General features: G+C 67.0%; 49 protein-coding genes and 4 tRNA genes (2 of these 53 cut by a window edge). 27 read left to right on the top strand and 26 right to left on the bottom strand.

Features of this window, described 5'->3' with window-relative positions:
- From rpoB to EJ903_RS01880, 11 genes are all read right to left on the bottom strand, one after another.
- A protein-coding gene (gene rpoB / locus EJ903_RS01830) for a DNA-directed RNA polymerase subunit beta (protein ID WP_126611527.1) crosses the window boundary here: on the bottom strand, positions 1 to 4193 show its 5' portion. Its footprint begins 1 nt before the window's first position; only the first 4193 of its 4194 coding nucleotides appear in the window; its start codon is at positions 4191 to 4193; only part of the stop codon is in view: it crosses the left edge, with 2 bases visible at positions 1 to 2.
- 216 nt (positions 4194 to 4409) lie between these two features.
- Positions 4410 to 4784, bottom strand: a complete 375-nt coding sequence (rplL, locus tag EJ903_RS01835) for a 50S ribosomal protein L7/L12 (RefSeq protein ID WP_126611529.1) — start codon at positions 4782 to 4784, stop codon at positions 4410 to 4412.
- 57 nt (positions 4785 to 4841) lie between these two features.
- The gene (gene rplJ / locus EJ903_RS01840) at positions 4842 to 5360 is read right to left on the bottom strand and encodes a 50S ribosomal protein L10 (RefSeq protein WP_126611531.1); all 519 of its coding nucleotides are present in this window, start codon (positions 5358 to 5360) and stop codon (positions 4842 to 4844) included.
- A gap of 272 nt (positions 5361 to 5632) precedes the next feature.
- Entirely contained in the window at positions 5633 to 6340 is a 708-nt protein-coding gene (rplA, locus tag EJ903_RS01845) for a 50S ribosomal protein L1 (protein ID WP_126611536.1), read from the bottom strand.
- Positions 6341 to 6344: 4 nt separating this feature from the next.
- On the bottom strand, positions 6345 to 6779 hold the full coding sequence (gene rplK / locus EJ903_RS01850) for a 50S ribosomal protein L11 (protein ID WP_126611538.1): 435 nt from the start codon (positions 6777 to 6779) through the stop codon (positions 6345 to 6347).
- A gap of 143 nt (positions 6780 to 6922) precedes the next feature.
- Entirely contained in the window at positions 6923 to 7453 is a 531-nt protein-coding gene (nusG, locus tag EJ903_RS01855; RefSeq protein ID WP_126611539.1) for a transcription termination/antitermination protein NusG, read from the bottom strand.
- 2 nt (positions 7454 to 7455) lie between these two features.
- On the bottom strand, positions 7456 to 7653 hold the full coding sequence (secE, locus tag EJ903_RS01860; protein ID WP_014246876.1) for a preprotein translocase subunit SecE: 198 nt from the start codon (positions 7651 to 7653) through the stop codon (positions 7456 to 7458).
- A gap of 72 nt (positions 7654 to 7725) precedes the next feature.
- A tRNA-Trp gene (locus EJ903_RS01865) sits at positions 7726 to 7801 on the bottom strand.
- Between the two features lie 174 nt (positions 7802 to 7975).
- The gene (gene tuf / locus EJ903_RS01870) at positions 7976 to 9166 is read right to left on the bottom strand and encodes an elongation factor Tu (protein WP_126611520.1); all 1191 of its coding nucleotides are present in this window, start codon (positions 9164 to 9166) and stop codon (positions 7976 to 7978) included.
- 82 nt (positions 9167 to 9248) lie between these two features.
- Positions 9249 to 9322, bottom strand: a tRNA-Gly gene (locus tag EJ903_RS01875).
- Between the two features lie 64 nt (positions 9323 to 9386).
- Positions 9387 to 9471: transfer RNA gene (locus EJ903_RS01880), tRNA-Tyr, on the bottom strand.
- Between the two features lie 154 nt (positions 9472 to 9625).
- Between EJ903_RS01880 and rlmB the strand changes: the two genes are divergently transcribed.
- The 7 genes from rlmB to EJ903_RS01915 all read left to right on the top strand — a co-directional run bounded on the left by rlmB (position 9626) and on the right by EJ903_RS01915 (position 16194).
- Entirely contained in the window at positions 9626 to 10447 is an 822-nt protein-coding gene (gene rlmB / locus EJ903_RS01885; protein ID WP_126611541.1) for a 23S rRNA (guanosine(2251)-2'-O)-methyltransferase RlmB, read from the top strand.
- Between the two features lie 57 nt (positions 10448 to 10504).
- A tRNA-Thr gene (locus EJ903_RS01890) sits at positions 10505 to 10580 on the top strand.
- Positions 10581 to 11042: 462 nt separating this feature from the next.
- Positions 11043 to 11483 carry a MarR family winged helix-turn-helix transcriptional regulator gene (locus EJ903_RS01895; protein ID WP_126611543.1) on the top strand — a complete coding sequence of 147 codons (441 nt, stop codon included), beginning with the start codon at positions 11043 to 11045 and terminating at the stop codon, positions 11481 to 11483.
- A gap of 162 nt (positions 11484 to 11645) precedes the next feature.
- Entirely contained in the window at positions 11646 to 12890 is a 1245-nt protein-coding gene (locus EJ903_RS01900; RefSeq protein ID WP_126611545.1) for an ABC transporter substrate-binding protein, read from the top strand.
- Positions 12891 to 14720: an ABC transporter permease gene (locus EJ903_RS01905; RefSeq protein WP_126611547.1), complete on the top strand. Its 1830-nt coding sequence runs from the start codon at positions 12891 to 12893 to the stop codon at positions 14718 to 14720.
- A complete protein-coding gene (locus EJ903_RS01910; protein ID WP_126611549.1) occupies positions 14717 to 15460 on the top strand; it encodes an ABC transporter ATP-binding protein in 744 nt (247 codons plus the stop codon). The genes EJ903_RS01905 and EJ903_RS01910 overlap by 4 nt, the downstream gene beginning before the upstream one ends.
- Positions 15457 to 16194, top strand: a complete 738-nt coding sequence (locus tag EJ903_RS01915) for an ABC transporter ATP-binding protein (protein WP_126611551.1) — start codon at positions 15457 to 15459, stop codon at positions 16192 to 16194. Before EJ903_RS01910 ends, EJ903_RS01915 begins: the two co-directional genes overlap by 4 nt.
- Before the next feature lie 35 nt (positions 16195 to 16229).
- Here EJ903_RS01915 and EJ903_RS01920 read toward each other — a convergent pair whose 3' ends face one another.
- The 3 genes from EJ903_RS01920 to EJ903_RS01930 all read right to left on the bottom strand — a co-directional run bounded on the left by EJ903_RS01920 (position 16230) and on the right by EJ903_RS01930 (position 18552).
- A complete protein-coding gene (locus EJ903_RS01920) occupies positions 16230 to 16469 on the bottom strand; it encodes a hypothetical protein (RefSeq protein WP_126611552.1) in 240 nt (79 codons plus the stop codon).
- 932 nt (positions 16470 to 17401) lie between these two features.
- Positions 17402 to 17716 carry a hypothetical protein gene (locus EJ903_RS01925; RefSeq protein WP_126611554.1) on the bottom strand — a complete coding sequence of 105 codons (315 nt, stop codon included), beginning with the start codon at positions 17714 to 17716 and terminating at the stop codon, positions 17402 to 17404.
- A 68-nt stretch (positions 17717 to 17784) separates the two neighbouring features.
- Positions 17785 to 18552 (bottom strand): SH3 domain-containing protein, encoded by a 768-nt coding sequence (locus tag EJ903_RS01930; protein ID WP_158627856.1) that lies wholly within the window; start codon positions 18550 to 18552, stop codon positions 17785 to 17787.
- Positions 18553 to 18701: 149 nt separating this feature from the next.
- On the opposite strand from EJ903_RS01930, the gene EJ903_RS01935 reads away from it, so the two are divergent.
- The gene (locus tag EJ903_RS01935; protein ID WP_126611556.1) at positions 18702 to 18965 is read left to right on the top strand and encodes a DUF3126 family protein; all 264 of its coding nucleotides are present in this window, start codon (positions 18702 to 18704) and stop codon (positions 18963 to 18965) included.
- A gap of 95 nt (positions 18966 to 19060) precedes the next feature.
- Here the strand turns inward: EJ903_RS01935 and EJ903_RS01940 are convergent, their stop codons facing one another.
- Complete coding sequence (locus tag EJ903_RS01940) at positions 19061 to 19690, bottom strand: hypothetical protein (protein ID WP_246015086.1); 630 nt, start codon at positions 19688 to 19690, stop codon at positions 19061 to 19063.
- A 202-nt stretch (positions 19691 to 19892) separates the two neighbouring features.
- Here EJ903_RS01940 and EJ903_RS01945 point away from each other — a divergent pair, with 202 nt between their 5' ends.
- From EJ903_RS01945 to EJ903_RS01975, 7 genes are all read left to right on the top strand, one after another.
- Positions 19893 to 20726, top strand: coding sequence for an ABC transporter ATP-binding protein (locus tag EJ903_RS01945; protein WP_126611557.1), 834 nt, complete (start codon positions 19893 to 19895; stop codon positions 20724 to 20726).
- Positions 20716 to 21627 (top strand): ABC transporter permease, encoded by a 912-nt coding sequence (locus EJ903_RS01950; RefSeq protein ID WP_126611559.1) that lies wholly within the window; start codon positions 20716 to 20718, stop codon positions 21625 to 21627. Before EJ903_RS01945 ends, EJ903_RS01950 begins: the two co-directional genes overlap by 11 nt.
- The gene (locus tag EJ903_RS01955; protein WP_126611561.1) at positions 21624 to 22775 is read left to right on the top strand and encodes an ABC transporter permease; all 1152 of its coding nucleotides are present in this window, start codon (positions 21624 to 21626) and stop codon (positions 22773 to 22775) included. Before EJ903_RS01950 ends, EJ903_RS01955 begins: the two co-directional genes overlap by 4 nt.
- A gap of 317 nt (positions 22776 to 23092) precedes the next feature.
- Positions 23093 to 23422, top strand: a complete 330-nt coding sequence (locus EJ903_RS01960; protein WP_246015088.1) for a hypothetical protein — start codon at positions 23093 to 23095, stop codon at positions 23420 to 23422.
- 386 nt (positions 23423 to 23808) lie between these two features.
- Positions 23809 to 24582: an ABC transporter ATP-binding protein gene (locus tag EJ903_RS01965; protein WP_126611828.1), complete on the top strand. Its 774-nt coding sequence runs from the start codon at positions 23809 to 23811 to the stop codon at positions 24580 to 24582.
- Positions 24575 to 25396, top strand: a complete 822-nt coding sequence (locus EJ903_RS01970; protein WP_126611563.1) for an ABC transporter permease — start codon at positions 24575 to 24577, stop codon at positions 25394 to 25396. The genes EJ903_RS01965 and EJ903_RS01970 overlap by 8 nt, the downstream gene beginning before the upstream one ends.
- Before the next feature lie 39 nt (positions 25397 to 25435).
- Complete coding sequence (locus EJ903_RS01975) at positions 25436 to 26476, top strand: ABC transporter substrate-binding protein (protein WP_126611564.1); 1041 nt, start codon at positions 25436 to 25438, stop codon at positions 26474 to 26476.
- 45 nt (positions 26477 to 26521) lie between these two features.
- On the opposite strand, the gene EJ903_RS01980 is transcribed toward EJ903_RS01975, so the two are convergent.
- The 4 genes from EJ903_RS01980 to EJ903_RS01995 form a co-directional block, all read right to left on the bottom strand.
- The gene (locus EJ903_RS01980; RefSeq protein WP_126611566.1) at positions 26522 to 26839 is read right to left on the bottom strand and encodes a peptidoglycan-binding domain-containing protein; all 318 of its coding nucleotides are present in this window, start codon (positions 26837 to 26839) and stop codon (positions 26522 to 26524) included.
- Between the two features lie 177 nt (positions 26840 to 27016).
- A protein-coding gene (gene prfB / locus EJ903_RS01985; RefSeq protein ID WP_126611568.1) for a peptide chain release factor 2 occupies positions 27017 to 28142 on the bottom strand; the annotation gives its coding sequence in 2 pieces (ribosomal slippage) (positions 27017 to 28072 and positions 28074 to 28142; 1125 coding nt in all).
- Between the two features lie 107 nt (positions 28143 to 28249).
- Positions 28250 to 30730: a penicillin-binding protein 1A gene (locus tag EJ903_RS01990; RefSeq protein WP_126611570.1), complete on the bottom strand. Its 2481-nt coding sequence runs from the start codon at positions 30728 to 30730 to the stop codon at positions 28250 to 28252.
- Between the two features lie 244 nt (positions 30731 to 30974).
- Positions 30975 to 32453: an N-acetylmuramoyl-L-alanine amidase gene (locus EJ903_RS01995; protein WP_126611572.1), complete on the bottom strand. Its 1479-nt coding sequence runs from the start codon at positions 32451 to 32453 to the stop codon at positions 30975 to 30977.
- Between the two features lie 608 nt (positions 32454 to 33061).
- On the opposite strand from EJ903_RS01995, the gene EJ903_RS02000 reads away from it, so the two are divergent.
- Both EJ903_RS02000 and greB read left to right on the top strand, forming a co-directional pair.
- On the top strand, positions 33062 to 36109 hold the full coding sequence (locus EJ903_RS02000) for an Rne/Rng family ribonuclease (protein ID WP_126611574.1): 3048 nt from the start codon (positions 33062 to 33064) through the stop codon (positions 36107 to 36109).
- Positions 36110 to 36210: 101 nt separating this feature from the next.
- Positions 36211 to 36762, top strand: a complete 552-nt coding sequence (gene greB, locus EJ903_RS02005) for a transcription elongation factor GreB (RefSeq protein ID WP_126611576.1) — start codon at positions 36211 to 36213, stop codon at positions 36760 to 36762.
- A gap of 225 nt (positions 36763 to 36987) precedes the next feature.
- Here the strand turns inward: greB and EJ903_RS02010 are convergent, their stop codons facing one another.
- Both EJ903_RS02010 and EJ903_RS02015 read right to left on the bottom strand, forming a co-directional pair.
- On the bottom strand, positions 36988 to 38148 hold the full coding sequence (locus tag EJ903_RS02010; RefSeq protein WP_126611578.1) for a pyridoxal phosphate-dependent aminotransferase: 1161 nt from the start codon (positions 38146 to 38148) through the stop codon (positions 36988 to 36990).
- A 25-nt stretch (positions 38149 to 38173) separates the two neighbouring features.
- Entirely contained in the window at positions 38174 to 39589 is a 1416-nt protein-coding gene (locus EJ903_RS02015; RefSeq protein ID WP_246015091.1) for a gamma-glutamyltransferase, read from the bottom strand.
- On the opposite strand from EJ903_RS02015, the gene EJ903_RS02020 reads away from it, so the two are divergent.
- The 4 genes from EJ903_RS02020 (at position 39588) to EJ903_RS02035 (ending at position 44056) form a co-directional block, all read left to right on the top strand.
- On the top strand, positions 39588 to 40922 hold the full coding sequence (locus tag EJ903_RS02020) for a M48 family metalloprotease (protein WP_246015093.1): 1335 nt from the start codon (positions 39588 to 39590) through the stop codon (positions 40920 to 40922). The two genes, EJ903_RS02015 and EJ903_RS02020, sit on opposite strands and share 2 nt — an antisense overlap.
- Before the next feature lie 142 nt (positions 40923 to 41064).
- Positions 41065 to 42468: an esterase-like activity of phytase family protein gene (locus EJ903_RS02025; protein WP_126611583.1), complete on the top strand. Its 1404-nt coding sequence runs from the start codon at positions 41065 to 41067 to the stop codon at positions 42466 to 42468.
- A gap of 177 nt (positions 42469 to 42645) precedes the next feature.
- Complete coding sequence (locus EJ903_RS02030; protein ID WP_126611585.1) at positions 42646 to 43416, top strand: DsbA family protein; 771 nt, start codon at positions 42646 to 42648, stop codon at positions 43414 to 43416.
- Positions 43417 to 43429: 13 nt separating this feature from the next.
- Positions 43430 to 44056, top strand: coding sequence for an HAD family hydrolase (locus tag EJ903_RS02035; RefSeq protein WP_126611586.1), 627 nt, complete (start codon positions 43430 to 43432; stop codon positions 44054 to 44056).
- A gap of 77 nt (positions 44057 to 44133) precedes the next feature.
- Here the strand turns inward: EJ903_RS02035 and EJ903_RS02040 are convergent, their stop codons facing one another.
- The 4 genes from EJ903_RS02040 to EJ903_RS27965 form a co-directional block, all read right to left on the bottom strand.
- Positions 44134 to 44805, bottom strand: coding sequence for an MT-A70 family methyltransferase (locus tag EJ903_RS02040; protein WP_126611588.1), 672 nt, complete (start codon positions 44803 to 44805; stop codon positions 44134 to 44136).
- Between the two features lie 162 nt (positions 44806 to 44967).
- Entirely contained in the window at positions 44968 to 45696 is a 729-nt protein-coding gene (locus EJ903_RS02045; protein ID WP_126611589.1) for a Crp/Fnr family transcriptional regulator, read from the bottom strand.
- Complete coding sequence (locus tag EJ903_RS02050) at positions 45693 to 46256, bottom strand: YgjV family protein (protein WP_126611591.1); 564 nt, start codon at positions 46254 to 46256, stop codon at positions 45693 to 45695. The genes EJ903_RS02045 and EJ903_RS02050 overlap by 4 nt, the downstream gene beginning before the upstream one ends.
- Before the next feature lie 322 nt (positions 46257 to 46578).
- Positions 46579 to 47154: a cold-shock protein gene (locus EJ903_RS27965; RefSeq protein WP_126611593.1), complete on the bottom strand. Its 576-nt coding sequence runs from the start codon at positions 47152 to 47154 to the stop codon at positions 46579 to 46581.
- A 777-nt stretch (positions 47155 to 47931) separates the two neighbouring features.
- On the opposite strand from EJ903_RS27965, the gene EJ903_RS26910 reads away from it, so the two are divergent.
- The 5 genes from EJ903_RS26910 to EJ903_RS02075 all read left to right on the top strand — a co-directional run bounded on the left by EJ903_RS26910 (position 47932) and on the right by EJ903_RS02075 (position 54606).
- Complete coding sequence (locus EJ903_RS26910; RefSeq protein ID WP_158627857.1) at positions 47932 to 48465, top strand: YfiR/HmsC family protein; 534 nt, start codon at positions 47932 to 47934, stop codon at positions 48463 to 48465.
- A gap of 53 nt (positions 48466 to 48518) precedes the next feature.
- The gene (locus tag EJ903_RS02060) at positions 48519 to 50612 is read left to right on the top strand and encodes a TonB-dependent receptor plug domain-containing protein (protein WP_158627858.1); all 2094 of its coding nucleotides are present in this window, start codon (positions 48519 to 48521) and stop codon (positions 50610 to 50612) included.
- 47 nt (positions 50613 to 50659) lie between these two features.
- Complete coding sequence (locus tag EJ903_RS02065; protein ID WP_126611597.1) at positions 50660 to 52369, top strand: methyl-accepting chemotaxis protein; 1710 nt, start codon at positions 50660 to 50662, stop codon at positions 52367 to 52369.
- Positions 52370 to 52733: 364 nt separating this feature from the next.
- Positions 52734 to 53150, top strand: a complete 417-nt coding sequence (locus EJ903_RS02070) for a hypothetical protein (protein ID WP_126611599.1) — start codon at positions 52734 to 52736, stop codon at positions 53148 to 53150.
- Positions 53151 to 53250: 100 nt separating this feature from the next.
- Positions 53251 to 54606: a PepSY-associated TM helix domain-containing protein gene (locus tag EJ903_RS02075; protein ID WP_126611601.1), complete on the top strand. Its 1356-nt coding sequence runs from the start codon at positions 53251 to 53253 to the stop codon at positions 54604 to 54606.
- Positions 54607 to 54712: 106 nt separating this feature from the next.
- On the opposite strand, the gene EJ903_RS02080 is transcribed toward EJ903_RS02075, so the two are convergent.
- Complete coding sequence (locus tag EJ903_RS02080) at positions 54713 to 55915, bottom strand: aspartate transaminase (protein WP_126611603.1); 1203 nt, start codon at positions 55913 to 55915, stop codon at positions 54713 to 54715.
- Between the two features lie 334 nt (positions 55916 to 56249).
- Here EJ903_RS02080 and EJ903_RS02085 point away from each other — a divergent pair, with 334 nt between their 5' ends.
- Positions 56250 to 56583, top strand: partial view of a c-type cytochrome gene (locus EJ903_RS02085; RefSeq protein WP_126611605.1) — the 5' portion only. Its footprint extends 107 nt past the window's final position; 334 of the gene's 441 nt are visible here — the first part of the coding sequence; the start codon lies at positions 56250 to 56252; the stop codon falls past the right edge of the window.

A 56583-nucleotide genomic window follows, 5' to 3' on the forward strand; every position in this document is an offset into this window, starting at 1 on the left:
CAGTAGGTCCGCTGATTCAGTTCGACGTTCAGGCCGAGCGAGCGGAGCTCCTTGACCAGCACGTTGAACGACTCGGGGATACCGGCCTCGAAGTTGTCGTCGCCACGGACGATCGCCTCGTAAACCTTGGTGCGGCCGGACACGTCGTCCGACTTCACCGTCAGCATCTCTTGCAGCGTGTAGGCCGCGCCGTAAGCTTCCAGCGCCCACACTTCCATTTCCCCGAAGCGCTGACCGCCGAACTGGGCCTTGCCACCCAGCGGCTGTTGCGTGACCAGCGAGTAGGGGCCGATGGAGCGGGCGTGGATCTTGTCGTCGACCAGATGGTGCAGCTTCAGCATGTAGATGTAGCCGACCGTGACCTTGCGGTCGAAGGTCTCGCCGGTGCGCCCGTCGGTCAGGGTCGATTGGCCCGACCGGTCGAAGCCCGCCAGCTCCAGATGACGACAGATGTCCTCTTCGCGCGCGCCGTCAAAAACGGGTGTGGCGAAGGGGACGCCCTTGCGCAGATTGCCGCCCAGTTCCAACAGCTCGCCGTCGGTCATGTCGGCGATGTCTTCCTGATAGGTGACGTCGCCGTAGGACCGCTTGAGCGTGCCGCGCAGCGCCTCAAGTTGAGGGGCACCATCGGCCTTGTTGCGGATCGCCAGACGGTACTGATCCACCGCGCGGCCGATCTGCTTGCCAAGGCCCGAGGCCGCCCAACCCAGATGCGTTTCCAGAATCTGACCGACGTTCATGCGCGAGGGCACGCCCAGCGGGTTCAGCACCAGATCGACCGGGGTGCCGTCTTCCAGATAAGGCATGTCTTCTTGCGGGATGATGCGCGAGACGACACCCTTGTTGCCGTGACGACCGGCCATCTTGTCGCCCGGTTGCAGCTTGCGCTTCACCGCGACGAACACCTTGACCATCTTCATCACGCCCGGCGGCAGCTCGTCGCCGCGCTGGAGCTTGTCGACCTTGTTCTCGAAGCGGTCCTGGAGCGCCTTGATCGAGTCGTCGAACACCTTGGCCAGGTTCTCGACATTTTCCATCACCGTTTCGTCGGCGATGGAGATCTGACGCCACAGACCCTTCGACAGGCCGCCCAGCACCTCGTCGGTCAGGACGGTCCCGCCCTTCATGCCCTTCGGTCCGGCCTGCGCGGTCTGGCCGATCAGCACTTCCTTCAGGCGGGTGTAGAAGCTGCGCTCCAGGATCGCGCGTTCGTCGTCGCGGTCCTTGGCCAGCTTCTCGATCTCGGCCCGTTCGATGGCGAGCGCGCGCTCGTCCTTGTCGACGCCGCGACGGCTGAACACGCGAACCTCGACGATGGTGCCGACCACGCCGGGCGGCAGGCGCAGCGAGGTGTCGCGGACGTCCGACGCCTTTTCGCCGAAGATGGCGCGCAGCAGCTTTTCTTCCGGCGTCATCGGGCTTTCGCCCTTCGGCGTCACCTTGCCGACCAGAATGTCGCCCGGACGGACTTCGGCACCGATGTAGACGATGCCCGCCTCGTCGAGGTTCTTGAGGGCTTCCTCACCGACGTTCGGAATGTCGCGGGTGATTTCCTCCTGGCCCAGCTTGGTGTCGCGGGCCATGACCTCGAACTCCTCGATGTGGATCGAGGTGAAGACGTCGTCCTTGACGATGCGCTCGTTGATGAGGATCGAGTCTTCGAAGTTGTAGCCGTTCCAGGGCATGAAGGCGACGAGCACGTTGCGGCCCAGCGCCAACTCGCCCAACTCCGTGGACGGACCGTCGGCGATGATGTCACCCGCGTTCACCCGGTCGCCCACCTTCACCAGCGGACGTTGGGTGATGCAGGTGTTCTGGTTGGAGCGCTGGAACTTCAGCAGGTTGTAGATGTCCACACCGGGGGCCGTGCTGTCCGAGCTGTCGGTGGCGCGGACGACGATGCGGGTCGCGTCGATCTGGTCGATCACGCCGGAGCGCTTCGCCACGATCGTCACGCCGCTGTCGCGGGCCACGGTCGCTTCCATGCCGGTGCCGACCAGCGGGGCGTCGGCCTTCACCAACGGGACCGCCTGACGCTGCATGTTCGAACCCATCAGCGCGCGGTTCGCGTCGTCGTTCTCCAGGAACGGGATCAGCGCGGCGGCGACGGACACCAGCTGCTTCGGCGACACGTCGATCAGGTCGATGGCCTCCGGGCGGAACATCAGATATTCGCCACCCTGACGGCACGACACGAGGTCGTTGGCGAAGCTGTTGTCCGCCGTCAACTCGGCGTTGGCCTGGGCGACGACGTAGCGGCCCTCCTCCATCGCCGACAGATAGACCACCTCGTTGGTGACGCGGCCTTCGTGAACCTTGCGGTACGGGCTTTCGATGAAGCCGTACTGGTTCACGCGGGCGTAGGTCGCCAGCGAGTTGATCAGACCGATGTTCGGGCCTTCCGGCGTCTCAATCGGGCAGATGCGGCCATAGTGGGTCGGGTGCACGTCGCGGACTTCGAAGCCCGCGCGCTCACGGGTCAGACCGCCCGGCCCGAGCGCCGACAGGCGGCGCTTGTGGGTGATTTCCGACAGCGGGTTGGTCTGGTCCATGAACTGCGACAGCTGCGACGAGCCGAAGAACTCGCGCACCGCCGCAGCGGCGGGCTTGGCGTTGATCAGATCGTGCGGCATCACCGTGTCGATCTCGACCGACGACATGCGCTCGCGGATCGCGCGCTCCATGCGCAGCAGTCCGACGCGGTACTGGTTTTCCATCAGCTCGCCGACCGAGCGGACGCGGCGGTTGCCCAGATGGTCGATGTCGTCGATTTCGCCGCGACCGTCCTTCAGGTTCACCAGAACCTTCAGGATCTCCAGGATGTCCTCCTTGCGCAGGACACGCATCTGGTCGTCGGTCTTGAAGTTCAGGCGCGCGTTCATCTTGACGCGGCCCACGGCCGACAGGTCGTAGCGCTCCGAGTCGAAGAACAGGCCCGAGAACAGCGCTTCGGCCGATTCCAGGGTCGGCGGCTCGCCCGGACGCATGACGCGGTAGATGTCGATCAGCGCGTCTTCGCGGCTGGCGTTGCGGTCGGCGTTCATCGTGTTGCGGATGTACGCGCCGATGTTCAGGTGGTCGATCGCCAGCACCGGCAGCTCATCGACGCCGGTTTTCTCCAGCTTCTCGATGTCGCTGGCCGACAGCTCGTCGCCCGCCTCGAACAGCACTTCACCGGTGCGCTCGTTGATGATGTCAACCGCCAGATAGCGACCGCTCAGCTCTTCGGTCGACACCTGCTGTTCGGTCAGGCCGCCTTCCACCAGCTTCTTGATGGCGCGCGGGGTCATCTTGGTCCCGGCCTCAGCCACGACGGCACCGGTGGCGGCGTCGATCAGGTCCGAAACCAGCTTCACACCCTTCATGCGCTCGGCGCTGAACGGGGTCTTCCAGCCGCTGCCCGAGCGGGAGTAGGTGATCGTGTCGTAGAAGTAGTTGAGGATCTCTTCCTTCGACATGCCCTGCGCCTCATAGGGCAGCAGGTCCTTGCGCTGGCTCTTGCGCTCGGCGCGCAGGGTCGCCGTCTCCGCGCCGTCCAGCGCGAAGAGCAGGGTCGTGGCGGGCAGTTTGCGGCGGCGGTCGATGCGGACATAGACCATGTCCTTGGCGTCGAACTCGAAATCCAGCCAGGAGCCGCGATAGGGAATCACACGGGCGGCGAACAGATACTTGCCCGAGGAGTGGGTCTTGCCCTTGTCATGGTCGAAGAAGACGCCCGGCGAGCGGTGCATCTGCGAGACGATGACGCGTTCGGTGCCGTTGATGACGAAGGTGCCGTTGGCCGTCATCAGGGGCATGTCGCCCATGTAGACGTCCTGCTCCTTGATGTCGCGGATGGAGCGCAGCCCGGTGTCTTCCTCGATGTCGAAGACCGACAGGCGCAGCGTCACTTTCAGCGGAGCGGCGAAGGTCATGCCGCGCTGCTGGCACTCCTCGACGTCATATTTGGGCTGTTCAAGCTCATACTTTACGAAATCGAGCACAGCGCGATCGGAAAAGTCCTTGATCGGGAACACCGACTTGAACACTTCCTGAAGGCCCAGATTCGCCCGCTTTTCCGGGGCGATGTCCATTTGCAGGAAGTGATCGTAGGAGCTGCGCTGCACCTCGATGAGGTTTGGCATCTGGGTGACTTCCGGGATGCGCCCGAAGCTCTTCCGAACACGTTTACGACCCGTAAAGGATTTGGCCATGGATGTCCCCAAACGTCTGCTACGTGATGCGCTCAACCGACCGTTCAACCGACCGTACGGACGACCGCGCGGGCCGTCCCGATAATTGGGACGGAAAGAACCGCACCGGGAAACCCCGGTCCGGCGAAAGGCAGAAAACGCCGTGCGGCGGCAAGCCCCCTGGGGGACTGGCCGCCGTCCGGCGCGGAACTGTATGATCCGTAACGCAACAAGGTCTTACTTAATATCGACCTTGGCGCCGGCCTCTTCAAGCTGCTTCTTGATCTTGGCGGCTTCGTCCTTGGTCGCGCCTTCCTTGACGGGCTTCGGAGCGCCTTCGACGAGGTCCTTGGCTTCCTTCAGACCCAGGCCGGTGATGGCGCGGACTTCCTTAATCACGTTGATCTTCTTGTCGCCGGCATCGGCGAGGATCACGGTGAATTCGGTCTGCTCTTCAACCGGGGCGGCGGCGACGGCCGGGCCAGCGGCGGCAACGGCCACCGGAGCGGCGGCGGAAACGCCCCACTTCTCTTCCAGGAGCTTCGACAGCTCAGCGGCTTCCAGGACGGTGAGGGCCGACAGATCGTCGACGAGCTTCTGCAGATCAGCCATGTTACTACTCCAACGACTTGATGTTCTGAGATTGGATTAATCGAGTGACTCGACGGCTCAGGCCGCCTCGTCCTTCTTCGCGTAGGCCGCCAGCACACGGGCGACCTGGCCGCCCGGAGCCTGGAGAACGCCAGCGATGCGAGTCGCCGGGGTCTGGATCATGCCCACGAGCTTGGCGCGCAGTTCGTCCAGCGACGGCAGGGTCGCCAGGGCCTTGACGCCTTCGGCGTCCAGCACCTGGTTGCCGAGACCGGCACCAACGATCTGGAGCTTGTCGTTCGCCTTCGAGAATTCGGCGATGACCTTGGCGGCCGCCACCGGATCCTTGGAGTAAGCGACGGCGGTCGGCCCCTTGAAGAGACCGTCCAGACCTTCGAACTGCGTGCCCTGAAGGGCGCGGCGGGCGAGCCGGTTCTTCGTCACTTTGAAGCCAGCGCCAGCGGCCCGAACCTTCGCACGCAGGTCGGTGACTTCCTTCACCGTCAGACCGAGGTGGTGAGCAACCACCACCAGGCCCGCATCCTGGAGCTTCGATTGCAGGTCCGCGATCGTCGCTTCTTTTTGTGTACGATCCACGGATCGCCTCCTTGCACAGAGGTGTACATGGAGCCGAGGCCCATTGCGGGGCTTAGGCTCCGGCGAACCTGTCCCAGAAGTTCAAGCCGTTCCTGTTCTGGCTTGGGACCAGAGTGGTCAACGGTTCAACTCCCGTCTGCGCTGGCGGATTTTAAGCCCTTGCGCCAAAGGCGTGTTGGGCACCTGCGGTCTCGGACAGGGGCGGCAACCAGCCTTGCGGCTGATCGCCTGATCGCCTCCGGCCCTTGCGGGCCGGAAGCAAAACACGTGTCTTACGCCGAGGCCGGAGCCGACAGCGTGGACAGATCAAGCTTCAGGCCGGGACCCATGGTCGAGGACAGCGAGACCTTCTCGATGTACTGACCCTTGGCACCGGTCGGCTTGGCGCGGGTGATCGCTTCCACGAAGGCGCGGATGTTCTCGACCAGGGCCTGCTCCGAGAAGCTGGCCTTGCCAACGCCGGCGTGCACGATGCCGGTCTTTTCCGCACGGAACTCCACCGCGCCGGCCTTGGCGGCCTTGACCGCGTCGGCGACGTTCGGGGTCACGGTGCCGAGCTTCGGGTTCGGCATCAGGCCGCGCGGGCCGAGAACCTTACCCAGCTTGCCGACCACGCCCATCATGTCCGGGGACGCGATGCAGCGGTCGAAATCGATCTTGCCGCCGAGAATGGCTTCGGCCAGATCGTCACCACCGACCACGTCGGCACCGGCGGCCAGGGCCTCGTCCACCTTCGCGCCACGGGCGAAGACGGCGACGCGCACGGTCTTGCCGGTGCCGTTCGGCAGATTCACGACGCCACGGACCATCTGGTCGGCGTGACGCGGATCAATGCCCAGGTTCATCGCGACTTCGATGGTCTCGTCGAACTTGGTCTTCGACAGCGACTTCAGCAGCGCAACGGCGGCTTCCAGGTTGTAGAAGGACTCGCGGTTGACGTTCTTGTAGGCGTCGGTCAGACGCTTGCCGAGCTTGGCCATCGGATCAGCCCTCCACCACTTCGAGACCCATCGAGCGGGCCGAACCAGCGATCATGCTGGCGGCGGCTTCGACGTCGTGCGCGTTCAGATCGGCCATCTTCTTCTGGGCGATCTCGCGGATCTGCGTGGTCGTGACCTTGCCGACGAAACCGCCCTTGCCGGGGGTCGTCGAACCCTTATCCTTGCCCGACGCCTTCTTCAGGAAGTAGGACACGGGCGGGGTCTTCGTCACGAAGGTGAAGGTGCGATCACCAAAGGCGGTGATGACCACGGGAATCGGCATGCCGACTTCCAGGTCCGCCGTCTTGGCGTTGAACGCCTTGCAGAACTCCATGATGTTCAGGCCGCGCTGACCGAGCGCGGGGCCGATGGGGGGCGACGGATTCGCCTTGCCGGCCGGAACCTGCAGCTTGATGTAACCGACGATCTTCTTCGCCATGGGACAACCTCCTGAGACGACGCCACACGCGTGCGGTGGGCATCGCGGGGTTCTGCGGTCTGGCTATGGCAAACCTACCGCAACAGAATGGAGCCACCGACGCGTGAACGCGTTGGCAGCTCCGGGAAAGACACACGCGACACTCAGACCTTTTCGACCTGCGTGTATTCCAGCTCGACCGGCGTCGAACGACCAAAGATCGACACCGCCACCTTGAGGCGGGACTTCTCTTCGTCCACTTCTTCGACCGTGCCGTTGAAGGAGGTGAAGGGACCGTCGCTCACGCGAACCTGCTCGCCCACCTCGAAGGTGATCGACGGTTTCGGGCGCTCAAAGCCTTCCTGCACCTGATGAATGATCCGCTCGGCTTCGCGCTGGGAAATCGGCTGCGGCTTGCCGCCACCACCCAGGAAGTCCGTGACCTTCGGCGTGTTCTTCACCAGCGACCAGGATTCGTCCGTCAAGTCCATCTTGACGAGAACGTAGCCCGGGAAGAACTTGCGTTCGGTGTTGATCTTGGAGCCCCGGCGCACTTCGACCACTTCTTCGGTCGGAACCAGGATCTCTTCAAACTTGTCTTCCAGGCCTTTTTGAGCGGCCTTCTCGCGGATCGCCTGCGAGACCTTCTTCTCAAAGCCGGAATAAACGTGAACGACGTACCAGCGCGCAGCCATGCTCAGCCTCCCAGCCCAAGGATCAAGCGGACGGCAACCGCCAGCACCTGATCGACGACGAGGAAGAACAGGGCGGCGAGCACCACCATGACGAAGACCATGGCGGTCGTGATGCCGGTCTCCTTGCGGGTCGGCCAGGTGACTCTGGCAACCTCGCGGCGGACCTCGCGCGCGAATTCTGCGGGATTGACTTTAGCCATCGTGCGAACCGTGCGAGCTCCGGTAGCGACAGTGTGGGCGCCGCTTCTACCCTAAACAGTTGCCGGGCGGGATGGCAGGAGTGGAGGGGATCGAACCCCCAACCCCCGGTTTTGGAGACCGGTGCTCTACCAATTGAGCTACACTCCTAGCGCCCGCCACCTTGCTCACCATTGGCTTGCAAGGCTTTGTACCGGAAGCTGTACCTTACCACCTGCCTTTGAAAAGCAACCCCCGTCGAGCTTCCGTTCGGCGGGGGAGGCAGGCTTATACCATCGCCCGAAGACCAGCGCAAGACCGATCTTCGAGCGATCAACCAGAAACTTACGCGATGATCGTGGCGACGACGCCGGCACCGACGGTGCGGCCGCCTTCACGGATGGCGAAGCGCAGGCCTTCGTCCATGGCGATCGGAGCGATCAGCTCGACGTTCATGGCGACGTTGTCGCCCGGCATCACCATCTCCACGCCTTCGTTCAGCGTGACCATACCGGTCACGTCCGTCGTGCGGAAGTAGAACTGCGGACGGTAGTTGGTGAAGAACGGGGTGTGACGACCGCCCTCTTCCTTCGTCAGGATGTAGGCTTCGGCCTTGAACTTGGTGTGCGGGGTGATCGAACCCGGCTTGGCCAGAACCTGGCCGCGCTCGACGTCTTCACGCTTCGTGCCGCGCAGCAGCGCGCCGATGTTGTCGCCAGCCTGACCCGACTCGAGCAGCTTGCGGAACATTTCAACGCCGGTGACGGTGGTCTTGACCGTGGCCTTCAGGCCGACGATCTCGACTTCCTCACCAACCTTGACGATGCCGCGCTCGACACGGCCGGTCACGACGGTGCCACGGCCCGAGATCGAGAACACGTCTTCGATCGGCATCAGGAACGGACGGTCAACCGGACGCTCCGGCTGCGGGATGTACTCGTCAACCGTCTTCATCAGGGCCAGAACGGCGTCGCGGCCGATTTCCGGCGAACGGTCTTCCAGCGCGCACAGCGCCGAACCCTTCGTGATCGGAATGTCGTCGCCGGGGAACTGGTAGGACGACAGAAGCTCGCGGACTTCCAGCTCGACCAGCTCCAGCAGTTCCGGATCGTCGACCATGTCGACCTTGTTCATGAACACGACCAGCGCCGGGACGCCGACCTGACGGGCGAGCAGGATGTGCTCGCGGGTCTGCGGCATCGGGCCGTCGGCGGCCGACACGACCAGGATCGCGCCGTCCATCTGGGCGGCACCGGTGATCATGTTCTTGACGTAGTCGGCGTGGCCGGGGCAGTCGACGTGCGCGTAGTGGCGGTTGGTCGTCTCGTACTCGACGTGGGCGGTCGAGATCGTGATGCCGCGCGCCTTTTCTTCCGGCGCCTTGTCGATCTGGTCGTAAGCGGTGAAGGTCGCGCCGCCGGACTCCGCCAGCACCTTCGTGATCGCCGCCGTCAGCGACGTCTTGCCGTGGTCGACGTGGCCGATCGTGCCAACGTTGCAGTGCGGCTTCGTCCGCTCAAACTTTGCCTTCGCCATCGCTTTGATCTTTCGTTCCCGACGTTCCGGACGCACACAATGGCCCGGCCGGGACTGTTTGTTCCGAACGGCGGGCGCGGATTGGAGCGGGTGAAGGGAATCGAACCCTCGTCGTAAGCTTGGAAGGCTTCTGCTCTACCATTGAGCTACACCCGCCGAGCAATCCCGCCGTCGCGATCGTCCGGGGCAACACAGTCACGGACAAGCCGTGGAAAGTAAGTGGTGGAAGGGGCTGGATTCGAACCAGCGTACGCTATGCGGGCAGATTTACAGTCTGCTGCCTTTAACCACTCGGCCACCCTTCCAATCCGCTCTGGGCTGTGCCCGTCGCGGAGTTCGGCAATATCGACATTTTTCGACCCTTGTCAACAAACAAAATCAGGTTCACACCAGAAAAATTGACGGCTCGGTTTGCCCACCGACGCCACCCTGCCCCTCCCGTTCTGGCCTGTGAGTCCCATGACACGCTCCAAACCCTCCCCTTCAACCCCGCAATCCGGTCGCTCCGCTGGCAAGACGTCGGGCGCTCCGCGTGGGGCGCAGGGCGTTCTGCTCTATGGCCTGCACCCAGTTGCCGCCGCCTGGACCAACCCGGAGCGCCGCATCCATCGCCTGCTCGCGACCGAGGCCGGGCGAGCCTCCCTGGAGGGCACGATCAACGCTGCACGCGCGGCGGGCCTCAGCCGTCCCGGCCTGACGTTGGTGGAGAAATCGGACCTTGACCGCATGCTGCCGCCCGGTGCTGTGCACCAGGGCCTGGCCATCGACACCGCCCCGCTGCCAGACGTGGGGATCGAGGATCTGTGCAACGAATTGGCGGAGCAGGCGGAGGCCCTGATCGTTGTGCTCGATCAAGTCACCGATCCGCACAATGTCGGCGCTGTTCTGCGCTCTGCCTCCGCATTTGGCGCGAAGGCCGTGGTGGTGACGGAGCGGCACGCGCCGGAAACCACCGGCGTGCTGGCCAAGAGCGCGTCCGGCGCGCTGGAGGCCGTGCCGCTGATTCGCGTCACCAACCTGTCCCGCGCGCTGACCGACCTGCAGCAAGCGGGTTTCTGGTCGGTCGGATTGGCCGAATCCGGCAAACAGACGCTGGCCCAACTGAACCTGACCGGCAAGACCGCGCTGGTGATGGGGGCGGAGGGCAGCGGCCTGCGCCGCCTGACCATGGAACGCTGCGACGTTATCGCCCGCCTGCCCACCACCGGCCCGGTGGGCAGCCTGAACGTGTCCAACGCCACGGCGGTGGCGCTGTACGAGGTGGCGCGGTTGCGCTCGTAACGCTTGTTCCCGACGCGCGACGGCGCTAAGGTGCCGCTCCCGCAACGTTGCGGAACCGCCGGATTAGCTCAGCTGGTAGAGCAGCTGATTTGTAATCAGAAGGTCACGGGTTCGATTCCTGTATCCGGCACCAGTTTTCTGTCATGGCCCCCTTCGGTCGCAAAGCCCCGCGCGTTCCCGCCGGGGCTTTTTCGTTGCCGCGATCTGTGATCAATTCTCAGTCGCACAGTGAGGGGAAAGACCAGCGCCGACGGCACGACCAGAGTCGGGCAGTACTGGTAGGACCAGATCGCCGGACTTTCGCAGTTGCGATGCAGTCCTGGCGGTTCTTTCAATCCGGATCTTCCCTGATTCTGGCGGTCCACTAGGGTTATCCCTTGTTTCGACTCCCTCCATACTGTGGCTCTATGCCGCATCTGCGAAGGTTGTCGGGGCGTCGTTGCTTTGCCTACCTTTGATTTCCGTGACGCGCTTTCAGCCGCTGCGCCGCCCCGGCGGTTCATCGTCGGCTGGCGCGCTCACGGTTCCGGCCTCGTCCTCGCCTTGGCGTAAGGAACGGTCACGCTTCGCCCCACCTGGCCCCAATGGTGCGCACATGGACGACATCGGCCGACCGCCGCTCGACGATTATCAACTGGCCGATCAGGTCCATCACCGCCTTCGCCGCGCCCATCAACGCGCCTCCGCCATTTTCCTCGACACCATCGGCGACGCGCAATTGACCCCGACGCAATGGGCGGCTCTGGCCACCCTGCACGGCGAGGGCGCGCTGTCGCAGAACCAGCTTGGCCGCATGACCTACATGGATCCCGCGACAACCCAGGGGGTGATCCTGCGCCTGGTTGACCGCGGACTGGTGGAACGCAGCCCGGATCCGATGGACCGCCGCCGCACCAGCGTGCAGCTGACCCGCGTCGGTCGGGCGATGGTCGAGGAACTGACGCACAAGGCCACCATCGCCCACGAACGCACGCTGGAACCGCTGTCGCCAGACGAACGCGCCCATTTCCTGGATCTGCTGCACCGCCTGATGTGATGGGCCGAAGCAGACCCTTCAACGTTCCGTCGGCTTGTTCGCGTTCTTGACGGTGACTTTTGCGCCCGGTTTGCTATGAACGCGGGGCACGCGGGCGAGACGTCCCCCTTTCGGGCCGCCGTCGCACGCACCGACCGTCACCCGAAGCCGGAACGCCCCCGCATGTTGCACCGCCGCCAGACCCTTTCGCTGCTGATGACCAGCGCCGTCGCGCTGATCGCCGCCCTGACCGCCGGTTCCACATCCGCTCTCGCGCAGGCGGCCCCTGCGTCCTCCGCGCCGGTTCGGGTGGGTGAAATCAACAGCTACACCGGCCTGCCCGCCTTCACGATCCCGTACCGTCAGGGCTGGCAGCTTGCGGTGGAAGAGATCAACGCCAAGGGCGGCGTGCTCGGCGGGCGCAAGCTGGAGGTTGTCTCGCGCGACGACGCGGGCAAGCCCGACGACGCCGTGCGCGTGGCGCAGGAGCTGCTGAGCAGCGAAAAGGTCGATCTGCTGGCCGGAACCTATTTTTCGCACATCGGCTTGGCCGTGGCCGATTTCGCCGCGCGCAACAAGGTTCCCTTCGTCGCCGCCGAGCCGCTGACCGACGCCATCACCTGGAGCAAGGGCAACCGCTACAGCTTCCGCCTGCGCCCCAGCACCTACATGCAGGCGGCGATGCTGGTGGAGGAAGCCGCCAAGCTGCCCGCCAAGCGCTGGGCCACCGTCGCGCCGAATTACGAATATGGCCAGTCGGCGGTGACGTGGTTCAAGCAGTTGCTGAAGGAAAAGCGCCCCGACGTGGAGTTCGTCGCCGAGCAATGGCCGGCCCAAGGCAAGCTGGAGGCCGGACCGACGGTGCAGGCGCTGGCCGCCGCCAACCCCGAGGCGATCTTCAACGTCACCTTCGGTGCCGATCTGGCCAAGCTGGTGCGCGAGGGCGAGGGGCGCGGCCTGTTCAAGAACCGCCGCGTCGTCAGCCTGTTGACCGGCGAGCCGGAGTATCTGGAGCCGATGAAGGACGAGGCCCCGGAGGGCTGGATCGTCACCGGCTACCCGTGGGAGCAGATCGACACGCCCGAACACAAGGCGTTCCGCGACGCCTACAGCGCGCGGTTCAAGGAATCGCCACGCCAAGGCTCCGTTGTCGGCTACGCCACGCTGAAGGCCATCGCCGCCGCGCTCGACAAGGCCGGATCGACCGAACCGGACAAGCTGGTGGCGGCCTTCCGGGGCCTGTCGCTGTCCAGCCCCTTCGGGCCGATCACCTTCCGCGCGTCGGACCATCAGGCCACCATGGGGGCCTATGTCGGCGTGACCACGGTGAAGGACGGGCGCGGCACGATGAAGGATTGGCGCTACGCCGACGGGGCCGCCTATCTGCCCGGCGACGAGGCGGTGCGGGCGCTGCGGCCGGCGGAGTAAATGTCCTTCCTCCTCGTCCAGGCGCTCAGCGGGTTGGCCACGGCGGCGACGCTGTTTCTGGTGTCGTCGGGGCTGACCATCGTCTTCGGCGTCACCCGCATCGTCAATTTCGCCCACGGCTCCCTCTGCATGATCGGGGCCTATCTCGGCTGGTCGTTGATCGAGCGGTTTGGCGGCAGCGTCGGCGGTTTCTGGGGCAGCGTCGCGCTGGCGTCGCTGGGGGCCGGGGCGCTGGGCGCGGCGATGGAGGTGGGTTTGCTGCGGCGGCTCTACCGCTCGCCGGAGCTGTTCCAACTGCTGGGGACCTTCGGCGTCGTGCTGGTGGCGCAGGACGCCGTGGCCTGGGTTTGGGGGCCGGAGGACCTGATGGGCCGTCGCGCGCCGGGGCTGAAGGGATCGGTCGACATTCTGGGCCAGCCCTTTCCGCTCTATGATCTGGTGCTGATCGGCTTGGGGCCGCTGGTGCTGGGCCTGCTGTGGCTGCTGTTCACCCGCACCCGCTGGGGCGTTCTGGTGCGCGCCGCCACCCAGGACCGCGACATGGCGTCGGCCCTGGGGGTCGATCCGGCCCGGCTCTTCACCGGCGTGCTGTTTCTGGGGTCCGCGCTGGCCGGGTTGGGCGGCGCGTTGCAGGTCCCGCGCGAGGCGGTGAACCTGCACATGGACATGGCCATGATCGTCGAGGCCTTTGTCGTCGTCGTGGTCGGCGGCATGGGCAGCCTGACCGGGGCCTTTCTCGCCGCGCTGCTGATCGGCCAGTTGCAGGCCTTCGGCATCCTGGTGTTTCCGCAAATCACGCTGGTGCTGGTCTTCCTGTTCATGGCGGTGGTGCTGGTGCTGCGCCCGCACGGGCTGATGGGCCGGGCGGAGGACGCACCACCCGCCGCCGCCGCCGCCGCACCGGTGCTGCGACTCGGGAACCGGGGCGGCTGGATCGCCCTCGCGCTGCTGGCGCTGCTGGCCACCGCGCCGCTGCTGGTCGGCGATTACGCCGTGATTGTGCTGACCGAAATGGTCATCCTCGCCCTGTTCGCCGCCAGCCTGCATGTGCTGATCGGGTTGGGCGGGCTGGTGTCCTTCGGCCACGCCGCCTATTTCGGGTTGGGGGCCTATGGCGCGGCGTTGCTGGTTCGCCATCTGGGCGCGCCGATGCCGCTGGCGCTGGCCGCTGCCCCGCTGGTCGCCGGGCTGGGGGCGCTGATCGCGGGCTGGTTCTGTGTGCGGCGGTCGGGCCTGTATTTCGCCATGCTGACGCTGGCTTTCGCGCAAATCACCTGGTCGGTCGCCTTCCAATGGTCGGGCTTCACCGGCGGCGACAACGGGCTGTTGGGGATTTGGCCGTCGGCCTGGGCGTCGGGCAAGGCGGTGTATTATTGGCTGACGCTGGCGCTGTGCGCCGGGGCGTTGGCGCTGCTGCGGCGCGCGGCCTTCGCCCCCTTCGGCTACGCCCTGCGGGCCGGGCGCGATTCGGCCCTGCGCGCCGAGTCGGTGGGCATCGACGTGCGGCGGCACCAATGGTGTGCCTTTGCGCTGGCCGGATCGGCGGCCGGGCTGGCCGGTGGGCTGTACGCCTTCGCCAAGGGCAGCGTTTTCCCCACCCTGATGGCGGTGTCGGTGTCGGTCGACGCGCTGGTGATGATCCTGCTGGGCGGGGTGCAGACGGTCAGCGGGCCGCTGGCCGGGGCCGCCCTGTTCCATCTGCTGGAAAGCCAGGTGATGCGCGCCACCGATCTGTGGCGTCTGCTGCTGGGCCTGACCATCGTGGCGCTGGTGCTGCTGTTCCCGCGCGGCATCGTCGGCGTTCTGTCGAACCGACGGGAGCGGTCATGAGCCAGTTGGAGGTGACGGATCTGGCGCGGGGCTTTGGCGGCGTGCAGGCGGTGCGCGGCGTGTCCTTCACCCTGGAGTCGGGGGAGCTGCTGGCCCTGATCGGCCCGAACGGCGCGGGGAAAAGCACCTGCTTCAACCTGCTGAACGGCCAGTTGCGCCCCGATTCGGGCCGCGTGCGCCTGGATGGCGTCGATCTGGTCGGGCGGACGCCGCGCCGCATCTGGGCGATGGGCGTCGGGCGGACCTTCCAGATCACCGCGACCTTTGCCTCGATGACGGTGGCGGAGAATGTCCAAACGGTGCTGCTGTCGCGCGCGCGTCGGCTGTTCGGCCTGTGGCGTCCGGCCAGCCGCCAGTTCCGGGACGAGGCGCTGGCCCTGCTCGCCCGTGTCGGCATGGCCGATCAGGCCGACCGGCCTTGCGGCGTGCTCGCCTATGGCGATCTGAAGCGGGTCGAACTGGCGATGGCGCTGGCGAGCGACCCGAAAATCCTGCTGATGGACGAACCGACCGCCGGAATGGCCCCCGCCGAACGGCTGGAGTTGATGGCGCTGACCGCCGCGCTGGTGCGCGAACGCGGTCTGGCGGTGCTGTTCACCGAACACGACATGGATGTGGTGTTCGGCCACGCCACCCGCCTGCTGGTGCTGGACCGGGGGACCATCATCGCCGATGGCCCGCCCGACGCGGTGCGCACTGACCGCCGTGTGCAAGCCGTGTATCTGGGAGACGAGTCGTGACCCCGCCCGCCCCCCACACCCCGTCCGACCCGCTGCTGCGCGTGGAGGGGCTTCAGGTCTGGTACGGGCACGCCCACATCCTGACCGGCGTCGATCTGACCGTTGGGCGCGGCGAGGTGGTGGCGCTGATCGGCCGCAACGGCGCGGGCAAGACCACGACGCTGAAGGCGATCATGGGGTTGGCCGAGTCGCGGCGCGGCAACGTCACGTTCGACGGACGCCCGATCGGGACGCTTCCGCCCCACGCCATCGCCCGCCTGGGCCTGGGCTATGTTCCCGAAGACCGGCGGATCTTCGCCGATCTGACGGTGGACGAGAATCTGGAGGTGGGCCGCCAACCGCCCCGCCCCGGCGCGCCGCATTGGACGCCGGACCGGCTGTTTGCGCTGTTTCCCAATCTGGCGGCGATGCGCGGGCGGCGCGGCACGCGGATGAGCGGCGGCGAACAGCAAATGCTGACGCTGGCCCGCACCCTGATGGGCAACCCGACCCTGCTGCTGCTCGACGAGCCATCCGAAGGGCTGGCCCCGATCATCGTCCGCCAGATGGCCGACGCGGTGCGGCGGTTGAAGGCCGAAGGCCTGTCGGTTCTGGTGTCGGAGCAGAACACCAGCTTTGCCGCCGCCGTGGCCGACCGGGCCAGCGTTCTGGAAAAGGGACAGGTGCGGTGGTCGGGCCGGATGGCCGATCTGATGGCCGATGAGGCGGTGCGCCGGACCTATCTGGCGGTGTGAAAAATCTGGCGGTGTGAAAAAAGCGCAAACGCCGCTCAGGCAAACATGTCCAACAGGCGCTGGGTGTTTTCCTGTGTTGCTTCAAACACCTTGGCGTTGGCGGCGAAATCGGTCTGGGCGTTGGTGATGCTGACCACGACCGCCGGATCCAGGTTCCCCGCCGCGATCTGCTCCGCCCCATCGGCCACCCGGGCCTGCGCGTCCTGCAACCCCTCCAGGGCTGAGGCTTGCGGTTGGAACAGCGTGGGGGTGGAGGAAACCGAACCGATGCCCATGGCCGTCGCTTTCAAAAAGACGCACTCGGAGGATCTTACCGACGCAGCGGTAAAGCCTTGGTGAACGCGCCGGTCGCGGGATAATGCCATCGGACCCGTGTGCCCACATAGTTTCTGTTGCCGTTGAGCAACAGGCAACGGTGGAACACGGGCGCGATGCTCCGTCATGGACTGAAGGACTTGCGGGAAACCCTGATTTTGCTATTGTTGCAGCGCAGCAAGCGATTGCTGCCTCGCCCTTCTTGGGCGTTTCCTCCCTAAACTTCAAGGCCGCTGTCCTCAGCGGCCTTTTTTCTGCCAGAAAGGCGGGGAGCAAGGCAATCCCTAACAAAGGTCATAGTCCCCGACCGCAAAGCCTTGGAATCCCTGAACCTGTCAGACCACCTTCCGCCCCAACACCCACCAAAACAGCCTCCTGTGGTCTTGCGAACAGTTTGCTCGGAAAGCATTTCTTTGATTGCCCAACGGCTTTTGTCAAACCGTCTGCCCGCAAAGCGCTGACACGCGCAAAAGCTGTCGGACGACTGAAGCCCAAGACCCGCTGCAGAATGGCAAAATTTCCCGCGTGCCCTTCCAAAAAAATGCGCGCGAATGGCCGCAGCCACACGGAACCCCCTGCCCCCGACACGCGAACTGTCGTATAGAGACCGCCGAACCGATCCACATCACCGACCTTGCGGGAGCGTCACATGGACATCGCCATCATGGTTCTGGCCGTCGTTTTCTTCTTCTGGCAGACCATTTCCGAGTGATCGGCCGGGCGGTTCCGCCGCCTTGCCTCCCAACCCACCCCCGCCCAACCGGGCGCGTTCGGGTGGCGCACCAAAAAGGGCGGCCCAACACGGGTACCGCCCTTTTTGCTGACTAGGTTCGACAAGGCCAAACTCCACACGGTTGAACGCCCCCACGGACGCCCAGACCGTTCCACACCGCTATTCAGCGGCCACGGGCGGCTCCAAACGGGCCTGAGTCGACGCGATCAGCCGCAACGTCTCCATGATCGAACCGATGGCTTCGTGCAGATCGGCTTGCTCCCGGAGTCCCGGCAAATCGAACAGCACGCTTTCCAGTTCAACGGCCGCGTCCTGCAAGCTGGCGCACGCCTGTTCCAGATGACGCCCAGCCTCCAAACGCTTTGCAATCCGCAAACCAGTCGCAATGTCACCCGCCCGAGTCGCATTTCGATTTGCAAATTGCGAATCCGACGGCGCGCTCCCGCTTTGGATTCCCAGCACTTTCCGCATCATGGGCCATTCCCCCGCTTGCTCTGGGCGGGAATGCAGCAAAATCCACGCCAAAAGTAGGGTATCTGGGATCAATCCATCACCCACACCCCCGCGCGCCAACGCCCGGCGGTCAGACCGCCATCGGCGGTGCGATGAACGCCCCAGCCTTCGGGCTGCCCATTGTGGAACTGCCCGGCAAAGCGCCCACCATCGGGGTACCGCATCACGCCCAAACCGGTCATCAGATCGTCCACCCACTCCCCGTCATACCGTGCGCCGTTGGCAAAGCGGTACGCGCCCAGCCCCGCGCGGCGGGGTTGGGTTTGCGCTGGGTCGGTGCGCCATTCCCCATCATAGCGGTCGCCGTTGGGAAAGGCGTGGCCCCACGCCCCCGCATCCCCTCCGGCCCGCGCCCGCTCCGCCGCTCGTTGCGCGCGGTCGGCGGCCTCCAACGCGCGTTGCTCCATGGCGGCGGCCTCGGCATCCGACAGGGCCGCCGGGGTCGTTTCCTTGGGGTTGGCAGCAGGCTCCGCCACCGGAGTCGCCTCAATCGCGGCGCGCGGCTGGGCGGCGACCGGCGGCGGCGGCTCCCCCCAGCGGTCGGACAAGCTTCCGGCGGTGACGTAACCAATCCGTCCCGCCGCGTCGCGAATCTTCACCCAACTTCCCACGGTGGGAGACGGCAGCACCGTCACGGCGGCCCCCACCGCCAGCGATGCCACCCCCTTCGCGCCCACCGCCGGACGGTCAAAGATCATCGCCCCGCCAACCGCAACATAGTCCCCTGGCGGCAGCGCACCCGCCACAGCGTGGGTCGGCCCAACCAGCCCCAACCACGCCACAGCCACAGCCATCATCCGCGTCATCCCACGCCCCCAGCGGTTCGCACCACGCCCCGCCTCCGCAGCAGCCCAGAGATCCGGCATCGCGCGCGAGGTTGCGCTTTTCCTTTGGGGCAAAGCCGCCTATATGACGCGCTTTCCGATTCGCACAAAGGACCCCTCCCATGCCGCCCGCCAAGCCGACCGTCGCCAAGATGACCGATACGGAAGTTGCCCGCGTCCAGGCCTATCTGCGCAAGACCCTGGGCAACACCAAGATCGTGATCGAGCCGCCCGCCAAGGCCGGCCAGTCGGCGGAAGTGTCGATCGACGGCGAGTTCATCGGCACCCTGCACCGCGACGTGGACGAGGGCGAGGTTTCCTACGATCTGCACATCTCGATCCTGGAAGAGGATCTGCCGGAGCTGCCGACCATCCCGCGCCGCTGATCCGCCGTTTCCATCCCCCGCAGGAGCGCACCCGTTGCGCCCGGCGGGGTGGACGCGCCCACAGCGCCCATCACCAACGCGGTCTCCACGCGCCCTCACCGGCTGTGCGCGCGCAGTTCCGCCGACAGCGCGGCCAGCAGGGTTTCCCCGCCCGACAGGGTCAGCCCCCGCACCAGCACGATGCCGCGCTTGCCGCCGCGCCGGTGCATGACCAGCCGCACCGTCGAACTCTTAGCCGCCCGCATCGCCGCCTTCACCGCGTCGTTCGCCAGCACCTGCCCGCCCGCCAGCGCCAGTTCCGCCTTGTGGCCATAGCTGTGCTGCGGGTCGATCCAGGCAAAGAACAGCGGGTGCCCGCCGACCAGCGGGTACAGCGCCAGATCGCGAATCGTCTCGTGCGGGTAGAGATGATGGTCATCCACCGACAGGCCAACCGGCGTCACCCCCAACCGCACCGCGCGCCGCCGCACGGTCTCGCTCAACGTCACCACATACATCAACAGCACCGGCACCGCGCAAAGCGCCGCCAGCCATTGCAGCATCGTGGCGACGTAATCGGGGGCCAGTCCCGCCCCGGCAATGAACCCGATGGCCAGCAACCCGGCAATCAACAGATAACGCGTGCGCATGCGCGGGCTGAAGGACGGGGTGGCGACAAAGACCACGCCGGTCGCGGCGTCCTCGCGCGTGATCTCCAGGGGCGGGGGCGGTGGTTGGGTCGGCATGGCGGCGATCCTGCGGGGGAACGGGCGGGGCGTCCAGCCCTTTCCAACCTTTTGCCATATCGGAATTTTCCGGTTCCGAATCAAGCGTCTGCCCACCATTCCCTGCGCCCCGTGGGGACTCTGGCGCGGCGCGCGGCGCGGTGATAGCGTGCCCCTTGAACAATTGCCCGTGAACAATTTCCCGCCAGAAGGACCATTCCCCGTGCACAGCCCGTCACCGTCCCGGACCAACGGGGCGACCGGCCAACCGGCCCCCGCGCCCATCGTTGAGGCCCGGTCCCTGTCGCTGGTCTACCCCACCGCCGACAACCGCCCGGTGACGGCCCTGAGCGAGGTCGATCTAACCATCGCGCGCGGCGATTTCGTGTCGCTGATCGGCCCGTCGGGCTGCGGCAAGACCACCCTGCTGCGCGTCATCGCCGATCTGGAGCAACCGACCGGCGGCCGCATCACGGTGGAAGGGTTGACGCCGGAACAAGCGCGGCTGAAACGGCTGTACGGCTATGTCTTCCAGGCCCCGGCGCTCTATCCGTGGCGCACGGTGGAACGCAACGTCATGCTGCCGTTGGAGATCATGGGCATCCCCCGCGCCGAACGGCAGGCCCGCGCGCGCGAGGAGTTGCAGCGCGTCGGCCTGTCGGGGTTCGAGCGCAAGTTTCCCTGGCAACTCTCCGGCGGCATGCAGCAACGCGCCTCCATCGCCCGCGCGCTGGCGCTGAAGCCCGATCTGCTGCTGATGGACGAGCCGTTCGGCGCGTTGGACGAAATCACCCGCGACCATCTGAACCTGCACTTGACGCAACTCTGGCGCAGCACCGGCAAGACCTGCGTATTCGTCACCCATTCGATTGCGGAGGCGGTGTTCCTGTCCACCCGCATCGTGGTGATGAGTCCGCGCCCGGGCCGGATTCTGGACGTCATCGACTGCGACCTGCCGCGCGAACGCACACTCGACATCCGCGAATCGCCGGAATTCGCCGCCATCGCCCACCGCGTGCGCGACGGGTTGAAGGAAGGCCACAGCTATGACGACTGAAGCCGGGACTGTGCCGCCCCGTCGCTGGGCCTCCGGCCGTCTGGCCGACGCCGTCCCCGTGCTGGTGACGACGCTGGTCGTGCTGATCCTGTGGTACGCCGGGGCCGCGTGGCTCAATCTGCCGCAAGCCGAAGAGGCGCTGACCCGCAGCGGCAAGCCGTTCGGCGGCCTGGATCTGCTGCTGCAAACCTACAGCATGAAGCGCCCGATCCTGCCCACCCCCGATCAGGTGGTGGTGGAGCTGTGGGGATCGCTGACCGGCTACCCGCTGACCAGCCCGCGCAACCTGCTGTTCCACGCCGCCGTGACCGCGCAGGCGGCCCTGACCGGCTTGGCGATGGGGGTGGCGCTGGGCACGCTGCTGGCGGTAGGCATCGTCTACACCCGCACGCTCGACGCCAGCCTGCTGCCCTGGGTCATCGCCTCGCAAACCGTGCCGATCCTGGCGATCGCGCCGATGATCGTCGTCATCCTCGGCAATCTGGGCTTCACCGGCCTGCTGCCCAAGGCGGTGATCTGCATGTATCTGTGCTTCTTTCCCATCACCGTCGGCATGGTCAAGGGGCTGCGCTCCGCCGATCCGCTGTGGCTCGACCTGATGCGGACCTATTCGGCGGGGGGCCTGCGCGCCTTCTGGTCGCTGCGCCTGCCCGCGTCCCTGCCCTTCCTGTTCGCCAGCCTCAAGGTGTCGGTGGCGATCAGCGTCACCGGGGCCATCGTCGGCGAATTGCCGACCGGCGGTCAGGCCGGGTTGGGGGCGCGGTTGCTGTCGGGATCCTATTACGGCCAGACCGTGCAGATTTGGGCGGCGCTGGTGATGGCGGCCCTGCTGTCGGTGCTGCTGATCGCGGTGCTGCGGGGCATTGAACGGCTGGTGTTGGGCCGGGGGGGCGTGCGATGAGCCGACAAGCGACCACAAACACCCACACCACCAGCCTGCGCACGGCGGCGGATTGGGGGCTGGTGGCCGTGGCCCTGCCGACCCTGGCGGCGCTGACCCAACCCATCGGCGCGCGCGGCGGTGAAACGCTGGGCTGGTTCGGCGGCAGCCTCGCCCCGCTGTTTCTGATCGGCGTGGTGTTGACCGTGCTGGCCGGGCGCACCGCGCCGACGCGGATCAAGGGGGCCTGGACGGAGTTGGCCGGAATCGTTCTGGCCTGGCTGCTGCCGCTGCATCTTCTGGACGAGGGGGTGGATCTGTCCGCCGGGGCGGGCGTCTGGCTGTTCCTGGTCGCCGCCATCCTTCAATTGTGGCGGGTGCTGGGCGCGCTGTCGGCGCGGCCGGGCTGGACGCGGTCGGTCGTCGTGCCGGGCCTGTTCGGGCTGGGGCTGCTGATCGCCTGGGAAATCCTGGTGCGCGGGTTCCAAGTCCCCGCCATCCTGCTGCCCGCCCCCAGCCGCATCGCCGGGGCGCTGGTGCAGCACGCGCCGGTGCTGTGGGATGATTTCCGCCAAACCGTGCTGATTTCGGTGCTGCGCGGCTATCTGCTGGGCTGCGGGGCCGGTTTCGCGGTGGCGATCCTGGCCGACCGGGTCCCGTTCCTGGCGCGCGGGTTGCTGCCGCTGGGCAATCTGGCCAGCGCGATCCCGGTGGTGGGCATCGCGCCGATCATGGTCATGTGGTTCGGCTTCGATTGGCAATCGAAGGCGGCGGTCATCGTGGTGATGACCTTCTTTCCGATGCTGGTCAACACGCTGGCCGGTTTGTCCAGCGCCGAACGCATCCAATTGGACCTGATGCGCTCCTACGCCGCCGGGTATGGCCGCACGCTGGTCAAGCTGCGGCTGCCCAACGCCCTGCCCTTTCTGTTCAACGGGCTGAAGATCAACTCCACCCTCGCCCTGATCGGGGCCATCGTGGCGGAGTTCTTTGGCACGCCGGTGGTCGGCATGGGCTTCCGCATCTCCACCGAGGTGGCGCGGATGAATCTGGACGTCGTGTGGGCGAGCATCACCGTGGCCGCGTTGACCGGATCGGGCCTCTATGGCGGCTTGGCCCTGCTGGAACGGGCGACCACCGCCTGGCACCCGTCGATGCGGCGACGCTGAGCCGCCGTTCGGTTGCGCTCCCCGCACAGCACGATTGCGTTTTGCGTGCGTTGCAAAATGGGGACGGATTCGCAAATTGGCGATCATTCCGCGTGGAACGCGGCGCAAGGCGCGATCCGCCCCCGGACGTTGGAACGGCAACCCATTGATTTTCAAGAGATGCCTTCGCAACCATCCGTTGGCACAGCCTTTGCTCCTATGACCAACGTCGGTGAGCGCCGCGAGCGCGCCCGCCGATGTGTTTCCTCCGGGACCTGAACCGACCGCGTTCCGCCTGCGGTCGGTTCCTTCTCGGGCACCGTTCGGGAGAGGACGCGATGGGTCAGGTGATCGTTCTGAAGCATGTGCGTTTGGCCAAGGCCTTCCAGGCCGTGGAAGCGGCCGCGCAGTCCCTGGACGCCGAACTGCTGTCCCTGCGCGCCCTGCGCGGGGCCGGGTTGCCGGATTTTGCCGAGGAAGCCGCCATGCTGCGGGCCTATGTCCGCACCCTGACCGTGCTGCTGCAGGCGATGCCCGCCGAGGATGTGGACAGTGCGGGCTTGAGCGAACGGTACACAAAGGCCACCGCCACGGTGGGGCGCTGCGCCGAGAATCTCAGCGGCTTTTTCGCGTCGCCGACTCCGGTCGCCCTGGGAACCACCGCCTGACACCGCATCGGGCCGCAGCCCCATCAAGCCAAGCCGCCTGTCCAGAAACGCGGGCGGGTGGTCGGCAACCTGTCTGCGTCCCCTGACAGGGGTCGGATCGCGGGCCTCAGAAGAACACCGTTTTTTCAGTGCCTTATCGGATTTGGCGCGGTTGGCCCTCTTCTTGCTAACCATGCCTGTCAGAATTGTTCCGGTTCGATCCGTGGGCAATTCCTCCAAAGCACCTTCGCCAGCCGCCCCCAGCGGCTGGCTTTTTTGCGCATTCCTTTTGTTCGTCATACGCACCTATGCCTGTGCGCCGGTTGCGCTATAGTGCCCCCCGACCTTCGTCGGAACGATCATCCCGGCCGAAGGGTTGAGGCGACCAAGGCCACATCCGGGGCGTGATGCGACTGCTGATTTCCGATCTGACCCACCGTTACGACGATCTGACGGTGCTGGACCGCATCGATCTGGTGCTGAATGAGGGCGAGGTGCTGGCGGTCATCGGCCCCAGCGGTTGCGGCAAGTCCACCCTGCTGGGCATCGCGGGCGGCATCGTCGCGCCCAGCGCCGGACGGGTGGCGGTGGACGGCCCGGTCCCCGACGGCTGCCTGAACCCGATCACCTATGTGTTCCAGGATTTCGCGCTGCTGCCTTGGCGGTCGGTGGAGGAGAACGTCGCGCTGGTGCTGGCCCATCACCCGCTGCCCGCCGCCGACCGGCGCGCGCGGGTGGAGGAAGGGTTGCGGCGCATGGGGCTGTGGGAGTTCCGCCAGGCGCTGCCCAAGCAACTGTCCGGCGGCATGCGCCAGCGGGTCGGCATCGCCCGCGCGCTGGCGGTGCGCCCGGCCATCCTGCTGCTCGACGAACCGCTGTCCGCGCTCGACGCGCAAACGCGCGAGCTGCTGATGGATGACTTCCTCGATCTCTGGCGGCGCGAGAAGACCACGGCGCTCTACGTCACCCACAATCTGGACGAGGCGCTGCGGTTGGCCGACCGCGTGGTGGTGTTGAGCCGCCGCCCTGGCCGCATCCGCGAGATCGTGACCATCGAGGAGCCGCGCGACCGCCGCCTCGCCCCCGCCGCGCAAGCGCATCTGGCGGAGGTGCGCGCCCGGCTGTGGCACCTGATGAAGGCCGAAGCGCAAATGGCCGACCGAGAGATCGCCCGTGCCTGATCCCATCAACACCCCCACCAGCACGCAAAGCACTCTGCAAGCCGTGCGCTTTCGCGGCGGCGGGTTCCACCCGCGCCGTCACCCCTGGGCCGCGCTCGCCGCCTTCGCCCTGCTGATCGCGCTGTGGGAGGGGACGAGCCGCGTCGGGCTGGCCAGCCCGCTGTTCCTGCCGCCGCCCAGCGCGGTGGGTCGGGCGCTGGCCGGGATGATCGCCGACGGATCGCTGTGGCTGAACCTGAAAGCCTCGCTGCTGCGAATCGGGGTGGGGTGGAGCCTGGGCACGTTGGGCGGCTTGACGGTGGGCCTGCTGATGGGGGTGGCGTCGGTCGCCCGCGCGGTCGGCGTTCCGCTGGTGTCGGCCTTCTTCCCAATTCCCAAGATCGCGCTGCTGCCGCTGTTCATCCTGTGGTTCGGCATCGGCGAGGCGTCCAAATTCGCCACCATCGGCTTTGGCGTCTTCTTTCCCACGGTGATCGCCGTCTACAGCGCCATCGATTCGGTCCCGCGCAACCTGATCCGCATGGCGCAGAGCTTCGGCCTGCCCTGGGGGGCCATTCTGCGCAACATCCTGCTGCCCGGCGCGCTGCCCGGCATCCTGGCCGGATTCCGCATCACCGCGTCCATCGCCCTGATCCTGGTGGTCGCCGCCGAGATGATCGGGGCCGAATACGGCATCGGGGCCTTCGTGCTGATGGCGGGCAACCTGATGCAGACCGACACGCTGCTGGCCGGGGTGATGGTGATGTCGGCGCTGGGCCTGACCATCGGCGCGCTGCTGTCGCTGCTGGAACGCCGCCTGCTGGTCTGGCGCTAATCCTGAACCAAGAACACAAACGTGAAGAGGACACCCACCATGTCGATTGCACGCTGGACCCGCCGCACGCTTCTGCAACGGACGGCCTTTGCGGGCGTGGCACTGGCGGCGGCGCTGGCCGTCGGCCCGCAGCCCGTCGCGGCGCAAACGCTGGACAAGGCGTCGGTCGGCGTGCTGGCGCTGTCCTCCTCCGGCCCGATCTTCATCGCCAAGGCCAAGGGTTATTTCGAGCGCGAGGGGCTGGACGTCACCCTGTCCACCTTCACCTCGGCCCAGCAGGTGCCGGTGGCGGTCGCCTCCGGCGATGTGGATTTCGGCGTCACCGGCCTGACGGCGGGCTTCTACAATCTGGCCGCCAAGGGGGCGATCACCATGATCGCCGCGCAAAGCCGCGACGAGCCGGGCTTTCCCCTCAGCGCCTATGTGGCGACCAACGCCGCCCACGCCGCCGGGTTGGCCAAGCCATCGGACCTGAAGGGCAAGCGCATCGCCATCACCACGGTGGGGTCCACCTTCCATTACATGATCGGCATCCTGGGCCAGAAATACGGCTTCACGGTCAAGGACGTGACCATGGTCCCGCTGCAGGACGTGCCGAAGATGGTCGCCGCCTTCAAGGGCGGTCAGGTGGACGCCATCCTGGCCCCCTCCACCGTCGCCCGCCAGTTGGTGGCCGACGGGGCCGGTCAGATCCTGGGCTGGGCCGGGGATGAAACGCCCTGGCAATTGGGCGCGCTGTTCACCGGGCCGAAGACGATCCAGACCCGCCGCCCGGTGGTCGAAAAATTCGTCCGCGCCTACAAGACGGCGTTGGCCGAATACCACGCCGCTTTCAACGTCAAGGACGCCTCCGGCGCGTTGGTGAAGGGGCCGGGCTATGACGCGCTGCTGACCATCATCGCCGACGCGACCAAGCAGAAGCCGGAGATCGTCGCCGCCGGTCTGCCCTATGTCGATCCCAACGCCCGCCTGCTGATCGACGACGTCGTCAACCAGGTCCGCTTCTGGCAATCGGAAGGCCAGGTCGACAAGGCGCTGGATCCCAAATCCATCCTGGATCTGAGCTTCATCGGCCAATAAGGCACCCGCACGCGCCGTTCCCCCGCCCGCGCGGGGGAGCGGGCGTCAGCGCCGCCGGGCGTACACCTTGGGTTGGGCGAAGTTCAGATGGTCGAGCAGCTCCTTGCTGACGCAGCCATCGACCGGCAGCTTGGCCGCGCGCTGGTAGGCGCGGATGGCCGAACCGGTCTGCCCGCCCGCCTTGCCATCGACCTTGCCCGCCTTGAACCCATGCTCGTTCAGCGCCTCCTGCACCCCAGCGACGTAGGTCTTGAACATCTCCGGCGGCATCGCCCCGGCCCCGCAGGACGCGGCGAACGCGGACGAGGGCAGCGCCGCAACGGACGCAACCGCCAGCAGGGCGGCGAGGAACGGACGGATCATAAGGGCACACTCCCGGTAAGAACGGACCTGGGACGATCAACGTAGCCGACGATCGTTCCATTCCCCAAAAAAGAAAAGCCCCCCTTCCGCTGGGAAAGAGGGGCTTTTCAATCTCAACCGGCGCAACCAGCCGCAAGAACCGTCACGCCGCAATGCGCCGCGCGGGACGGACGGCGGTCAGCCCTCCAGATCCTCGTCAAGCTGGCCCTTGATGCGCGACGCCAGGGCGGCTTCCAGGAACGGATCCAACGCGCCGTCCAAAACCGCCTGACTCTGCGAGGTTTCCACGTTCGTCCGCAGATCCTTCACCATCTGATAGGGGTGCAGGACGTAGGAGCGAATCTGATGGCCCCAGCCGATGTCGGTCTTGGTCGCTTCCAACGCGGCCGCCGCGTCTTCGCGGATCTTCAACTCCCGCTCGTACAGGCGGGCGCGCAGCATGTCCCACGCCTTGGCGCGGTTCTTGTGCTGGGACCGCTCTTGCTGGCAGCTCACCACGATGTTGGTGGGCAAGTGGGTGATGCGGACCGCCGAGTCGGTCTTGTTGATGTGCTGACCGCCAGCGCCCGACGCCCGATAGGTGTCGATGCGGCAATCCTTTTCGTTGATTTCGATGTCGATCTTGTCGTCGATGACCGGCGACACCGAAACGGCGGAAAAGCTGGTCTGCCGCCGCGCCTGGCTGTCGAACGGGCTGATGCGCACCAGACGGTGCACCCCGGCCTCGGTCTTCAGCCAGCCATAGGCGTTGTGGCCCTTGATCTGGATGGTGGCGGATTTGATGCCGGCCTCTTCACCGGCGCTTTCTTCCAGCCATTCGGTCTTGAAGCCGTGCTGTTCGGCCCAGCGCGTGTACATGCGCACCAGCATCAAGGCCCAATCCTGCGCCTCGGTGCCGCCAGCCCCGGCGTTGACTTCCAGATAGCAATCGTTGGCGTCGGCCTCGCCCGACAGCAGGCTTTCCAGCTGAAGCTTGGCCGCGCGCTCGCGCAGAGCGTAGAGCTGGGCCTCGGCGTCGGCGACCACCGTCGCGTCCTCTTCCATCTCGCCCATCTCGATCAGCTCCAGGCTGTCGGACAGGTCGCGTTCCAGCGCCCGATAGCCGGACACCGAGGTGTCAAGCTGGGTGCGTTCGCGCATGATGGTCTGGGCGCGGCTGGGGTCATCCCAAAGCTTGGGATCCTCCGCCAGATTGTTCAGTTCGTCGAGACGACGCAGCGCGTTGTCCCAGTCAAAGATGCCTCCTCAGCAGCGCCAGCGATTCTCTGATCTCGCCAGCGGCCGCTTCGATCTCGGCCCGCATGGCGGTGCCTCCTCGTGTGCCTAGAGTTGATGGGATGTCGGGTGCATGTGTAGCGGCTTGACCGCGCCCATGCACCCTCTTTTCGCCAGTGGGTCAGCCCACCGTCGTCAGTACAGGCCGCCGGTCCCCTGCACCGCCGCCGCCGGGGCGGCCCCCGCCGACGCGTCGGCGGCAGGATCGCCGACGATGGTCGGGGTGGCGTTGGCCGAGCCGTCGAGCACGGTTTGCGGACGGTCCGGGTTGGGTTCGGTGCCGGGGAGGAAGGCCTCCCAGATCGCCTTGCGGTCGCCGGGCTGGGCCAACTGGCCGTTCGCCGGGTTGACGCGGACCAGACGCAGACCCGGCGGCACGCGGAAGGGGGTGGCCGGTTTGTCCTTCAGCGCGTCGGCCATAACCTCCTTGAACACCGGAACCGCCGCCGACCCGCCGGTTTCGCTGCCGCCCAGCGAGCGCGGCTGATCGAAGCCGATGTAGGTGCCGACCACCAGATCGGGCGAGAAGCCGACGAACCACGCGTCGTTGCTGTCGTTGGTGGTCCCGGTCTTGCCCGCCAGCGGCTTGCCCAGCGACAGCAGCGCCGTGGCCGTGCCGCGTTGCACCACGCCTTCCATGATCGAGACGATCTGATAGGCGGTGCGCGGGTCGTTGATCTGCTCGCGGGTGTCGGGCAGCGCCGGGGGCAACATCCCGTCGCGCCAGCCCGGCGCGGCGCAAGTCGCGCAGGGGCGGCCGTCGTGACGGAAAATCGTCTTGCCGTTGCGGTCCTGGATGCGGTCGATGAAGGTCGGCGTCACCCGCTTGCCGCCGTTGGCGAGCATCGCGTAGGCGGTGGACATCCGCAGCACCGTGGTTTCCCCCGCCCCCAGCGCCATCGGCAGATAGGGGTGGAGGTTGTCGACGACGCCGAATTTCTCGACCAGCGCCTTCACCTTGTCCATGCCGATGTGCTGGGCCAGCCGGACGGTCATGACGTTGCGCGATTTTTCGATGCCGACGCGCAGCGGCGTCGGGCCATAGAACTGGCCGCTGTAGTTTTCCGGCCGCCAGATCGGTTGCCCGCCGCCGGGGTTGTATTCGAACGGCGCGTCCATCACCAGGGTGGACGGGGTCAGCCCCTGGTTCAACGCGGTCAGATAGACGAAGGGCTTGAACGACGAACCGGGCTGCCGCATCGCCTGGGTGGCGCGGTTGAACACGCTCATGTGCGGGGAAAAGCCGCCGACCATCGCCAGCACGCGCCCGGTGTGGGGATCGAGGGCGACCAGACCGCCTTGCACCGTCGGGATCTGGCGCAGCGCAAAATAGCTGCCGGGCGGCAGATCCTTGCCCTTCTCATCCTTGCCGTTGGTCGGTTCCACCAGCAGCAGATCGCCGAGCTTGGCGACGTCGGACGGCTTGCGCACCGCCGGGCCGAGCGTGTCGTCGTCCTTGTAGGCGCGCGCCCAACGCAGTTCGGTCAGCGGGATCTTGCCGCGCGTGCCGTCGGCCAGCCCGATGTCCAGCCCATCGGCCAGATCGTCTTTCAGCACGACCGCAAGCTTCCACCCATCGCTGCCGGCGGGCGGGGCGATGGCGGCGAGCTTCTTCGGCCAGCCATCGAAATTGTCCATCTTGCCGACCGGGCCGCGCCAGCCATGGCGGCGGTCATAGGCCACCAGCCCGTCGCGCAACGCCTTGGTCGCCACCGCCTGGAGGCGCGGATCCATGGAGGAGCGCACCGACAGCCCACCCTCGTACAGCGCCTGCTCGCCGTAGAGCTTGACCAGTTCGCGCCGGACCTCCTCGGCGAAATACTCCGCCGTCACAGTCTCCTGTTCGTCGCGCTTGCGCACGACCAGCGGCTTGGCCTGGGCGGCGCGCGCCTCTTCCGCCGTGATGTAACCGTCATCGGCCATGCGACCGATCACCCAGTTGCGGCGGGCGACGGCGGCGTCGCGCTGGCGTTCGGGGTGATAGTTGCTGGGGGCCTTGGGCAGCGCCGCCAGATAGGCGACCTCCTCGATCTCCAGTTCGTCCAACGCCTTGTTGAAGTAATTCAGCGCCGCCGCCGCCACGCCGTAGGACCGGAAGCCGAGGAAAATCTCGTTGAGATACAGCTCCATGATGCGGTCCTTGGTGAAGGCCCGCTCGATGCGGACCGCCAGGATCGCTTCCTTGATCTTGCGGGCGAAGGACACCTCGTTGGTCAGCAGCATGTTCTTGGCGACCTGCTGCGTGATCGTGCTGGCCCCGACCGGACGGCGGTCGCGCCCCAGATTTTCCACGTTCATCAGCACGGCGCGGATGATGCCGGTGGGGTCGACGCCCTTGTGGTCGTAGAAATTCTTGTCTTCGGCCGACATGAACGCGTTGATGACCCGGCGGGGCATCGCGTCCATCGGCACGAAGATCCGGCGTTCGGAGGCGAATTCTGCCATCAACCGCCCGTCACCGGCGTGGACGCGGGTCGTCACCGGCGGCTGATAATTGGCCAGCTTGGTGTAATCCGGCAAATCCTGGTTGTAATGGTCCAGCAGGAACACCAAACCGCCCGCCCCGGCCAGGGCCAGCAGAACCACACTCATCAGCAAGGACAGAAGAAGGCGCATGACCATTCCCGAGAAGACCAGCGAGGACCGGCGTCCCCCAACGACAAAACGGGCGCTCGCGCACCGCGATTGGCCCAAAGACCACCGCAGCCCGCCAGAAGCACCCGGAAACACCGCATCCTAACACCAAGCGGCCCCACCGCGCGCCCCTCATCCCGACATGTCAGGACAATGTGTCACGCAGAGGGCAGGACCAGCGCCGTCACAGACATCACACAGGCACAGCGTCCGCGAACGCGCGCCGTCAACCGCCCTTCGCCCCGCTCAACCATCGGAAATAGGCGTCGATGGTGCGGGCCAGGGCGCGGCCCAGCTTTTCGCGGTGGTCGGCGGTGGTCAGCAGGTTGGCGTCCTGACGGCTGGACAGATAGCCCATTTCGATCAGGGCCGACGGCACGTCCGGCGCGGTCAGCACGGCGAAGCCGGCCTGACGGTGCGGTTTGCTCGGGATCAGCGTCACCTCGCGCCCCAGATGCTCCAGGGCGATTTTGGCGAAGCGCTTGGAATGGTTCATCGTGTCGCGCTGGGCCAGATCGATCAGGATGCCCGCCACCAGATCGTCCTTGCCCGACAGATCGGCCCCGGCGATGGAATCGGCGCGGTTTTCCTTCGCCGCCAGCATTTCGGCCTCGCGGTCGGACGCCTTGTCGGACAGGGTGTAGATCGACAGGCCACGCATCTCGCCGCTGCCGATGCTGTCGGCGTGCAGCGACAGGAACAGGCTGGCGTCGGCCTCGCGCGCCATGGCCACACGGTCACGCAGGCGGATGAAGACATCCCGGTCGCGGGTCAGCTTCACCCGGTAGCGGCCGGTCGCCTCCAACTGGCGCTTGGCCTCGCGGGCGGCGGCCAGCGTGATGTCCTTTTCGTGCAGACCGCCCACACCGATGGCCCCCGGATCGGGACCGCCATGGCCGGGATCGAGCACGATCAACGGCTTTTCCACCTCCGGCACCGGTTTGGCCGAGGGAACGGGGGCGGAGGGAACCGGCAGGGTCATGCGGGGCGCGCCCGTGGGCAAACCGACGGGCAGCAGTTGCGCGGGCGGGGGCTGCACGGGCGGGGGCGGATCGGCGGGCGGGCTTGGCGCGGCCTCCGCCTCCCCCACCGCCGCGCGCGCGGTGGATTCGGTGTTGCGTGTGCCCTCGCCCCGCTCCGGGGTCCGTTTGGGCGCGGCGGGAGCGGCGGCGGCCAGGCGCTGGAATTCGATGGGCGATGCCCGTTCCAGGTCCAAAACGAGCCTGGATTGATGCCCCTCACGCGGGGGGATCATGTAGGCTTCGCGCAGCTTGGCCGGACCAACCGTTTCAAAGGTCAAACGAAGCGAACCAGGGGTGGGCGACGAGTAACGATAACGGGCGACGATGCCCTTCCCCTCCACCGGCAGGCCGCCCCCCGTCCAGGCCAGATCGGGCAGATCGACGATGACTCGGTAGGGGTTGGCCGCCAGCGACACGGTGAAGGGCACGGACTCGCTGAGTTCCAGCACAAAGCGCGTCTTGTCCGGGTGCAGCCCCAGCCGGGCGTCCACGACCGCCGCCTTGGCCGTCGGCGGCGGGGACGGCAACAACGCCGTTGTTTGCGCCCAGGCCGGACCGCCCACAAAGCCACCGCCGCCGATCAGCCAGCCCCACGCCGCCGCCAACAGCGCAGCGCCCACGGCGCGCACGCCCAGGCTGCGCCGCCAGCGGGTGGCGAAACGGACAGGGGACGGAAAGGGCATGACCTCCACACGGCACCGGGGAAAAGGCTGGGGAACCGCTTGACCTTGGCCCAGCTATAAACACCCCGCCCGGCATCCTCAACGCGAAGCTTGGGACATCTCCGGGAATTTCGCCCCGGGGTGCCGTTCGTGCAACACCGCGCCCCGCGACTCGAGACCGCGCCCCTCCCGCCGAAACGTCATATTTCCGCGTTGTGCCGGGCGGATCTCTTGTCTATGGTATCGCTGCGACAAACCGCAATTCGCCAGTTCCTCAAACCGGCGGCGTTTCGGTCGTGCAACGGCCCCGCCTTTGCCCGATCCGTGCCCAATTTTGAGGAGGCTGCGGCGTGATCCGCGTCCACAGACCCCCGGTCGGCACACAGACCGTCGGTCTGTCGTCGGGTGACGCGTTCGGATGCGCGGTTGAGAGGACGAAACCTCGAAGCTGGCGTCGGCCGCAAGGCCGTTGCCCGGTGCCTGTCGACCGGCCCGTCCTGGCTGCTTTTATCAGCGCCGTTCGACGGTGGCGGTCCCTGCGCCGCACGCTTCGCCCACAACAGACGATGCCTCCAGGCGACCCTGTCGGTCGCGCGGGTCAGCCGGGATCGCGTCGTTGAGGAACGTGTATGGCCAAGCGCATGCTGGTGGATGCCACGCACCCGGAAGAAACCCGGGTCGCGGTGGTGAATGGAAATCGGTTGGAAGAACTCGACTTTGAGATCGCCAGCCGCAAACAACTGAAGGGCAACATCTACCTCGCGAAAGTCACGCGGGTTGAGCCTTCCCTCCAGGCGGCCTTTGTGGAGTATGGCGGCAATCGCCATGGCTTCCTCGCCTTCTCGGAAATCCATCCCGATTATTACCGCATCCCGGTCGCCGACCGCGAAGCGCTGCTGGCCGAAGAGCGCCGCCTGGAAGAACAGGCCGAGGCGCGGGCCGAGGCCGCCGCCGATGGCGCGGTGATGGCCGAGCCGGTGCGCCCGGAAACGGTGGTGGATGAATCCTCGCCGATGCCCAGCCCCATCGCGCCGGAATCGGGCGACAACGACGCCCTTCAGGCCGAAGGCAGCGACGACGTGGCCCCGCCGGAAAACCCCGACGTCGTCGGCGGCGATGAAGAGGAAGAGGCCGAGGAGGCACAGCGCCGCCGCTCCCGCCCCCTGCGCAGCTACAAGATCCAGGAGGTGGTCAAGCGCCGCCAGGTGATGCTGGTGCAGGTGACGAAGGAGGAGCGCGGCAACAAGGGTGCGGCGCTGACGACCTATCTGTCGCTGCCGGGCCGTTACTGCGTGCTGATGCCCAACACCGGGCGCGGCGGCGGGATTTCCCGCAAGATCACCAACCCGGCGGACCGCAAGCGTCTGAAGGAAATCCTGTCCGATCTGGACATTCCCGATGGCATGGCGGTCATCCTGCGCACCGCCGGTCTGGAACGGTCCAAGCCGGAAATCAAGCGCGACCTGGAATATCTCCTGCGTCTGTGGGACGACATCCGCGAACAGACGCTGAAGTCGTCGGCCCCCTGCCTGATCTATGAGGAAGCCAACCTCATCAAGCGGTCGATCCGCGACCTCTATTCCGCCGACATCGACGAGATTTGGGTCGAGGGCGAGGCCGGCTTCCGCACCGCGCGGGAGTTCATGGGCATGCTGATGCCCGGCCACACCAAGCGCGTCCAGCTCTACCGCGACGACACGATCCCGCTGTTCCACCGCTATCAGGTGGAAACGCAGATCGACGCCATCCACAGCCCGGTGGTGCAGCTCCGCTCCGGCGGCTACATCGTCATCAACCCGACCGAGGCGCTGGTCTCCATCGACGTCAATTCCGGGAAATCCACCCGCGAACGCAACATCGAGGAAACCGCCTACAAGACCAATCTGGAGGCCGCCGACGAGGTGGCCCGCCAGCTGCGTCTGCGCGATCTGGCCGGTCTGATCGTCATCGACTTCATCGACATGGAAGAGGCGCGCAACAACGCCTCGGTCGAACGTCGGATGAAGGAGGCGATGAAGAACGACCGGGCGCGCATCCAGCTTGGCCGGATCTCCGCCTTCGGCCTGATGGAGCTGTCGCGCCAGCGTCTGCGCCCGTCGCTGCTGGAAACCAATTTCGAACGTTGCCCGCACTGCTCGGGCACCGGGGTCGTCCGTTCGGTCGAATCGGCGGCGCTGCACATCCTGCGCGCCATCGAAGAGGAAGGGATCCGCAAACGGTCGGCGGAGATCACCATCTACGTCCCGACGCAGGTGGCGCTCTACATCCTCAACCAGAAGCGCGCCGAACTGACCAAGATCGAGGAGCGTCATGGCTTCCACGTCATGGTCCAGGCCGACGACACGCTGATCACCCCCGATCACCGGCTGGAGCGCAACCGCGCCCGCCTGCCGGACGAGGATGGCCCGCTGGTCAGCGCCGACCGGGCGATGGCCGAAACCGACCGGGCGCTCGCCGCCGAGCCGGTTGAAGCGGTCGTCGAAGAGGTCGAGGCCGTTGAAACGGTGAACGCCGAGGATGAGGCCGAAGCGCCCGCCGCCGACGGCGGGGCCGAAAGCGCCGAATCCGCCGAGCGCCGCCGCCGCCGCCGCCGCCGTCGTGGCCGTGGCCGTGGCGAGCGTGAGGATGGCCGCGCCGAATCCGGTGCCGATGGCGAGGCCGAGGACGCCGACGGCGAGACCGACGGCACCGCCGAGGACGCCATCAGCGCGGACGCCCCGGCCCACAGCCCCGCCGCCCCCTCCACCGAGGATGGCGACGAGGATGAGGACGGCGACGACGCGTCGGGCGAGGACGCCAGCGACGAGGCGGGCGACCGCAACGGCGATGGCCGCAAGAAGCGCCGCCGTGGCAAGCGCGGTGGCCGCCGTCGGACCCGCCGCGATGGCCTGACCGAGGGCAGCGAGGAGGCGATCGCCGCCGACGCCGCCGCCGAGGCTTTGGCGGTTGAGGGGTCGGTGGTTGAGGCTCCGGTGGCCGAAACCCCTGTCGCCGCTCCGCTCGACACCGTCGAACTCGACCAGATCCTGGCCCCGGTGGATGCGCCGGTTCGCGAGGCTCCGGCGGTTGCGGCGGAGGTTGCGGCTCCGGTGGTGACGGACGCGGTCGAGGCGGTGGACGCCGCTCCGGCCAAGAAGGCCCCGGCCCGCAAGCGCAAGACCGCCGCCGACGCGCCGGTCGACGCCGCTCCGGCAACGGCCCCTGAGGCGGTTGAGGAGGCTCCGGCCCCCAAGGCCCGCCGCAAGGCCCCGGCCAAAGCCAAGGCCGACGAGGCTCCGGCCGCCGCCCCGGTGACGGAGGAGGCTCCGGCCAAGAAGGCCCCGGCCCGCAAGCGCAAGACCGCCGCCGACGCGCCGGTCGACGCCGCTCCGGCGGCGGTGGCCGCTGAGGTGGTTGAGGAGGCTCCGGCCCCCAAGAGCCGCCGCAAGGCCCCGGCCAAGGCCGCCGCAGCGCCGGTCGATGCGCCGGTGGCTGAGGAGGCTCCGGCCAAGAAGGCCCCGGCCCGCAAGCGCAAGACCGCCGCCGAAACGCCGGTCGACGCCGCTCCGGCGGTCGCCCCGGTCGAGACGGCTCCGGTTGCCGAGACGGCTCCGGTCGTCGAAGCGACCCCGGCGGTCGAGACGCCCGCCGCCAGCGCCGAGACGGAAAAGCCCCGTCGCGGCTGGTGGAAGCGCTGAACCGAACGGCGTAAGCCGCGTTGAGTGAGGAAAAGGCGCCGCAAGGCGCCTTTTCCGTTTCCCCCTCTCCCTCCCTTCTCTCCCTGCTGTCTGGGTCGATCATGAGCAAGGCTTTCACCCGCGAGAACGACGACGCCGAAGACGAGGAACTGGACGACCCCCAGCCCCTGCCCAAAGGGCTGAAAAACTACATGACCCCGCCCGGCTTCCAACGGATGCAGGAAGAGCTGCGCCATCTGCTGCGGGTGGAACGCCCGAAGGTGGTGGAGGTGGTGTCCTGGGCGGCGGGGAATGGCGACCGCTCCGAAAACGGTGACTATCTGTACGGCAAAAAGCGCCTGCGCGAGATCGACCGCCGCATCCGTTTTCTGAACAAGCGGCTGGAATCGGCCACCGTGGTCAACCTGCAGGACCAGAAGAACCGCGAACAGGTCTTCTTCGGCGCGACCGTGACCTACGCCCGCGAGGATGACACCGAAAACACCGTGACCATCGTCGGGGTGGACGAGGTCGATTCCGATCACGGCCACATCAGTTGGATTTCCCCCATCGCCCGCGCCCTGCTGAAGGCCCGCGAAGGCGACATGGTGGAGGTCCGCACCCCGGCAGGGGTGGAAAAGCTGGAGGTGCTGGAGATCCGTTACGCCGGGTGAGTCGGAAGCACGTTCATCACCGGGTCCATCCAGGACGTGGGCGGTGGGGATTTGACACCGATGAACACAGATTAGGGATGAACACAGACTTTTCCGCGCCTGGGTGAGCGCCGCCAATCCGGCAACGACCCATCACCGTTCATCGGTGTCCATCTGTGTTCATCTGTGTTCATCGGTGTCAAAAAATCCCTCACCTCATCGGCGCTTTACGATCCGAACGCCGGCCTAACGCTGACTCCACGCGATCAAGCGCCGGGCGGCTTCGGCGATGGTCTCTTCCGAACCGGCGAAGCTGAAGCGCAGGAAACGCCGACCGCGCGCCGGGTCGAAATCGATGCCCGGCGTGCAGGCGATCCCGGTCTCCTCCAGGATTTGCTTGGCCAGCGCCTCGCTGTCGTCGGTCATCGCCGACACGTCGGCGTAAATGTAGAAGGCACCGTCCGCCGGGGCGAAGTTGCTGAAACCGGCCTTCGGCAGTTCCTCCAGCAGCAGCGCGCGGTTGCGGGCGTAGCGGGCGATGTGCCCCTCCAGCTCGTCGGTGCTGGTGAAGGCCTCCACCGCCGCGATCTGGCTGATGGTGGGGGCGGAGATGAAGAGATTTTGCGCTAGACACTCGACCGAACGGATCAGGTCGTCCGGCACGATCATCCAGCCCAGCCGCCAGCCGGTCATCGAAAAATACTTCGAGAAGCTGTTGACCACCAACGCCTGCGGGTTGATCTCCGCCGCCGTCACCGCGTCGGTCCCATAGGTCAGGCCGTGGTAAATCTCATCCGACACCATGCGGACGCCGTTGGCCTGGCACCAATCCGACAGGGCGGTCAGCTCCTCCCGGCTCAGCATCGTGCCGGTCGGGTTGGCCGGGCTGGCAACGATCAGCCCCTGCACCGGCTCGTCCAGTTGCTCCAGCAGCGCGACGGTGGGCTGGAAGCGGTGCTCCGGCCCGGTCGGCAGCTCCACCGGGATCACCCCGGCGGCGGTCAGCGTGTGGCGATAGGCCGGGTAGCTGGGGGACGCCATCGCCACCCGGTCGCCCGGGTCGAAGGCGGCGAGAAAGCCCAACTGGAACGCGCCGGACGACCCGGTGGTGACGACCACCCGGCTTTCCGGCACGGCCACGCCGTAGCGGTCCTGATACCAGCGGGCGATGGCGGCGCGCAGCGGTGGAATGCCCAGCGCCCCGGTGTAGCCCAGCGGGTCGCTGCCCTGCATCAGCGCGGCGGCCTTGTCCAGCACCGCCCTGGGCGCGCCGGTGGAGGGTTGGCCGACCTCCATGTGCAGCACCTCGCCACCGGCGGCCTCGCGTTCGGCGGCGGCGCGCATCACTTCCATCACGAAAAAGGGCGGGATCGCGCCCCGTTTCGACACTTTCGGCGGAATCGTCATTCTCGTTCGTCTCTGCAAAAACCGATCAACGCTCGCGCACCGATTCGACGAGCACGGCCAGACCGTGGCCGCGCGAATCCGTGCCGGGCTGGCAATAGCGGATGCCGTCTTCGTTGGAGACCTGACAGGCCACCAGATTGACGCGCCCCGGCGCGCTGGCCGGACGGGTGTTCAGAAGAACGTCGCCCTTGACCCCGTCCAGCGCGGCGGGCAAGGCGGCGGTCAGCAGCGCCAGCGGTCCCGCCGCCGGGCCGTCGTCGCCGTTCGCCACCCCCACCCCGGCGAACAGGGTGCGCCCGACGATGGCGTTGGCCACCAGGGCGGGCGTGCCGAATCCGCCGCGCTCCACCCCCTGGGCCGCCAGCACACCGGTTCCGGCAATCGTCCGACCGGTGCCAAAGGGCGCGCCTTGGGTCAAGGCGCAGGCCACACCGTTTTCGTCACGGTCGATGACCATCAACCCAGCCCCGGCGGCGGAGGCACCTTGCCCGGTTGCACCAAGGGCGGAGGCGACGCGGGCCGCGCGCTGGGCGGGCGGCAAATCGGCCGCCGCGTTCCAGGCCTGGACCAGCGCCGCGCCCGATTCGGGCAGATCGGTGTCGGCCAGATGCAGCGACACCAGCCCCAACGGAACCGACCGCGTGCCGGTGACGCGCGGCTGATAGGCGCGCAGGGCCGCCGGGTCGACGCCCAAACCCTGGGCCAGCGTCGTCGCCAGCGGACCGGTGTAGAAGGCCCCGACGCCGTTGCGGCGCAGGACCGACAGCGTCCCCGACAGCTCCGGCTGGTTGATCGTGGCCCCCACCGCCGGAACGGCCCCGCCGGCCAGGAAATGCTTGCGGATCTCCGAATCCGCCGTCAGGCGGTTGCCGAAGGCGGCGAGATCCTGGGCGAAGGCGCGGCTGACGCCCGGCGAGAATTGGGCGAGCTGCTCGGCCGGGGAAATCACCTGCTCCCAGCGCTGCACACCCGCCAGCGCCTGCACGGCGTAGAGGCCGCGCGGCAAGGTCGGCAGGGTCACGCCGTTGGGTCCGGCCGGGCGTGGCAGGAAATCAACCGTCCGCGCTTCCTTCTTGGCGGCGTCGAACAGCACGCAGACACCGCCACCGGCCAGACCGACGCGCGAGGGCAGCGTCACGGTCATCGCCAGCGCCATGGCGACGGCGGCGTCGCCCGCCCGTCCGCCCTGATTCAGAACGTCGCGCCCGATGGAGGCGGCGCGTGGCTCGTCCGCTATGACAAAACTTTGCACCAGGGCGTCGGTCTTGAACTTGGTGTTGACGCAGCCGGTCAGCAGTGATGCAGCTATGGCGAGCGCGCCCACGCGGCGCCACATCAGCAGGGAAGACGCCGCGCCCGGTCGCGCGGAGGCCCGTTCATCAGAGCCGGAGGTCGTCACGGTGCGCAAGCCCAGCAGGCTGGTTTCGGTCGTCGCCATCATGTCCGTGTTGGTCGTGTCGCTGGTGGGGGGAGCGCCACCCGCACAGGCGCAGCGTCGGCCCGAGATGCAAATCCTCAGCGACGCCGAGACGGACCATATCATCCGCAAGATGGCCCGGCCAATCTTCCAGGCGGCGGGCATCGATCCGGAGGCCGTCACCATCCTGCTGGTCAACGATTCGACGCTGAACGCCTTCGTCGCCGGGGGACAGAACATCTTCCTCCACACCGGCCTGCTGCTGAGCATCGACGATGTCGGCCAGTTGCTGGGCGTCATCGCGCATGAAACCGGCCACATCTCCGGCGGGCATCTGGTGCGCGGGACCGGCGCGATGGAAAACGCGTTCCTGTCCTCGCTGGTCGGCATGGGGCTGGGCATCGCCGCCGGGGTGGCGGCGCGCAACAGCAACGCGGGCATCGCGGGCGTCATGCTGGGCCAGCATCTGGCCGAACGCAACTTCCTGGCCTTTTCCCGCACGCAAGAGGCGTCGGCCGATCAGGCCGGGCTGTCCTACATGGAGCACGCCGGGTTGTCCTCCGTCGGCATGCTGACCTTTCTGGAAAAGCTGGGGGTGGGTGAGCCGCTGTTGAACGACCGCGACGCTGGATACCGCCTGACCCACCCGTTGACGCGCGAACGCATCGAGGCGGTGCGCAACTTCATCGAAAAATCGCGCTTCACCAAGGTTCCCACCCCCGCCGCCGTGAACGAGGATTTCCGCCGCATCCAGGCCAAGCTGTCGGCCTATCTCGATCCGCTGGGCACGCTGCGCCGCTTCAAGGCCGACGACCGCAGCGTGGTCGCGCGCTATGGCCGCGCCTACGCCTATTTCCGCCAGGGCGACATCAAGCAGGCCGCGCCGCTGGTCGATGGCCTGATCGCCGAGGATCCGAAGAACCCCTATCTGCACGAGATGAAAGGCGATCTTCTGCTGCAAACCGGCCGGGCCGCCGACGCCGCCCCGCCCTACCGCAAGGCGGTGGAGTTGGCGGGAACCGAGGCGGGCGTCATCCGCGTCTCGCTGGCCCATGCCCTGTTGGAGCAGCGCGATCCCAAGCTGGCCGACGAGGCGCTGAAGAACCTGCAAATCGCCACCAAGACGCAAGGGCAATCGGCCTTCCTCTGGCGGCTGACGGCGCAGGCCTGGAGCATGAAGAACAACCCCGGCATGCTGGCCTACGCCACGGCGGAAGAGGCGCTGGCGCGCGGCGATCTGCCGATGGCCAAGGCCCAGGCCGAACGGGCGGAAAAGCTGCTGCCCGCCGGGTCGCCCGGCTGGCTGCGCGCCCAGGACATTCGCGGGCAGACGGGCGGTCTCGACAAACCAAAATAACCCGACGACCAAGGGAGCGGGACCGGGGCGTCACGCAACGGTCATGGCTTCGACCGACGCGCGTCACACGCCGTTGCTATGCCGCTGGAAACACCCATCCACACACCCGGATGTGTCCTTCCTTTTGCGGAAAGCCGGTTCCATGACCCTGTCCCGTTTCCTGTCCGGCGCGTTGAGCGCCACGGCGGTCCTCGCGCTCGCCACCGCCGCCGTCGCCACCGCCGCCTTGGCCGACGAGGCCACGCGCTTTCCGGCCACGCTGGCCGGGCACGCCGCCTTGCCCGCCGCCACGCTGGTGCAGGCCCCGGCGGACGCCGGGCCGCTGTTCGCCACCGCCGGAAAATTCACCGCCGCCGACCGCAAGCGGGTGGAAGCGGTGGGCAGCCTGATCGCCACCTCCTTCGCCGCCGACCCCAAGGCCCCGCGCCAGACCGAGATCGGCCTGCCGGTCGCCGGTCAGGCCGTGCAGGGCTTTTCCGCCGTCGTGCCGCAGGGCAAGGACCGCTTCCTGGCCCTGACCGACAACGGGTTCGGATCGAAGGTCAATTCGGTCGACGCCCTGCTGATGGTCCACACGGTGAAGGCCGATTGGGCCAGCGGCGCGCTGACCCGCGACAACACCCTGTTCCTGCGCGATCCGAACAAGAAGGTTCCCTTCGCCATCGTCAACGAGAACACCACCAGCCGCTATCTGACCGGCGCGGATTTCGATCCCGAATCGTTGGTGGTGCAGAACGACCGCCTGTTCATCGGCGATGAGTTCGGCCCCTACATTCTGGAGCTGGACCGCGACGGCGTGGTGCTGGCGGTGCATGAGACGGTGGTGGACGGCAAGCCCGCCCGCTCCCCCGACCATTACCGCAACAACGGCCTGCCGCCGATCCCCGGCGCGGTGTCTTTCGAGGTCCGCCGTTCGCGCGGGTTTGAGCCGATGGGCGTGTCGCCGGACGGCAAGACGCTCTATCCGGCCCTGGAAGGCCCGCTGTGGAACGCCGACGCCAAGGGTTTTGAGAACAAGGACGGGCGTCTCTACACCCGCGTGCTGGAGTTCAACGTGGAGACGCGCGCCTACACCGGCCGTTCCTGGAAATATCTGCTGGAGGACAACGCCAACGTCGTCGCCGACCTGGCGATGATCGACGCGGGCAGCGCCCTGGTGATCGAACGCGACGACACCACCGAAGGCAGCGCCGCCCAGGCCTGCAAGGGCGCGGTGACGCCGACCTGCTTCAACGCCCCGGCCAAGTTCAAGCGGATCTACAAGATCGACCTCAAAGGGGCCGACGCCGACGGCTTCGTCCGCAAGATCGGCTACATCGACCTGACCGACATCGCCGATCCCGACCACAAGGCCCGCATCGGCGAGGCGTCCGACCGCTTTGTCATGCCCCATCTGGGGCCGGAGGGCGTGGGCATCGTCGACGCCGACCACATCGTGGTCGTCAACGACAACAACCTGCCCTACTCCACCGGGCGGACCATCGGCAAGGCCGACGGCGACGAGATCGCCTTGCTGAAGGTCAGCGAGCTGTTGCGGGCGCGCTGACCCGACGCGGTCGCGTCAACAGGGTGAACTGAGCACGGTGAACTGGGACCGGGACCAGCGCCGTTCCTCCCGCATTCGTGATGGGGGACGGCGCTGATAGCCCTTGTTCCGCCGCAATTGCCGGTACAGTGTGGGCGACTTTTCGTCTTCGTCCGTCGCATCGGGAGACCGCCCACCATGCCGTCGTTGTTCCGCTCCACCCTTTTTGCCCTGCCCATCGCCGCTGTTGCGCTCGCCGCCACGGTTCTGACCCCGGCGACGGCCAAGGCCCAAGCGGCGGCGGTGGACGACGCCCAGCGCGCCGCCATCGAAACGGTGATCCGGGATTATCTGATGAAGAACCCGGAAATCATTCTGCAAGCGGTCGAATCCCTTCAGCAGCGGCAGAAGGTTGCGGAAGCGGAACGATCCAAGCGCGCCCTGGCCGACAATCAACAGGCCCTGACCCGCAACCCGGCGGACCCGGTCGCGGGCAACCCGCAGGGCGACATCACCGTCGTCGAGTTCTTCGATTACCAGTGCGGCTATTGCAAGGCGGTGCAGGCCGACGTCCAGCGCCTGATCAAGGACGACAGCAAGCTGCGCTTCGTCTTCAAGGAGCTGCCAATCCTCGGCCCGGCGTCGGTCGTCGCCGCGCGGGCGTCGCTGGCGGCGCGCGCGCAGGGCAAATATCTGGAATTCCACAACGCCCTGATGGGCCAGCGCGGCCAACTCGACGAGGACATCATCCTGCGTCTGGCCAAGTCGGTTGGCCTGGACACCGAAAAGCTGAAAAAGGACATGGGCAGCCGCGAGGTCCAGGGCGTCATCGACGACAATCTGGCCTTGGCCGAAACGCTGGGCATCCACGGCACGCCCGGCTTTGTGTTCGGCACCGAACTGATCCCTGGCGCGATCAAACTGGACGAGATGAAGCGTCTGGTCGCCGCCACCCGCAGCAAGAGCTGAGAGGGATCGTTTCATGACCGGAACGAAAGCATCCCCCTCCATCGTCGTCTTTGACGTTGGGCAGGTGCTGATCGAATGGGATCCCCGCCACCTCTACCGCGACCTGTTCGACGGCTATGAGGATCTGATGGAGGATTTCCTCACCGCCGTCTGCTCCCCCGCCTGGAACATGGAGCAGGATCGCGGCCGCCCCTGGGCGGAGGCGGTGGCGCTGCTGACCGCAGAACACCCGGATTGCGCCGAGTTGATCCGCGCCTACGACGAGCAATGGGAACAGATGGTTCCCGGCCCGATCCCCGGCACACCGGAGATTCTGGCCGCGTTGAAGGCGCGCGGGGTTCCCGTCTACGCCATCACCAATTTTTCCGCCGACAAATTCGCCCTGTCGCAGAAACGCTTCGATTTCCTGAACAGCTTCGACGGCATCGTTGTGTCCGGCGTGGAAAAGGTTATCAAGCCGGACCCGAAAATCTACCACATCCTGTTTGATCGTTACGGACTCGATCCGAAATCCTGCCTGTTCATCGACGACAGCGCCGCCAACATCGAAACCGCCCGCGCCGTCGGCATGACCGCGCATCACTTTGTTGGCGGGGCCGAGACGTTGCGGGCGGAATTGGAAGGTTACGGCCTGCTGTAACCGGGGCCTGCTCTGACCAGCGCGGGGCCGTCGCCACGGCGATGGCCCCCCCCTCACGCGGCACAAGACGCGGCGGGTTACTTGGCCGCTGCGTCGCGATCGGTGGCGGAATTGTAGGCGTAGGTCTTCCAGGTCGGTTCATAGCCGTCATCGGCCTGGTTGCCCCACACCGACCAGTTGGGCCGCGCCCCGCGCGCGAACAACTCCAGATAGGGGCCGGGGCTGCACGCCTCGATCAGTTCATACTGTTCGTCGGGCTTGCGGCTGTGCTCGCGCTTGCGGGTGCTGATGCAATTGACCTGGGTGCGGCCCGGCGGCAGGGTGCGGGCGTTCTTGCCGCGCACGCCGAACAGGATCAGTTCGGTCACGTTGCGGAAGTAGAAACCGACCCCGCGCCCGTCCGACCCGCCATCCTTGCGGATCTTGTGCCAGACCAGATTGGTTTTGTACTCGAACCCCCAGGCGTTCATCACCTGCAAGCCTTCCGGCAGCAGCGCGTTGGGAACCCACAGATAGAGATGGGCGGTGGGGGCGGCGATGTCGGCCACCGGCAGGGCGCAGATGTCGGCGATGGTCATGGTGCCATAGCGCGACAGGCGGCGGTGCTCCGGGGCCATCTTGCCGGTGCGGTTCACGAACCGCCACGGCGGATCGGCCATCACGGTGGCAAAACGCCGGTCCCCGGCGAAGGACACGAGATCCTGAACGGGATCTTGCGCCGTCGTCACCGTTGTCGTCGTCTCGCTCATCGCGTCCTCAAACAGAACCCGAACGCCGGTCGGCGCCCATCCATGGAAGGGGTGCAAGCTCGCACGCGGGCACCACCCCCGTCAACCACCGCCCCGGCCTTGCCCGGACAAAAGCGGAACAGCGGCAGGCCGATCAACCACCCCCGCTCAACCATCCTCAGCTCAGTCACCCTCGGCCTCGACGAAGCGGCGCAGCGCCGCCAGGTCGGCCACCATCACGGTGCCGCCCTGGCTGTCCACCCCGACCGGGCGCAGCTTCGCCAGCGCGCGGGAGAAGGTTTCCGGCTGCATGCCCAGGCGGCGGGCGATCAGCGCCTTGTCGAACGGCAGGGCGAAGCTGGCCGCCCCCTCCCCCGCCGGGCAGAAGCGCAGCAGAAAGGCGGCGACCCGCTGCGGCGCGGGCTGAACCTGCAACTGCTCGATCTGCGTCACCAGATGGCGCAGGCGCAGCGACAGCGACCCCAGCATGCCAAAGGCGATGCGGTCATCCTCGCGCAGGCAGCGGGCGAAGCCGTCGGCGGTCAGCGTCATCACCCGCGCGTCCGTCACGGCCTCCGCACAGACGGGGAATTTGCCGTCGGCGAACATGGCGGCTTCGGCGAAGCTCTCCGCCGGGCCGATGACGTGCACCACCGCCTCCGCCCCCTCGCGGGTCAGGCGGAACAGCTTGACCCATCCCTCCAGCAGCACAAAAAAGCGGTCCGCCGGTTCATCCTGGACAAACAGGGTCGCCCCCCGCGCCACCGCCCGCACCTGCGCGACCCCGGCCAACAGGGTCAAGGCCCGGTCCGTCAGCTTGGCAAAGAGCGGAATGGCGCGCAGCGCGGCCAAATCCTGCGCCGACAGGCTGTTCGGCGGCCAGGAACGGTTGGGCACTGGTGAGTCGGTCATGGTGACGCTCCCGATTCGGGGGACAGGCGGCGGTTGGCGAAGGCCCCGCTGCGGGCCAGCATCCACAGATTGACCGTCATGCCGACCACATCGGCCAGCATGCCCGGCACCGACCCCAGCAAGACGCTGTGGGTGAACCAGCAGGGCAAGGCCAGCGCCATGAACAGGCGAAAGCGCAAAACCCCGGTCTGGTAACGCGCCACGCTGACCAGCGTCATCGCCAGCGCGGCGAACAGCGAGGGCCAGCCGTTCCAGGTCATCGCCATCAGCCCGGCGATCACCGGCAGAATCAGCAGATAGGCGACACGGAAATTCGGGCGCGTCCCCAACGGAATCGCCGCCACCCCTTGCAGCACCGCCAGCAGATTGAGCGCGGCCCCGGTGACGCCGCCCAACAGCCAGAAATGCACCATGAAGAACAGCGATGGGACCAGTTGGGCCAGCAGCAGGGCGACCCGGCCGTGAAAGACCGGCCACAGCATCGCGCTGACCGTTCCCAGATAGCCGATGATCTGGGCGGTGGACAGATCCAGCGTGGACCAAGCGGAAAAATCGGGCATCGGCGTCACACACCCGGCGGTCGCGCGGCACCGGACGCGGTGCCCCTGGCAAACGGAATCTGTCGGGAAACGGGGTCTGCTGGGGTCCGGGAAGCCGCTGCGGTCAAACCGGCACCGCCGCAACCCCGGGCCGACGCCCCGGCACCCTGAACGGCGTTGGTCCCAGAGGTGAACGGATCATCAGAGACAAAAACGCACGGCACCGCCTTGCGGAGCGCCGTGCGTTGACACCGACCCGAAGGCCGATGGTGGGTTCGACAAACCGGACAGCGTGGGCTGAAACCAGCGACAGGCCGTCCGGCGTCAAAACCGAGCCGAGACCTTAGAGATACTCGACCTTGCCCGCTTCCGGACCCTTCTGGCCCTGGCGAACGGTGACGCGCACCTGATCGCCTTCCTGAAGGGTTTGCATACCCGAGCGGCGCAGCACGTTGACGTGAACGAACACGTCCTTGCCGCCGGTGCTCGGCGTGATGAAGCCAAAGCCCTTGTCGGCGTTGAACCACTTCACGGTGCCGTTGACTTCTTCGCCACCGGCGTCGTAACCGCCACGGTCGTAACCGCCGCGATCAAAACCGCCACGGTCGAAGCCGCCACCGCCCGCGCGCGGCGGACGGGGGGAGCTTTGGGCCGTCGAGGCGTCCACCGAGTGGATGGAGGCAACCTGCGGACCCTTCGGCCCACGGGCCAGATCGCAGGAGATGGTGGTGCCTTCGTCGAGCGCGTCGTAGCCGGCGGCCTGAACCGCAGAGACGTGCAGGAAGGCGTCGGGCGAACCGTCCTCAGGCGACACGAAGCCGAACCCCTTGGTGGGGTTGAACCACTTCACGGTGGCGGTGACGTTGGACTTGGTGATCTCGGGAGCGCGGAAGCCCTGGCGGGGCGGGCGATCGAACATGTGTCTTCAAGCTCATAGAGTGTGCCGAAGGTCCTTTGTCACAGGGATCGGACGATCCGTCAAGCCCGCCAAAAGAAAGAGACCTGATTCTCTTTCATTTGTCGCAGGCTCCTCCCCGATGTTGCGACGCACAAGAACAAACCGCCCAACATTGCGCCAGGCCGAAACCATGGACTCCGCTTGACTTGGGGCCTCTCCGCCCATGCCCCATCGGCCACCGGAATGACGCGCGCGTCGACTCGCGTCCGTGCGACCAGGGCGGGTGCCGTCGCGCCCGGTTGCAGGGGATAGGAACTATGACGATGGTAAACTGTTTGGGAATCATATTGACGTAAGCGTCAAGTCACCATACCGTCACGCTCGAACAATCCGCCCGCTCCCGCGCGTCGCACCGCGCCGGAGACGAGGCGGCCAAGCAAGCGGGCCGGAAACAAGGCCCCACACACCGCGCCGGGGGAGCCGCATGACCACCACACCCATCACACCGCCCGAAATCCGTCCGCACGCCATCGGCACCGCCGCCACAGGACGGGGCTTCCGTCCCGTGCCGGTGGTTCGCCCGCGCGTCTGACGCGGCACCATCGACGGACCGCGCGACGCCGCCGCGTCGCCCCGCACATTCGCCGCTTGGGCCGCGCCACACCGGTGCCGACCCCCGCCGCCGCCGTTTCGGCCGGACCGCTTCCGGTCGGGTCACGGCCGATGGCGGGGAACGGCGGCCTGTGGCCGTCGCCCAGGTCTGACGCTCGCCTCCAGCCCCGTTGGGAGACTGGTCCCGTGATGCTTGCGCTTTCGCGCACCCTTGTGTGCGCCGCCGCTCTGCTGGCGATTCCCGCCCCTGGACACGCCGATGTGACGGCCAAGGATGTCCAGGTCGCCGCCCGCACCTTCGGCTTTCTCGCCACCAAACCCACCGGGTCGCTGACCCTGGCCATCGTCTACGCCCCCGCCATCGCCGACTCCAAGGCGGAGGCCGACGCGCTGTCTGGCCTTCTCGGCAGCGGTCTGGCGGCGGGCGGGGTGACGCTGGTTCCCTCGCTGGTCCCGGTCGATCAGCTCGCCAAGCTCGCCGGTGCGGGCGCGGTCTTCGTCACCGCCGGTCTGTCGGCCCACCAGGACGCGGTTTTTGCCGCCGCCAAGGCCGCCAAGCTGCTGACCATCGCCACGGACATGGGATGCGTGCAGTCCGGCAAATGCGTGCTGGGCGTGCGGGCCGAACCCAAGGTCCAGATCGTCGTCAACAAGGCCGCCGCCGAAGCCTGCCAGATCGGCTTCCAGCCCGCCTTCCGCATGATGATCAGCGAAATCTGAGATCAGCGAAATCTGACCGCCGCGCCGCCCCTTCCGTCAAAGGACCACCACCCATGCCCAGCCACCGCCCGCGCGCGACGGACCGCCTGCGCGCCATTCTCCGCCCCGGCACCGCCACCACCGCCGCCGTCGCGCTCCTTCTCGGCGGGATTGCCGCCCCGCTGTCCAGCGCCGGGGCGCAGGCCATCGACCATGGCGCGCTTGAGGCGCTGTTCGGCGAGCCGGTGACGACCTCCGCCACCGGCAAGCCGCAGCGCGTCAGCGAGGCCCCGGTGACGATGGACATCGTGACCGCCGACGACATCCGCCGCGCCGCCGCCACCGACATTCCGGGCATCCTGCGCCAGTTGGCGGGAATCGACGTGTGGGAATGGGGGCGCGGCGCGTCCGACGTCGGCGTGCGCGGCTACAACCAACCCTATTCGCCCCGGCTGCTGGTGCTCATCAACGGCCGTCAGGTCTATCTCGACCATTACGGGATGACGGCCTGGAGCACCCTGCCGGTGCAATTGGCCGAAATCCGGCAGATCGAGGTGGTGAAAGGCCCCAACACCGCCCTGTTCGGCTTCAACGCCGTGTCGGGCGTCATCAACATCATCACCTTCAACCCGCTGTACGACACGGTGTCGAACGCCACCGCGCGGGTGGGCACGCCGGGTTACGCCGAACTGTCGGCGGTGCGCAGCGTCAAGCTGGGCGACCGCATCGGCCTGCGGCTGTCGGCGGGCGGGACCAGCGCCGACGCCTTTGACAAGCGGGTGCGCGCCGACGACCGCCAAATCCTGACCAAACCGCAGCGCCGCGCCTTCAACGCCGACGGGCTGATGCAGGTCAACGATCATTCCCAGCTTGGCGTCGAACTCAGCTACTCAACCGCGCGGCAGAACGAGTTCTTTCCGCAATGGGAAATGAACATCGCCGATTACCGCACCCTGTCGGCCAAGGCGACCTACGCGCTCGACAGCGACCTTGGGCAGGTGGAGGCCTCGCTCTATCACAACATGCTGAAGGTGGACGTCGACAGCGCGTCCTTTCCGATGCTGAACGTGACAAACGGGGTCACGGTGGCCCGCGTGCAGGATCTGTTCAAGATCGGCACCGACCACAGCGTCCGGCTGGCCGGGGAATACCGGCACAACGCCATGGACAATGTGGCCATCAGCGGGGGCAACACGTCCTATTCGGTGTGGTCGGCCAGCGGCATGTGGGATTGGGCGATCACCGATCAACTGGCGCTGACCAACGCCCTGCGCCTGGATCATCTCCGCCTGGACCGCAAGGGCGCGACCACGGTCTATGGCGAGCAGGCCTATGACCGGACGATGACCAAGCCGTCCTTCAACACCGGCCTCGTGTTCAAGGCGACGCCGCAGGACACCGTCCGGCTGTCGGCGGCGCGCGGGCTGCAAATCCCGACCCTGATCGAATACGGCTATTCCGAATCGCGGGTGGTCGGCATCGATCCGCGCAGCGGCCGACCGATCCCGGGGGCCTTTTCCGGCAACCCGAACCTGAAGCCGACCACGGTGATGAATTACGAGCTGTCCTATGACCGGACGCTGCCATCCATCGACGCCGTGGGCCGGGTCAGCCTGTTTTTCCAGACCTCCGACAACATCAAGGCGCTGCCCGGCTACACGCCGACCCGGCTGCGCGGCGGGGTTCTGCCGGAATTCACCTTCACCAACGTCGGCAAATCCCAGGCCTGGGGGCTGGAAGCCGGGCTGAAGGGCAAGATCGGCGGCGATTGGCGGTGGGGCCTGAACTACACCTTCGAACGGATTCGCGACCGGCTGACCGTGAACACGACGGCGATCACCAACTCCACCGAATTCGGGCGCGAAACCCCGCACCACAAGCTGAACGCGTCCATCGGCTTCACCGCCGGGGATTGGGAGGGCGACCTCTACGCCCGCTATTCGACCTCCTACGACATGCTGCGGCGGTCCGACAACGCCCGGCAGACGGTCTATGACCGGGTGAAGGTCCCGTCCTACGTCACGCTCGACACCCGGCTTGGCTACAAGCTGACCGACGCCACCACGGTTGCGCTGCAGGGAACCGCGATCACCCAGACCGCCTACCGCCAAACCTCCGGCCCGGCGGTGGAGCGTCAAGTCTTCCTGACGCTCAGCACCCGGTTCTGACGCCCACCTGATTGACCCGCCCCCACCGTCACCCTCGGGAGATCGCCATGGCCCGCTTCCGTCTGTCGCTGTCGAATCTGCCTTTTGCCGCCAAATTCGCCCTGGCACCGGGCCTGGCGGTGTGCCTGATGGCCAGCGTTGCGGCGGTCGGCTGGAGCGGCCTCGGCACCCTGGTCGGCGAGGTGCGCGCCATCGTGGACCGCAACATGGTGGCCAGCACCGACCTGTCGGCCTTCGCCGGTCGGGTGCAGCGGATCAACGGCGCGCTGTTCCAGACGATGACCGAGCAGGCGGCGGGCATCGTCCAGGGCAGCGCCGCCGACCGGCTGGGGCAGCTGGCGCGGGACGTCGATGGCGTCGTCCAGGATCTGGCGGCGTTCAAACAGCGCGCCGCCAGCCCGGAGATCGACGCGCTGGTCGACCAGATGACCGGGGAACTGACCACCTACAAGGGGGCGGTCGAGTTCGTGGCCGCGATGCTGGAGATCGATTTCAACAGCGCCGTGTCCTTCCTGCGCCCGTTCGAGGCCAACTACACCCGGATGATGGCGCTGATCGGCGCGGCGGTGGACGGGGTCGTCCGCGATTCGCGGGCGCGGGCCGAACGGTCGGCGGAGGAGGCCGAGCGGCTGAACGCGCTGTTCGTCGGCACCACCCTGCTGGCGGCGCTGATGGTGGCGCTGTCGGCCGGGTGGGTCGGCGGGGCCACCACCCGGTCGATCCGCCGCATCGCCGAGGCCACCGGGCGGGTGGCCAAGGGTGGGGAGGCGGGCAATCTGCGCGCGTTGGAGCGGCGGGACGAGCTGGGGGCCATCGTCGGCTCGCTGGAGGTCTTCGCCGAACACGTCGCCCGCTCCCAGGCCAGCGCCGCCCAGCACGAGGAGTTGCGCTTGCGGGCCGAGATCGAAAAGCGCCGCGCGCTCGACGAACTCGCCTCCACCTTCGAGGCCAGCGTGCAGGGGGTGGTGGACAGCGTGTCCGCCGCGTCCGGCCAGGTGCGCGACAGCGCCGAGCGGATGTCCGACACCGCCCGCCACACCAGCGCCCAGGCCGGGCGGGTCAACGGCGCGTCGGCCACCGCGCTGGAGAATGTCCGGCAGGCCGCCGACACCGCGCGCGGGCTGGCCGAGGCCACCGACAGCATCGGGCGGCAGGTGCAGGAGGCCGCCGACATCGCCCGCGCGGCGGTGGGCGAGGTCAACCGCACCAACAGCACGGTCGAAGGGCTGTCGCGGGTGGCGCAGCGGATCGGCGAGGTGGTGGACATGATCAGCGGCATCGCCAAGCAAACCAACATGCTGGCCCTGAACGCGACCATCGAGGCCGCCCGCGCCGGGGAGGCCGGGCGCGGCTTTGCCGTGGTGGCGGTGGAGGTGAAAAGCCTCGCCACCCAAACCGGGCAGGCCACCGACGAAATCGCCAACCAGATCAGCGCCATCCAACAGGCGACCTTGGAGGCGGTGGACGCCATCCGTGGCATCGACCGCACCATCGTCCGCATGAGCGACATCGCCGTCGGCGTGGCGTCGGCGGTGGAGGAGCAGAACGCCGCCACCCGCGACATCGCCCGCGCGGTCGCCCTGGTCGCCGACCGCACCCACGCCGTGTCCGACAGTTTGGGCGATTTCACCGTCGCGGCGGACGAAACCGGTCGCTCCGCCTCGGACATCCTCGCCAGCAGCGGCGTCCTGGCCGATCAGGCGCGCGTGCTGCAAGGCTCGGTGCGCGGCTTCCTGGCCCGGGTGCGCAACGCCTGAGATGCGAAAAACGGCGAGATGCGAAACGCCTGACCAGGGCAATCGCTTGAAGCGCCGTGCACCCGGTCAAAACAAGAATGGACACAGATTTCACGGATTTTTTCGCGGATTTCGCGGAACACGCCCCAGAGCTGCCCGGTTTTGCGATCTTGCGGCACGCCTCATGGCGGGATGCAGGAAGCATTTGGAGTCGAAAATCCGTGTAATCCTATATTTTTTCCGTGAAATCCGCGTCCATTCTTGTGTGCGTGACGATGAGCGTTCATTCAAGCGATTGCCATGAACGCCTGACCCGCCCCTTGCCGCTTTGGCCCGGATCGGCTAACGATTCGCTTCCCCTGGGCCGCCGGATGACGACGACGCGATGCTGGCACGCTGCCGCAGCTTGAACGACCGTTGGGGGTTGGCGCTGTCGCTGGTGCTGGCCCTGGCGCTGTTCGTGCGTCTGGCCGCCCCCGTCTTTGGGGCCGCCGACCGGGCGGGCTATGTCGCGATTTGCAGCGGCAGCGAGATCGTCTATGTGCCGGTCACGGCGACCGGCGAACCGATTGCCGACCCGGACACCGCCAAACCGGGCAAGGGTGATCCGCAAGCGACCCCGCCGCTGCACAGCCCGTGCAGTTGGCTGGGCCAATACGCCGCGTTGCTGCCCGATGTGCTGGGTCTGGCGCTGCCCCTTGACCGGATTCGGACGCCGGAGCCGCAGGGCCACGCCACCGCGCCGCCGCTGCGCTCCGCCAAACCCTTCCACTCCCAAGGTCCGCCACCGCCGTCAGCCTGACGCAACCCGCCGCCCGAATCCCGCAAGGCTCCCACAGGGACTCCCTGGACGGACTCCCCCTCGGGCGGTTGCTTCCCGCTGACCGAACGGACCCATTTCCATGTCGCAAGCCCTCACCGGCGGAGCCATCGGCTCCGCGCTGTACCGCGCCGTCTGGCGCTGGCATTTCTTCGCCGGTCTTCTGATTCTGCCCTTCGTCCTGGTGCTGTGCGTCACCGGGGCGGTCTATCTGTTCAAGGACGAGATCAACGACGCCCTGTACAAGGACATGCGGATCGTCACGCCGATGACGACCGCCCAACTCTCCCCGTCCGAACTGGTGGCCAAGGCGCTGGCCGCCCACCCCGGCACGCTGAAGGGTTACGCCCCGCCCGCCGCCGCCGACCGCGCGGCGGAGGTGCGGATCATCGGCACCGACGGGGTCAAGGACGCCCTGTTCCTCAACCCCTACACCGGGCAGGTGCTGGGCAGCCAATGGGACGCCGGTTTCGCCGGATCGCCCGCCATGCACGTCGTGCGCAAGCTGCACAGCCTGCAATATGTCGGCTGGGTCGCCGAACGCGTCATCGAAGCGGTGGCGGGCTGGATGGTGCTGATGAGCGTGTCCGGCGTCTATCTGTGGTGGCCGCGCGGACAGGCCGGGGGCGTCGTGACCGTGCGCGGCGAACCGGGCAAGCGCGTGTTCTGGCGCGACCTGCACGCCGTCACCGGCATCGTCGTCAGCGGCTTCATCGTCTTCCTGGCGATGACCGGCCTGCCCTGGTCGGGCTATTGGGGCAAGCAATTTTACGCCGCCGCCTACGCCGTCGGCATGGGCATGCCCGATGGCTATTGGGACAAATACCCGGTCTCCACCGTGCCGCTGAAGGACACGATCGACCGCGCCCCCTGGATCGTTGAAAACCAACCCACCCCGTTGTCCACCACCGCAACCGGCGTCCCGGCCAAGCTGGACGATGTGGTCAGGACGGTCAACGCGCTGGGTCTGGCGGCGGGCTATGTCATCGCCATCCCGACCAAGCCGCAGGGCGTCTTCACCGCGTCCGTCTACCCCGACGACATCACGCAGGAACGCGTCGTCCACCTCGACCAATATTCCGGCAAGGTGCTGTTCGACATGCAGCTGAAGGATCTGGGCCTGTTCGGGCGTCTGGCCGAATGGGGCATCAGCATCCACATGGGCCAAGCCTTTGGGCTGGCCAACCAGTTGGTTTTGCTGGCGGCACTGCTCGCCACCATCCTGATGACGGTGTCGGGCGTGGTGATGTGGTGGAAGCGCCGCCCGGCGGGCACGCTGGGCGCGCCAAAGCTGCCCGCCAACGCCCAGGTGCCCAAGGTTCTGCTGGGCATGGCGCTGGTCGCCGGACTGTTCTTCCCGATGGTCGGCCTGTCGATGCTGGCCTTCGCCGCGTTCGAACTGATCGGCCACGGCGCGCGCCGCCTGCGCACGGCCTGATCGGACGGGCGCAGGACGGACGTCCAACGAAAAAGGGCCGGAGCAATCGCTCCGGCCCTTTTCTCATCTCACAGCGTCCGGCGTGCAAACACCGGACGGCGGTCGATCAACGCAGGTTGCCGCAGGCGCGTTGGATGCGGCGGCAGGCCTCTTCCAGCGCTTCGGTGCTGGTGGCGTAGGAGATGCGGAAGTGCGGGGCGAGGCCGAAGGCCGACCCCTGGACCACCGCAACGCCTTCCGATTCCAGCAGGTAGGTGACGAAATCCTCGTCGGATTCGATCACCTTGCCGTCCGGCGTGGTCTTGCCGATGGTCCCGGCGCAGGACGGGTAGACGTAGAACGCGCCTTCCGGCTTCGGGCAGCTCAGGCCGGTGGCCTGGTTCAGCATCGACACCACCAGATCGCGGCGCTGGCGGAACACCTCCGCACGCTCCTTGATGAAGTCCTGCGGGCCGTTCAGCGCCTCGACGGCGGCGGCCTGGGCGATGGAGGTCGGGTTGGAGGTCGATTGGCTCTGGATGACGCCGATGGCCTTGATGAGGTCCTTCGGGCCACCGGCGTAGCCGATGCGCCAACCGGTCATCGCGTAGGACTTCGACACGCCGTTCACCGTCAGGGTGCGGTCGTACAGCGACGGTTCGACCTGGGCCGGGGTGACGAACTCCAGACCGTCATAGAGCAGGTGCTCGTACATGTCGTCGGTCATCACCCAGACATGCGGGTGCTTCACCAGCACGTCGGTCAGCGCCTTCATCTCGGCGCGGGTGTAGGCGGCACCCGACGGGTTCGACGGGGAGTTCAGGATCAGCCACTTGGTCTTCGGCGTGATCGCCTTTTCCAGATCGGCGGGCTGGAGCTTGAAGCCCTGTTCGGCCGGGCAGGACACCGTCACCGGGGTGCCTTCCGCCAGCTCCACCATGTCCGGGTAGCTGACCCAGTAGGGGGCCGGGATGATGACCTCGTCGCCCGGGTTCAGCGTGGCCATCAGGGCGTTGTACAGCACCTGCTTGCCGCCGACGCCGACCGTGATCTGGTCGGGCGTGTAGGTCAGGCCGTTTTCACGCGCGAACTTGGCGCAGATCGCCTTCTTCAGCGCGGGCGTGCCGTCCACGGCGGTGTATTTCGTGTCGCCGGTCTCGATCGCCTTGATCGCGGCGGCCTTGATGTTGTCGGGGGTGTCGAAGTCCGGCTCCCCGGCGCCCAGGCCGATGACGTCACGACCGGCCGCTTTCAGCTCGCGGGCTTTGTTGGTCACGGCGATGGTCGGCGACGGCTTGATGCGGGACAGGCGGGACGCGAGAATCGACATGGCGGCAGGCCCCCTCAGGGCAATGGGTGGGGATGGGTGGTTCGGGTGTCCCGCCCCAGCGGCGAGACGCCGGACCTTACTGCCGCATCACCGGCGTTGCAAGGTTGACTCCGCCACAATTCCGCAGCCCAAAGCATCGTCCCACGCGGGGCAAAGCGCCGTTCAGCCCGCGTTCAGACTGCCGCGCTTACACAGAACAGGCCACTTCGTGCCGTGGAATCAGGCGGTTGCCGGGGCGGCCACGGCTTGACAGGGTCGGTTGCCCCATGCCTATCGTTTCGCTGTTCCTGCGTGTTCATCCAATTCGTCCAATGATTTGAGGATCAGGCTCACCATGCTGACCCGCATCGCTTTCGCGGCCACCGCCGCCTTTTTGCTGACCAGCGCCGCCATCGTCGCCCCGGCGGTTGCCCAGGATCCGATCAAGGCCCGCCAGGCCGGGTTTGAGGATCTCAAGAAGGCCATGGGCGAGATCAAGGACGCGCTGGGCAAGGACAAGGCGACCGCCGCCGCCCCCGTGGCCACCCGCGTCGCCGCCTTCGCCAGCACCATCCCCAGCCTGTTCCCGGCCGGGTCCGACAAGGGCAAGACCGGGGCCAAGGAAGTGATCTGGGCCAACTTCCCCGACTTCACCGCCAAGGCCAAGGATCTGGAAACCGCCGCCACCG

The sequence above is a fragment of the Azospirillum griseum genome, assembly GCF_003966125.1.
GTDB lineage: Bacteria > Pseudomonadota > Alphaproteobacteria > Azospirillales > Azospirillaceae > Azospirillum > Azospirillum griseum.

What these genes read in the sequence shown, in the direction of transcription:
- rplL (WP_126611529.1), bottom strand. Translation starts at nt 4,784, where the DNA reads ATGGCTGATCTGCAGAAGCTCGTCGACGATCTGTCGGCCCTCACCGTC.
- rplA (WP_126611536.1), bottom strand. Translation starts at nt 6,340, where the DNA reads ATGGCCAAGCTCGGCAAGCGTCTGACCGACGCCTACAAGAACGTCAAC.
- rplK (WP_126611538.1), bottom strand. Translation starts at nt 6,779, where the DNA reads ATGGCGAAGAAGATCGTCGGTTACATCAAGCTGCAGGTTCCGGCCGGC.
- nusG (WP_126611539.1), bottom strand. Translation starts at nt 7,453, where the DNA reads ATGGCTGCGCGCTGGTACGTCGTTCACGTTTATTCCGGCTTTGAGAAG.
- secE (WP_014246876.1), bottom strand. Translation starts at nt 7,653, where the DNA reads ATGGCTAAAGTCAATCCCGCAGAATTCGCGCGCGAGGTCCGCCGCGAG.
- tuf (WP_126611520.1), bottom strand. Translation starts at nt 9,166, where the DNA reads ATGGCGAAGGCAAAGTTTGAGCGGACGAAGCCGCACTGCAACGTTGGC.
- rlmB (WP_126611541.1), top strand. Translation starts at nt 9,626, where the DNA reads ATGACACGCTCCAAACCCTCCCCTTCAACCCCGCAATCCGGTCGCTCC.
- EJ903_RS01895 (WP_126611543.1), top strand. Translation starts at nt 11,043, where the DNA reads ATGGACGACATCGGCCGACCGCCGCTCGACGATTATCAACTGGCCGAT.
- EJ903_RS01900 (WP_126611545.1), top strand. Translation starts at nt 11,646, where the DNA reads ATGTTGCACCGCCGCCAGACCCTTTCGCTGCTGATGACCAGCGCCGTC.
- EJ903_RS01905 (WP_126611547.1), top strand. Translation starts at nt 12,891, where the DNA reads ATGTCCTTCCTCCTCGTCCAGGCGCTCAGCGGGTTGGCCACGGCGGCG.
- EJ903_RS01910 (WP_126611549.1), top strand. Translation starts at nt 14,717, where the DNA reads ATGAGCCAGTTGGAGGTGACGGATCTGGCGCGGGGCTTTGGCGGCGTG.
- EJ903_RS01920 (WP_126611552.1), bottom strand. Translation starts at nt 16,469, where the DNA reads ATGGGCATCGGTTCGGTTTCCTCCACCCCCACGCTGTTCCAACCGCAA.
- EJ903_RS01925 (WP_126611554.1), bottom strand. Translation starts at nt 17,716, where the DNA reads ATGATGCGGAAAGTGCTGGGAATCCAAAGCGGGAGCGCGCCGTCGGAT.
- EJ903_RS01930 (WP_158627856.1), bottom strand. Translation starts at nt 18,552, where the DNA reads ATGATGGCTGTGGCTGTGGCGTGGTTGGGGCTGGTTGGGCCGACCCAC.
- EJ903_RS01935 (WP_126611556.1), top strand. Translation starts at nt 18,702, where the DNA reads ATGCCGCCCGCCAAGCCGACCGTCGCCAAGATGACCGATACGGAAGTT.
- EJ903_RS01940 (WP_246015086.1), bottom strand. Translation starts at nt 19,690, where the DNA reads ATGCCGACCCAACCACCGCCCCCGCCCCTGGAGATCACGCGCGAGGAC.
- EJ903_RS01950 (WP_126611559.1), top strand. Translation starts at nt 20,716, where the DNA reads ATGACGACTGAAGCCGGGACTGTGCCGCCCCGTCGCTGGGCCTCCGGC.
- EJ903_RS01955 (WP_126611561.1), top strand. Translation starts at nt 21,624, where the DNA reads ATGAGCCGACAAGCGACCACAAACACCCACACCACCAGCCTGCGCACG.
- EJ903_RS01960 (WP_246015088.1), top strand. Translation starts at nt 23,093, where the DNA reads ATGGGTCAGGTGATCGTTCTGAAGCATGTGCGTTTGGCCAAGGCCTTC.
- EJ903_RS01965 (WP_126611828.1), top strand. Translation starts at nt 23,809, where the DNA reads ATGCGACTGCTGATTTCCGATCTGACCCACCGTTACGACGATCTGACG.
- EJ903_RS01975 (WP_126611564.1), top strand. Translation starts at nt 25,436, where the DNA reads ATGTCGATTGCACGCTGGACCCGCCGCACGCTTCTGCAACGGACGGCC.
- EJ903_RS01980 (WP_126611566.1), bottom strand. Translation starts at nt 26,839, where the DNA reads ATGATCCGTCCGTTCCTCGCCGCCCTGCTGGCGGTTGCGTCCGTTGCG.
- EJ903_RS01990 (WP_126611570.1), bottom strand. Translation starts at nt 30,730, where the DNA reads ATGCGCCTTCTTCTGTCCTTGCTGATGAGTGTGGTTCTGCTGGCCCTG.
- EJ903_RS01995 (WP_126611572.1), bottom strand. Translation starts at nt 32,453, where the DNA reads ATGCCCTTTCCGTCCCCTGTCCGTTTCGCCACCCGCTGGCGGCGCAGC.
- EJ903_RS02000 (WP_126611574.1), top strand. Translation starts at nt 33,062, where the DNA reads ATGGCCAAGCGCATGCTGGTGGATGCCACGCACCCGGAAGAAACCCGG.
- greB (WP_126611576.1), top strand. Translation starts at nt 36,211, where the DNA reads ATGAGCAAGGCTTTCACCCGCGAGAACGACGACGCCGAAGACGAGGAA.
- EJ903_RS02010 (WP_126611578.1), bottom strand. Translation starts at nt 38,148, where the DNA reads ATGACGATTCCGCCGAAAGTGTCGAAACGGGGCGCGATCCCGCCCTTT.
- EJ903_RS02020 (WP_246015093.1), top strand. Translation starts at nt 39,588, where the DNA reads ATGTCCGTGTTGGTCGTGTCGCTGGTGGGGGGAGCGCCACCCGCACAG.
- EJ903_RS02015 (WP_246015091.1), bottom strand. Translation starts at nt 39,589, where the DNA reads ATGATGGCGACGACCGAAACCAGCCTGCTGGGCTTGCGCACCGTGACG.
- EJ903_RS02025 (WP_126611583.1), top strand. Translation starts at nt 41,065, where the DNA reads ATGACCCTGTCCCGTTTCCTGTCCGGCGCGTTGAGCGCCACGGCGGTC.
- EJ903_RS02030 (WP_126611585.1), top strand. Translation starts at nt 42,646, where the DNA reads ATGCCGTCGTTGTTCCGCTCCACCCTTTTTGCCCTGCCCATCGCCGCT.
- EJ903_RS02035 (WP_126611586.1), top strand. Translation starts at nt 43,430, where the DNA reads ATGACCGGAACGAAAGCATCCCCCTCCATCGTCGTCTTTGACGTTGGG.
- EJ903_RS02040 (WP_126611588.1), bottom strand. Translation starts at nt 44,805, where the DNA reads ATGAGCGAGACGACGACAACGGTGACGACGGCGCAAGATCCCGTTCAG.
- EJ903_RS02045 (WP_126611589.1), bottom strand. Translation starts at nt 45,696, where the DNA reads ATGACCGACTCACCAGTGCCCAACCGTTCCTGGCCGCCGAACAGCCTG.
- EJ903_RS02050 (WP_126611591.1), bottom strand. Translation starts at nt 46,256, where the DNA reads ATGCCCGATTTTTCCGCTTGGTCCACGCTGGATCTGTCCACCGCCCAG.
- EJ903_RS27965 (WP_126611593.1), bottom strand. Translation starts at nt 47,154, where the DNA reads ATGTTCGATCGCCCGCCCCGCCAGGGCTTCCGCGCTCCCGAGATCACC.
- EJ903_RS02060 (WP_158627858.1), top strand. Translation starts at nt 48,519, where the DNA reads ATGCCCAGCCACCGCCCGCGCGCGACGGACCGCCTGCGCGCCATTCTC.
- EJ903_RS02065 (WP_126611597.1), top strand. Translation starts at nt 50,660, where the DNA reads ATGGCCCGCTTCCGTCTGTCGCTGTCGAATCTGCCTTTTGCCGCCAAA.
- EJ903_RS02070 (WP_126611599.1), top strand. Translation starts at nt 52,734, where the DNA reads ATGCTGGCACGCTGCCGCAGCTTGAACGACCGTTGGGGGTTGGCGCTG.
- EJ903_RS02075 (WP_126611601.1), top strand. Translation starts at nt 53,251, where the DNA reads ATGTCGCAAGCCCTCACCGGCGGAGCCATCGGCTCCGCGCTGTACCGC.
- EJ903_RS02080 (WP_126611603.1), bottom strand. Translation starts at nt 55,915, where the DNA reads ATGTCGATTCTCGCGTCCCGCCTGTCCCGCATCAAGCCGTCGCCGACC.